At 73.6% G+C, this 53,220-nt stretch carries 56 protein-coding genes and 2 pseudogenes (1 of these 58 only partly in view); 23 read left to right on the top strand and 35 right to left on the bottom strand.

Annotated elements, in window-relative coordinates:
* Positions 1 to 700, top strand: partial view of a hypothetical protein gene (locus ABTZ58_RS40290; RefSeq protein ID WP_502996161.1) — the 3' portion only. Its footprint begins 224 nt before the window's first position; only the last 700 of its 924 coding nucleotides appear in the window; the start codon falls outside the window, past its left edge; its stop codon occupies positions 698 to 700.
* A complete protein-coding gene (locus ABTZ58_RS32265; RefSeq protein ID WP_351364479.1) occupies positions 697 to 1,689 on the top strand; it encodes a serine/threonine-protein kinase in 993 nt (330 codons plus the stop codon). Before ABTZ58_RS40290 ends, ABTZ58_RS32265 begins: the two co-directional genes overlap by 4 nt.
* A gap of 9 nt (positions 1,690 to 1,698) precedes the next feature.
* Here the strand turns inward: ABTZ58_RS32265 and ABTZ58_RS32260 are convergent, their stop codons facing one another.
* The gene (locus ABTZ58_RS32260) at positions 1,699 to 2,997 is read right to left on the bottom strand and encodes a streptophobe family protein (RefSeq protein WP_351364476.1); all 1,299 of its coding nucleotides are present in this window, start codon (positions 2,995 to 2,997) and stop codon (positions 1,699 to 1,701) included.
* Positions 2,998 to 3,178: 181 nt separating this feature from the next.
* On the opposite strand from ABTZ58_RS32260, the gene ABTZ58_RS32255 reads away from it, so the two are divergent.
* Positions 3,179 to 4,381, top strand: a complete 1,203-nt coding sequence (locus tag ABTZ58_RS32255) for a DUF6777 domain-containing protein (protein WP_351364473.1) — start codon at positions 3,179 to 3,181, stop codon at positions 4,379 to 4,381.
* 96 nt (positions 4,382 to 4,477) lie between these two features.
* Here ABTZ58_RS32255 and ABTZ58_RS32250 read toward each other — a convergent pair whose 3' ends face one another.
* Genes ABTZ58_RS32250 through ABTZ58_RS32240 form a run of 3 tightly spaced genes read right to left on the bottom strand, consistent with a single transcriptional unit; the run spans position 4,478 to position 5,609 of the window.
* Complete coding sequence (locus ABTZ58_RS32250) at positions 4,478 to 4,888, bottom strand: PRC-barrel domain-containing protein (protein WP_351364559.1); 411 nt, start codon at positions 4,886 to 4,888, stop codon at positions 4,478 to 4,480.
* A gap of 2 nt (positions 4,889 to 4,890) precedes the next feature.
* Entirely contained in the window at positions 4,891 to 5,472 is a 582-nt protein-coding gene (locus ABTZ58_RS32245) for a PRC-barrel domain-containing protein (protein WP_351364470.1), read from the bottom strand.
* A complete protein-coding gene (locus ABTZ58_RS32240) occupies positions 5,469 to 5,609 on the bottom strand; it encodes a hypothetical protein (protein WP_351364467.1) in 141 nt (46 codons plus the stop codon). The genes ABTZ58_RS32245 and ABTZ58_RS32240 overlap by 4 nt, the downstream gene beginning before the upstream one ends.
* 186 nt (positions 5,610 to 5,795) lie before the next feature.
* Between ABTZ58_RS32240 and ABTZ58_RS32235 the strand changes: the two genes are divergently transcribed.
* Positions 5,796 to 6,251 (top strand): ATP-binding protein, encoded by a 456-nt coding sequence (locus ABTZ58_RS32235; RefSeq protein ID WP_351364465.1) that lies wholly within the window; start codon positions 5,796 to 5,798, stop codon positions 6,249 to 6,251.
* A gap of 174 nt (positions 6,252 to 6,425) precedes the next feature.
* On the opposite strand, the gene ABTZ58_RS32230 is transcribed toward ABTZ58_RS32235, so the two are convergent.
* Positions 6,426 to 7,313 carry an RNA polymerase sigma factor SigF gene (locus ABTZ58_RS32230; RefSeq protein WP_311678957.1) on the bottom strand — a complete coding sequence of 296 codons (888 nt, stop codon included), beginning with the start codon at positions 7,311 to 7,313 and terminating at the stop codon, positions 6,426 to 6,428.
* A gap of 146 nt (positions 7,314 to 7,459) precedes the next feature.
* Between ABTZ58_RS32230 and ABTZ58_RS32225 the strand changes: the two genes are divergently transcribed.
* Positions 7,460 to 7,885 (top strand): helix-turn-helix domain-containing protein, encoded by a 426-nt coding sequence (locus ABTZ58_RS32225; protein ID WP_351364461.1) that lies wholly within the window; start codon positions 7,460 to 7,462, stop codon positions 7,883 to 7,885.
* A gap of 22 nt (positions 7,886 to 7,907) precedes the next feature.
* On the opposite strand, the gene ABTZ58_RS32220 is transcribed toward ABTZ58_RS32225, so the two are convergent.
* The 3 genes from ABTZ58_RS32220 to ABTZ58_RS32210 all read right to left on the bottom strand — a co-directional run bounded on the left by ABTZ58_RS32220 (position 7,908) and on the right by ABTZ58_RS32210 (position 10,473).
* Entirely contained in the window at positions 7,908 to 8,510 is a 603-nt protein-coding gene (locus ABTZ58_RS32220) for a ClpP family protease (protein WP_351364458.1), read from the bottom strand.
* Positions 8,510 to 9,151, bottom strand: coding sequence for an ATP-dependent Clp protease proteolytic subunit (locus tag ABTZ58_RS32215; protein WP_351364455.1), 642 nt, complete (start codon positions 9,149 to 9,151; stop codon positions 8,510 to 8,512). Before ABTZ58_RS32215 ends, ABTZ58_RS32220 begins: the two co-directional genes overlap by 1 nt.
* Before the next feature lie 116 nt (positions 9,152 to 9,267).
* The gene (locus ABTZ58_RS32210) at positions 9,268 to 10,473 is read right to left on the bottom strand and encodes an epoxide hydrolase family protein (RefSeq protein ID WP_351364452.1); all 1,206 of its coding nucleotides are present in this window, start codon (positions 10,471 to 10,473) and stop codon (positions 9,268 to 9,270) included.
* Between the two features lie 118 nt (positions 10,474 to 10,591).
* Between ABTZ58_RS32210 and ABTZ58_RS32205 the strand changes: the two genes are divergently transcribed.
* Complete coding sequence (locus tag ABTZ58_RS32205) at positions 10,592 to 11,074, top strand: VOC family protein (RefSeq protein WP_351364449.1); 483 nt, start codon at positions 10,592 to 10,594, stop codon at positions 11,072 to 11,074.
* A 46-nt stretch (positions 11,075 to 11,120) separates the two neighbouring features.
* On the opposite strand, the gene ABTZ58_RS32200 is transcribed toward ABTZ58_RS32205, so the two are convergent.
* Positions 11,121 to 12,011 carry an aminoglycoside phosphotransferase family protein gene (locus ABTZ58_RS32200; protein ID WP_351364446.1) on the bottom strand — a complete coding sequence of 297 codons (891 nt, stop codon included), beginning with the start codon at positions 12,009 to 12,011 and terminating at the stop codon, positions 11,121 to 11,123.
* An 18-nt stretch (positions 12,012 to 12,029) separates the two neighbouring features.
* Positions 12,030 to 12,938: an SGNH/GDSL hydrolase family protein gene (locus ABTZ58_RS32195; RefSeq protein ID WP_351364443.1), complete on the bottom strand. Its 909-nt coding sequence runs from the start codon at positions 12,936 to 12,938 to the stop codon at positions 12,030 to 12,032.
* 195 nt (positions 12,939 to 13,133) lie between these two features.
* Here ABTZ58_RS32195 and ABTZ58_RS32190 point away from each other — a divergent pair, with 195 nt between their 5' ends.
* Together ABTZ58_RS32190 and ABTZ58_RS32185 are read left to right on the top strand one after the other, a co-directional pair.
* Complete coding sequence (locus ABTZ58_RS32190) at positions 13,134 to 13,940, top strand: VOC family protein (protein ID WP_351364440.1); 807 nt, start codon at positions 13,134 to 13,136, stop codon at positions 13,938 to 13,940.
* 38 nt (positions 13,941 to 13,978) lie between these two features.
* Complete coding sequence (locus tag ABTZ58_RS32185) at positions 13,979 to 14,686, top strand: ribonuclease H family protein (protein WP_351364437.1); 708 nt, start codon at positions 13,979 to 13,981, stop codon at positions 14,684 to 14,686.
* On the opposite strand, the gene melC2 is transcribed toward ABTZ58_RS32185, so the two are convergent.
* Together melC2 and melC1 are read right to left on the bottom strand one after the other, a co-directional pair.
* On the bottom strand, positions 14,687 to 15,508 hold the full coding sequence (gene melC2 / locus ABTZ58_RS32180; protein WP_351364434.1) for a tyrosinase MelC2: 822 nt from the start codon (positions 15,506 to 15,508) through the stop codon (positions 14,687 to 14,689). It lies immediately after the preceding gene.
* Between the two features lie 34 nt (positions 15,509 to 15,542).
* A pseudogene (gene melC1, locus ABTZ58_RS32175) lies at positions 15,543 to 15,911 on the bottom strand (apotyrosinase chaperone MelC1); the annotation flags it as partial.
* A 346-nt stretch (positions 15,912 to 16,257) separates the two neighbouring features.
* On the opposite strand from melC1, the gene ABTZ58_RS32170 reads away from it, so the two are divergent.
* Both ABTZ58_RS32170 and ABTZ58_RS32165 read left to right on the top strand, forming a co-directional pair.
* Positions 16,258 to 17,460 carry an FAD-dependent monooxygenase gene (locus ABTZ58_RS32170; RefSeq protein ID WP_502996160.1) on the top strand — a complete coding sequence of 401 codons (1,203 nt, stop codon included), beginning with the start codon at positions 16,258 to 16,260 and terminating at the stop codon, positions 17,458 to 17,460.
* 152 nt (positions 17,461 to 17,612) lie between these two features.
* Positions 17,613 to 18,596, top strand: coding sequence for an aldo/keto reductase (locus ABTZ58_RS32165; RefSeq protein ID WP_351364428.1), 984 nt, complete (start codon positions 17,613 to 17,615; stop codon positions 18,594 to 18,596).
* A gap of 15 nt (positions 18,597 to 18,611) precedes the next feature.
* Here ABTZ58_RS32165 and ABTZ58_RS32160 read toward each other — a convergent pair whose 3' ends face one another.
* Entirely contained in the window at positions 18,612 to 18,971 is a 360-nt protein-coding gene (locus ABTZ58_RS32160) for a hypothetical protein (RefSeq protein ID WP_351364425.1), read from the bottom strand.
* Positions 18,972 to 19,116: 145 nt separating this feature from the next.
* On the opposite strand from ABTZ58_RS32160, the gene ABTZ58_RS32155 reads away from it, so the two are divergent.
* Positions 19,117 to 19,614, top strand: a complete 498-nt coding sequence (locus ABTZ58_RS32155; protein WP_351364422.1) for a DUF6328 family protein — start codon at positions 19,117 to 19,119, stop codon at positions 19,612 to 19,614.
* 58 nt (positions 19,615 to 19,672) lie between these two features.
* Here the strand turns inward: ABTZ58_RS32155 and ABTZ58_RS32150 are convergent, their stop codons facing one another.
* Positions 19,673 to 20,098 (bottom strand): SsgA family sporulation/cell division regulator, encoded by a 426-nt coding sequence (locus ABTZ58_RS32150; RefSeq protein ID WP_351364419.1) that lies wholly within the window; start codon positions 20,096 to 20,098, stop codon positions 19,673 to 19,675.
* A 351-nt stretch (positions 20,099 to 20,449) separates the two neighbouring features.
* Here ABTZ58_RS32150 and ABTZ58_RS32145 point away from each other — a divergent pair, with 351 nt between their 5' ends.
* A complete protein-coding gene (locus ABTZ58_RS32145; protein WP_351364416.1) occupies positions 20,450 to 21,142 on the top strand; it encodes a hypothetical protein in 693 nt (230 codons plus the stop codon).
* Here ABTZ58_RS32145 and ABTZ58_RS32140 read toward each other — a convergent pair.
* A complete protein-coding gene (locus ABTZ58_RS32140) occupies positions 21,039 to 22,010 on the bottom strand; it encodes an LLM class F420-dependent oxidoreductase (RefSeq protein ID WP_351364413.1) in 972 nt (323 codons plus the stop codon). The genes ABTZ58_RS32145 and ABTZ58_RS32140 overlap by 104 nt on opposite strands.
* A gap of 73 nt (positions 22,011 to 22,083) precedes the next feature.
* Here ABTZ58_RS32140 and ABTZ58_RS32135 point away from each other — a divergent pair, with 73 nt between their 5' ends.
* On the top strand, positions 22,084 to 23,526 hold the full coding sequence (locus ABTZ58_RS32135; RefSeq protein ID WP_351364410.1) for a serine hydrolase domain-containing protein: 1,443 nt from the start codon (positions 22,084 to 22,086) through the stop codon (positions 23,524 to 23,526).
* Here ABTZ58_RS32135 and ABTZ58_RS32130 read toward each other — a convergent pair.
* The 10 genes from ABTZ58_RS32130 to ABTZ58_RS32085 all read right to left on the bottom strand — a co-directional run bounded on the left by ABTZ58_RS32130 (position 23,518) and on the right by ABTZ58_RS32085 (position 37,617).
* On the bottom strand, positions 23,518 to 25,170 hold the full coding sequence (locus ABTZ58_RS32130) for a serine/threonine protein kinase (protein WP_351364407.1): 1,653 nt from the start codon (positions 25,168 to 25,170) through the stop codon (positions 23,518 to 23,520). The two genes, ABTZ58_RS32135 and ABTZ58_RS32130, sit on opposite strands and share 9 nt — an antisense overlap.
* A 301-nt stretch (positions 25,171 to 25,471) precedes the next feature.
* Entirely contained in the window at positions 25,472 to 26,431 is a 960-nt protein-coding gene (locus tag ABTZ58_RS32125) for a threonine/serine dehydratase family protein (protein ID WP_351364404.1), read from the bottom strand.
* Positions 26,432 to 26,561: 130 nt separating this feature from the next.
* The gene (locus ABTZ58_RS32120; protein ID WP_502996163.1) at positions 26,562 to 27,497 is read right to left on the bottom strand and encodes a polyprenyl synthetase family protein; all 936 of its coding nucleotides are present in this window, start codon (positions 27,495 to 27,497) and stop codon (positions 26,562 to 26,564) included.
* A 215-nt stretch (positions 27,498 to 27,712) separates the two neighbouring features.
* A complete protein-coding gene (locus ABTZ58_RS32115) occupies positions 27,713 to 28,768 on the bottom strand; it encodes a tetratricopeptide repeat protein (protein WP_351364398.1) in 1,056 nt (351 codons plus the stop codon).
* 174 nt (positions 28,769 to 28,942) lie between these two features.
* Positions 28,943 to 29,620 carry an AIM24 family protein gene (locus tag ABTZ58_RS32110; protein ID WP_351364395.1) on the bottom strand — a complete coding sequence of 226 codons (678 nt, stop codon included), beginning with the start codon at positions 29,618 to 29,620 and terminating at the stop codon, positions 28,943 to 28,945.
* 77 nt (positions 29,621 to 29,697) lie between these two features.
* Positions 29,698 to 31,050, bottom strand: coding sequence for a CAP domain-containing protein (locus ABTZ58_RS32105; protein WP_351364392.1), 1,353 nt, complete (start codon positions 31,048 to 31,050; stop codon positions 29,698 to 29,700).
* Positions 31,051 to 31,194: 144 nt separating this feature from the next.
* Complete coding sequence (locus ABTZ58_RS32100) at positions 31,195 to 34,134, bottom strand: helix-turn-helix transcriptional regulator (protein WP_351364389.1); 2,940 nt, start codon at positions 34,132 to 34,134, stop codon at positions 31,195 to 31,197.
* A 14-nt stretch (positions 34,135 to 34,148) separates the two neighbouring features.
* Positions 34,149 to 34,502, bottom strand: coding sequence for a UBP-type zinc finger domain-containing protein (locus tag ABTZ58_RS32095; protein ID WP_351364386.1), 354 nt, complete (start codon positions 34,500 to 34,502; stop codon positions 34,149 to 34,151).
* The gene (locus tag ABTZ58_RS32090) at positions 34,499 to 35,944 is read right to left on the bottom strand and encodes an ATP-binding protein (RefSeq protein ID WP_351364383.1); all 1,446 of its coding nucleotides are present in this window, start codon (positions 35,942 to 35,944) and stop codon (positions 34,499 to 34,501) included. The genes ABTZ58_RS32095 and ABTZ58_RS32090 overlap by 4 nt, the downstream gene beginning before the upstream one ends.
* Positions 35,941 to 37,617: an NAD(P)/FAD-dependent oxidoreductase gene (locus tag ABTZ58_RS32085; protein ID WP_351364380.1), complete on the bottom strand. Its 1,677-nt coding sequence runs from the start codon at positions 37,615 to 37,617 to the stop codon at positions 35,941 to 35,943. Before ABTZ58_RS32085 ends, ABTZ58_RS32090 begins: the two co-directional genes overlap by 4 nt.
* 191 nt (positions 37,618 to 37,808) lie before the next feature.
* Here ABTZ58_RS32085 and ABTZ58_RS32080 point away from each other — a divergent pair, with 191 nt between their 5' ends.
* Positions 37,809 to 38,702 carry a universal stress protein gene (locus tag ABTZ58_RS32080; RefSeq protein WP_351364377.1) on the top strand — a complete coding sequence of 298 codons (894 nt, stop codon included), beginning with the start codon at positions 37,809 to 37,811 and terminating at the stop codon, positions 38,700 to 38,702.
* Position 38,703: 1 nt separating this feature from the next.
* Here ABTZ58_RS32080 and ABTZ58_RS32075 read toward each other — a convergent pair whose 3' ends face one another.
* From ABTZ58_RS32075 to ABTZ58_RS32065, 3 genes are all read right to left on the bottom strand, one after another.
* Entirely contained in the window at positions 38,704 to 39,975 is a 1,272-nt protein-coding gene (locus ABTZ58_RS32075) for a DUF4032 domain-containing protein (protein ID WP_351364374.1), read from the bottom strand.
* 41 nt (positions 39,976 to 40,016) lie between these two features.
* Complete coding sequence (locus ABTZ58_RS32070) at positions 40,017 to 40,763, bottom strand: MBL fold metallo-hydrolase (RefSeq protein WP_351364371.1); 747 nt, start codon at positions 40,761 to 40,763, stop codon at positions 40,017 to 40,019.
* 125 nt (positions 40,764 to 40,888) lie between these two features.
* Positions 40,889 to 41,512, bottom strand: a complete 624-nt coding sequence (locus ABTZ58_RS32065; protein ID WP_351364368.1) for an alpha-ketoglutarate-dependent dioxygenase AlkB family protein — start codon at positions 41,510 to 41,512, stop codon at positions 40,889 to 40,891.
* Between the two features lie 64 nt (positions 41,513 to 41,576).
* On the opposite strand from ABTZ58_RS32065, the gene ABTZ58_RS32060 reads away from it, so the two are divergent.
* Together ABTZ58_RS32060 and ABTZ58_RS32055 are read left to right on the top strand one after the other, a co-directional pair.
* On the top strand, positions 41,577 to 42,248 hold the full coding sequence (locus ABTZ58_RS32060; RefSeq protein WP_502996159.1) for a TetR/AcrR family transcriptional regulator: 672 nt from the start codon (positions 41,577 to 41,579) through the stop codon (positions 42,246 to 42,248).
* A gap of 16 nt (positions 42,249 to 42,264) precedes the next feature.
* Positions 42,265 to 43,938, top strand: a complete 1,674-nt coding sequence (locus tag ABTZ58_RS32055) for an FAD-binding dehydrogenase (protein WP_351364362.1) — start codon at positions 42,265 to 42,267, stop codon at positions 43,936 to 43,938.
* A 41-nt stretch (positions 43,939 to 43,979) separates the two neighbouring features.
* On the opposite strand, the gene ABTZ58_RS32050 is transcribed toward ABTZ58_RS32055, so the two are convergent.
* Complete coding sequence (locus tag ABTZ58_RS32050; RefSeq protein ID WP_351364359.1) at positions 43,980 to 44,330, bottom strand: DUF488 domain-containing protein; 351 nt, start codon at positions 44,328 to 44,330, stop codon at positions 43,980 to 43,982.
* 145 nt (positions 44,331 to 44,475) lie between these two features.
* On the opposite strand from ABTZ58_RS32050, the gene ABTZ58_RS32045 reads away from it, so the two are divergent.
* The gene (locus ABTZ58_RS32045; RefSeq protein WP_351364356.1) at positions 44,476 to 44,919 is read left to right on the top strand and encodes a DUF6098 family protein; all 444 of its coding nucleotides are present in this window, start codon (positions 44,476 to 44,478) and stop codon (positions 44,917 to 44,919) included.
* Between the two features lie 162 nt (positions 44,920 to 45,081).
* On the opposite strand, the gene ABTZ58_RS32040 is transcribed toward ABTZ58_RS32045, so the two are convergent.
* A complete protein-coding gene (locus ABTZ58_RS32040) occupies positions 45,082 to 45,333 on the bottom strand; it encodes a WhiB family transcriptional regulator (protein ID WP_351364353.1) in 252 nt (83 codons plus the stop codon).
* A 113-nt stretch (positions 45,334 to 45,446) separates the two neighbouring features.
* Positions 45,447 to 46,664, bottom strand: coding sequence for a saccharopine dehydrogenase family protein (locus ABTZ58_RS32035; RefSeq protein WP_351364350.1), 1,218 nt, complete (start codon positions 46,662 to 46,664; stop codon positions 45,447 to 45,449).
* A gap of 127 nt (positions 46,665 to 46,791) precedes the next feature.
* Here ABTZ58_RS32035 and ABTZ58_RS32030 point away from each other — a divergent pair, with 127 nt between their 5' ends.
* Positions 46,792 to 47,559 carry a TetR/AcrR family transcriptional regulator gene (locus ABTZ58_RS32030; protein WP_351364348.1) on the top strand — a complete coding sequence of 256 codons (768 nt, stop codon included), beginning with the start codon at positions 46,792 to 46,794 and terminating at the stop codon, positions 47,557 to 47,559.
* Here the strand turns inward: ABTZ58_RS32030 and ABTZ58_RS32025 are convergent.
* Positions 47,525 to 48,424, bottom strand: a complete 900-nt coding sequence (locus tag ABTZ58_RS32025; protein ID WP_351364345.1) for a LysR family transcriptional regulator ArgP — start codon at positions 48,422 to 48,424, stop codon at positions 47,525 to 47,527. The genes ABTZ58_RS32030 and ABTZ58_RS32025 overlap by 35 nt on opposite strands.
* Positions 48,425 to 48,494: 70 nt before the next feature.
* On the opposite strand from ABTZ58_RS32025, the gene ABTZ58_RS32020 reads away from it, so the two are divergent.
* Both ABTZ58_RS32020 and ABTZ58_RS32015 read left to right on the top strand, forming a co-directional pair.
* Positions 48,495 to 49,112 (top strand): LysE/ArgO family amino acid transporter, encoded by a 618-nt coding sequence (locus ABTZ58_RS32020; protein ID WP_351364342.1) that lies wholly within the window; start codon positions 48,495 to 48,497, stop codon positions 49,110 to 49,112.
* Positions 49,113 to 49,258: 146 nt separating this feature from the next.
* A pseudogene (locus ABTZ58_RS32015) lies at positions 49,259 to 49,636 on the top strand (hypothetical protein); the annotation flags it as partial.
* Here the strand turns inward: ABTZ58_RS32015 and ABTZ58_RS32010 are convergent.
* The 3 genes from ABTZ58_RS32010 to ABTZ58_RS32000 all read right to left on the bottom strand — a co-directional run bounded on the left by ABTZ58_RS32010 (position 49,596) and on the right by ABTZ58_RS32000 (position 51,069).
* Positions 49,596 to 50,051: a cyclic nucleotide-binding domain-containing protein gene (locus ABTZ58_RS32010; protein WP_351364339.1), complete on the bottom strand. Its 456-nt coding sequence runs from the start codon at positions 50,049 to 50,051 to the stop codon at positions 49,596 to 49,598. The pseudogene ABTZ58_RS32015 and the gene ABTZ58_RS32010 sit on opposite strands and share 41 nt — an antisense overlap.
* Positions 50,052 to 50,312: 261 nt before the next feature.
* Positions 50,313 to 50,720 carry a hypothetical protein gene (locus ABTZ58_RS32005; RefSeq protein ID WP_351364336.1) on the bottom strand — a complete coding sequence of 136 codons (408 nt, stop codon included), beginning with the start codon at positions 50,718 to 50,720 and terminating at the stop codon, positions 50,313 to 50,315.
* Between the two features lie 127 nt (positions 50,721 to 50,847).
* Positions 50,848 to 51,069, bottom strand: a complete 222-nt coding sequence (locus ABTZ58_RS32000; RefSeq protein ID WP_351364334.1) for a hypothetical protein — start codon at positions 51,067 to 51,069, stop codon at positions 50,848 to 50,850.
* Between the two features lie 273 nt (positions 51,070 to 51,342).
* Here ABTZ58_RS32000 and ABTZ58_RS31995 point away from each other — a divergent pair, with 273 nt between their 5' ends.
* The 3 genes from ABTZ58_RS31995 to ABTZ58_RS31985 all read left to right on the top strand — a co-directional run bounded on the left by ABTZ58_RS31995 (position 51,343) and on the right by ABTZ58_RS31985 (position 53,144).
* Complete coding sequence (locus ABTZ58_RS31995; protein ID WP_502996158.1) at positions 51,343 to 51,777, top strand: ATP-binding protein; 435 nt, start codon at positions 51,343 to 51,345, stop codon at positions 51,775 to 51,777.
* A 209-nt stretch (positions 51,778 to 51,986) separates the two neighbouring features.
* Positions 51,987 to 52,850, top strand: coding sequence for an RNA polymerase sigma factor SigF (locus ABTZ58_RS31990; protein WP_351364328.1), 864 nt, complete (start codon positions 51,987 to 51,989; stop codon positions 52,848 to 52,850).
* A 30-nt stretch (positions 52,851 to 52,880) separates the two neighbouring features.
* Positions 52,881 to 53,144 (top strand): DUF5133 domain-containing protein, encoded by a 264-nt coding sequence (locus ABTZ58_RS31985; protein ID WP_351364325.1) that lies wholly within the window; start codon positions 52,881 to 52,883, stop codon positions 53,142 to 53,144.
* The last annotated feature ends 76 nt before the right edge of the window (positions 53,145 to 53,220 follow it).

Genomic DNA, 53,220 nt, shown 5'->3' with positions numbered 1-53,220 from the left:
GGACGGGCCGCTCACCCGCACCGCCGATCCGCGTCCACTGCTGGCCCGCGCGGATGAGGCCCTCTCGCGCTACCGCTCCGCGGTCGAGGACCTCGCGGGCGGTCTCGACGGCGAGTCCTTCCGCAACCGCACCCGGGGACTGCGGATCGGCGTCGTCATCGACGGCGAGTCCATGTGGCTCTACGACGCCGCCCACGGGCACTGGGTGTACGCCGACGGCACCCAGCTCACCACGTACGCGGCGGACGAGACGCCTCGCAGCGACCCCGGGCACCGCCCGGCCGGGACACCCCCGGTACGTCCCCCTGCGCGGGTGGTGCCACCGGAGGACCTCGACGAGCTGCCCCGTGCGGCACGGCCGTCCCGGCCGCCGGACGCGCCGCCGACCCGGGTGGTCCCTTCGGAGCCACCGGCCGCCCCCGAGGCTCCCGAGCCGACACGGGTGGTGTCGCCCGGGCCTCCCGCGGGTCCCGAGCCGACACGGGTGGTGTCGCCCGGGCCTCCCGTGGGTCCCGAGCCCACGCGCGTGGTGTCCCCCGAGGCCCCGGCCGCCCCCGAGCCCACCCGGGTCGTGTCCTCCGAGGAGACCGAGGAGACCGAGGCGGCCGAGGAGGCGCAGCGGGCGGGTGGGGCGCCGGCCACGCGGGTCGTGGGGCAGGAACCCACGCGCATCGTGCGGTCCGAGGGTGAGGGCCGTTGAGCCGGGAGACGGGCCTGTTCTCGGGGCGGCCCTCCGAGCTGATCGGGCGGCAGATCGCCGGGTACCGGATCGAGCAGGAGATCGGGCGCGGCGGCATGGCCGTCGTCTACCGGGCCCGTGACCTGCGCCTGGAACGCACCGTCGCGCTGAAGCTGCTCGCCCCGGAACTCGCCCGCAACGACACCTTCCGGCGCCGCTTCACCCACGAGTCCCGGGCCGCCGCCGCCATCGACCACCCGCACATCGTGCCCGTGTTCGAGGCCGGCGAGACGGACGGCGTGCTGTACATCGCCATGCGGTACGTCCCCGGCAGCGACCTGCGGCACGTCCTCGACCGGGAGGGCCCGCTGCCGCCCGCCACCGCCGTCCGCGTCGCCGCCCAGGTCGCCTCCGCGCTCGACGCGGCCCACGATCACGGCCTGGTGCACCGCGACGTCAAACCCGGCAACATCCTCGTCGCGCGCGGCACCGACAGCGACCACCCCGAGCACGTCTACCTCACCGACTTCGGCCTGACGAAGAAGTCCCTGTCGCTGACCGGCTTCACCACGGTCGGCCAGTTCGTCGGCACGCTCGACTACGTCGCCCCCGAGCAGATCTCGGGCAAACCGGTCGACGCCCGCTGCGACGTCTACGGCTTCGCCTGCGTCGTCTACGAGATCCTGGCCGGGCACCCGCCCTTCGTGCGCGACGACGACATGGCCCTGCTGTGGGCGCACCAGTACGACGAACCGCCGCTGCTGACCGACGCCCGGCCCGGCATCCCCCCGCAGGCCGACCCGGTCCTCGCCAAGGCCCTCGCCAAGAGCCCCGACGACCGGTATCCGTCCTGCCTCGCCTTCGTGGCCGCGCTGCGTGCCGCGACGACCGGCGGCGAGGCCGGGCCCGTACGCCGCGCCACCGGCGTGGAGGTGCGGCCGCAGGGCGGGCCGGAGCCGGCCAGGCAACCCCCGCGCTGGGCCGAACCGGTCTTCGTGCCGCGCAGGTAGCGCCCGGCCTCAGACCTGCCCCTCCGGGCGCACCTGGCCGCGCCGCCGCACGTGCCGCGCCAGCAGCGCCCCGGCGAACCCGGTCACCAGCCCCCAGGACACGGCCAGCCCGACCGCGCCCCACAGCCGGGGCCGCAGGAACAACTCGCCCGCCAGACCGCCGCCCAGGTCGCCGATGCCGAGCACGGACAGCCCGTAGTGCGCGGAGACGCGCCCGACCAGGCAGATCATGAACACCGTCAGCGCCAGCGCGACCGCCATGTGCACGGCGTGCTGCCAGGCCCGCATCCGGGCCGGCGACCGGGCCGCCATCACGAACGCGGCGGCCAGCAGCAGCACGACGTCCACGACGAGCAGCCACCACACCCGGCCGTCGTGTTCGGAGAGCGTCCGCAGGTTCAGCTCGGAGATGTCCGGCGTGCGCAGCACCTCGTCCAGCACGTGCGGCATGGGCAGCCCGAACGGGCCCTCCACCCTGCCGTTCCAGGTGGCGCCCAGACCGATGGTCAGGGCCGGCCACACCAGGTTGGGCAGGCCCAGCAGGATCACCGCGAACGTCTCGGCCGCATGCCCACGGGTCGCCGCCACGATCAGGGCGATCACCACGCCGATCACGACGTACGCGAGCAGCAGCGCCACCATCGCGTACGCGGCCGGCCGGACGGACGCCTGGAAGCGCAGCAACCTGCCCGGCAGCGGCGCCCGCCGCGACACCAGCAGCGCGACCACCAGCACTCCGGCCAGCCACACCACCCCGACGAACACGGACAGCGGCACGTCCGCGGTGAAGCCGACGCGGGGCGAGGCGCCGAACAGGTCGCCGAGTTCGCCCAGCGCGTCGTCGCCCAGGGAGATGCCGAACGTGTGGCGGGCGGCGAGCGTCACGCCGATCAGCGCGAGCAGCCACAGGGCGGCGACCCGGCCGGCCCAGCCGGCCAGTTCGGCGGCACCGGCGACCGCGCGGTGCCGCAGGGGCCGCAGGAAGCCCCAGGCGATGATCAGTGCCCCGGTGAGGGTGACGGACAGCGGGATGACCGTCAGGTCCGCCTGGGTGCCGGCGAGGTCACCGGCGTTGCCGGCGAGCCGCACGGTGCCGCCGACGGCGGTGACCACGGTCGCCGCGACCACGGGTGCGAACGCGCCGTCGGGCAGATCCGCGGCCCCGGCCGCCCAGAGGCCGAGGGCGGACACCACCGCCATGGCGAGCAGCGCGCCGACCACCGTGACGAGGGCGGGTACCCAGCCGTGGCGGGCGACGGCCCGCTCACGGGACGGACGGGCCTGGTCGGAAAGGGGGCGCGGACTCACGCTGCCACGCTAAGCAGCACCCGTGCCGCCCGCCCGCCGGGCGGGTCCGTCCGCGTCGGCTTGCGGGGCCCCTGGGGCCGGAGCACACAATGAACACGTAGTGGAAGTAGCGGCGTAAACCGGGACGAACCATCCCGAGCCTGTGTAAGTCGTTGAAGAATCCACGCGGGAAGAAGAGCTCGTGAGCGTCGAACCGCCGTCGTCCGGCCGCCCCACAGGACCTCCCTCCGGCCCGCTGTCGGGCCCCTCCCAGCCGCCGCCCGGTGGCGGCCCGCCCTCCGAGCCGGCCGGCGGCGGGGGCGGCGAGGGGCCGGAGCCCCGCCGCCCCTGGTGGGGATCGGTGCCCCGGGTCGCGATCGTCGCCACCGCCGTGGTGGCCGCCGTGATCGTCGCCGTCGTGCTGTCCCGGCCGGACGGCGGCGGCACCGGCGCGTCCGACGGCGGCACCAGCACGTCCCAGGGCGAGATCTTCCTGCAGCCCGCCGCCGACACCGGACCCGACCCGTTCACCGAGTCCACGGCCAAGGAGAGTTCCGCCTCGCCGGTCTCGCCCTCACCCACGGAACTGGCCCCGCGGAACACCGTCCAGGGCGTGCAGGGCGGGGCGCCCGGCCTCTACGGCGGCACCCGCAACGTGGCCAGCTGCGACGTGGAGAAGCAGATCACGTACTTCGAGGGGGCCGCGGACAAGCAGCGGGCCTTCGCCTCGGTCGTCCGCGTCGAGACCTCCGACGTCCCCGCCTACCTGCGCTCGCTCACCCCGGTGCAGCTGCGCATGGACACCCGTGTCACCAACCACGGCTACAAGGACGGCGCCGCCACCAGCTACCAGGCCGTCCTCCAGACCGGCACGGCCGTCCTCGTCGACGACCGCGGCGTGCCCCGGGTGCGCTGCGCCTGCGGCAACCCGCTCTCCCCGCCGGTCGCCCAGCAGACCGCGCCGAAGACGACCGGCGACGAGTGGCCCGGCTACGACAACGCCAAGGTGGTCATGGTGACGCCCGCGCCGGAGCCGGTCGACGTCTTCGTCATGTGCGAGCCCGACGGCGAGTGGTTCGAGCGGCACAAGGGTGACACGGGCACGAAGGACCGCAAGACCGAGAAGCCGGACAAGCCGTCTCCGTCGGTGAGCGTCACCACGCCCACGTCGCAGACCGAGTCGACCTCGACGGGGCCACCGACGACCGAACCGCCGTCCTCGGAGACGGAGACGGAGACAGGGACGGAGACGGAGACCTCACCCGAGCCGCCGAGTGAGCCGCCCTCGTCCGAGTCCCCGCCGCCGCCGGGCAACGACCCGGGCACCGGTACCGGGAGCGACACGGGCAGCGGAACGGACGGCGGAACGGACAGCGGCACGACGGACCAGGCCCCGGCATCCTGACGCCCGGCCCGCGGCCCCAGGGCCTGTCGTTCGGATCACGCCGCGGACGCGGAACAGTACCGTCACCGTCCTGCGACCTGATCCAGACGACAGGCCCTAGGCGGCGCGGACCACCAGGGCGTGTTCGCCGAGGCCGAGCAGCCGGTCGGGCGGCAGGTCGCCGTGGGTGGTGAGGACCGCTTCGAGGCGGCCGGTGCCGGGTTCGAACGCGACGTCCTGGACCGTGCCGAGCTGGTCGCCCGTCTCGGCGAGGATCCGCAGGCCCGGCAGCTCGTGGTGGGGCGGCACCTCGGCCGGTGCCGCGGCCGAGCGCACCAGTACGGCGTCCGGGCCGAGCGCGTGCAGGGCGCCCCAGGGCAGCACGGTCTCCTTGCGGTGCGGGCCCCGCACCCGGACGTGCGTGACCACCCCGGACGCGGCGTCCACCGTCAGCGCCTGCACCGCGCCGAGCTCCTGCGCGTCGTCCAGCGTCAGCACCGGCAGCCCCCGTGCCTCGGAGAACAGCATCGTCACGGCGTCCCTTCGCGTTCGTCCTGGAAGGCGCCGACCCGGGCGGTGAACTCCGCCAGGTCGTCGGCGACGTAGCGGACCGCGTCGGCGGGGATGACCAGAGCCCGGCCGGAGACGGCGAGCGTCTCGCCGCGCGGCACGTACACCCGGTGCCGACGGCGCCTGGAACCGCGCACCAGCGACTTGGCCGCGGCGATCCGGAAGCCCACGACCTGGCCGCTGGTGCCGCCCTCGACGACCACGTCGAGCACCGTGCCGACCTCGGCGCCCTCGTCGGTCAGCACCTTGGCGTGCAGCACCCGGCCCTGCTGGGCCTCACGGCGCGCCACCACGGCGGACGTGTCCTGCAGGGCGAGCGCGTCGCGGACCATGACGGCGTCCCGCCCCAGCGAATGCACCGACGACCACGGCAGGCTCTGCTTGAGCGGGCCGCTCAGCAGCCCACGGCCACTGAGCGTGAAGCCGGTGATGCGCCCGCCCGCGGCGTCGAAGACGGTGTCCTTGATCTGCGCGACGGCGTCCCCGCCCAGCGTGACCACCGGCAGGGTCGTCAGGCTCCGCGCCGCCATCAGCTCCTTCATCGCAGCCCCTTCCCGCCGGGCCTGCGCCGCACCGCGATCACCGTTCCGGACCGCCGCCTGGCCTGCACGGCGAGTGTCCCCGCCGTGACGGCGGCGAGCGCCGCGACCACTATGACCAGCCATACCCACCAGGCCACCGCGCACCTCCGGTGATCCGCCCGGCCGCGGTCGGCCGGCCCCGATGTCCTACCGGGTGCCCCGCACGCGGGGGACAATGCTTCGCGCACCGGACGGCCCGGGACTGCCAGGACTGCACGGCGCGGCTCGGGGTACGAGCACTGGTGCAGAGCGTCCGGCCAGTCCGGCATCCCAGAGAGAAAAGTATGATCGACCACGTGGACGGGGCAGTGATACCGACTGGTTTCGACGTGCCCGTGGAACCGCTGAGGCGGGCGGCACACTACTCCGGCGAGCAGGGATGCATCGCCGAGGCGCGGTCGTTCGCCGCGCTCTTCCTCGAGCAACTGAGGACCGAGTGGTGCGCGCGCGTCGACGAGCGCGTCGACGGAGCCGTGCTGCTCGTGGTGAGCGAGCTGGTCACCAACGCCGACCGGCACAGCAACGGGCCGTACATCCTGGAGCTCACGGGCACCGACACGGCCGTGACCGTGTCGGTCTACGACAGCAGCTCCGCCCTGCCCCGTATCTTCCCCCGCAACCCCGAGCGCATCGGCCGGCACGGCCTGGAGATCGTCCATGCGCTGGCGGAGCAGGTCAGCGTGGAGCGGGTGCCGGTGGGCAAGCGGGTGCGCGCCGTGCTGCCGCTGACCGCTGAATGAGCCGCCGGGGCCGCTGAAAGAGCCGCCCGGAGCCCTGGACCGCCGGTGAGCGTCCCGGTCCGTGCCCGGCCCGGGCACGAAAGAAGCGGGTGCCGTCAAAGAAGCGGGTGTCGTCCCACTCCCGCATGTGGGACGACACCCGCTGCTCCGCCGTCTGCCGGTCCGCCGTCGGCGTCAGGCGCAGCCCAGCTCGCCGAGCATCCCCTGCCGCAGCCGGGTGATGATCCGCTTGATCAGGCGGGAGACGTGCATCTGGGAGCAGCCGAGCCGCTCACCGATCTCCGCCTGGGTGGCCTCCTCCACGAACCGCATGTGGATGATCTGCCGGTCCCGCTCGCTGAGCTCCGCCATCAGCGGGGCGAGCGAGTGGAAGTCCTCGACGAGCCGCAGCCCGTCCTCCTCCACGCCGATGAAGTCGGCCAGGACGGCCTCGCCGCCCTCCGGCCCGTCGCCCGTGAGCGCGGCGTCCAGCGACGACGAGTTGTAGCCGTTGGAGGCGATCTGCCCCTCGACGACCTCCTTCTCGGAGATGTTCATCAGCGTGGCCAGCTCGGCGACCGTCGGCTCGCGGTCCAGACGGCTGGCGAGCTCCTCGCGCGCCTTGGCGAGCTCCACGCGCAGCTCCTGCAGCCGCCGCGGCACGTGCACCGCCCACGTGGTGTCCCGGAAGAACCGCTTGATCTCGCCGACGATGTACGGCAGCGCGAAAGAGGTGAACTCGACCTCCCGCGACAGCTCGAACCGGTCGATCGCCTTGATCAGGCCGATCATGCCCGTCTGGACGATGTCCTCCATGTCGTCGCCGCGGCCCCGGAAACGGCCGGCCGCGAACCGCACGAGCGACATGTTCATCTCGATCAGGGTGTTGCGCGCGTACTGGTACTCGTGCGTACCTTCCTCGAGCTCCGTCAGGCGCTGGAAGAACTGACGGGACAGCTCGCGGGCGTCCCGCGGGGCGACGGACCGCGGGTCCACGACTCCCGGCAGCGCTCCGTCACCCGTGCTGGCCTCGGCGTTCTCTTCGACAACCTGTGCCTTCGACCGGATCACGGCGGTCTCCATTACCTCTCCCGACAGTCACGGCGGACATCTGCATAGGTACTCCCGAGTTGCGGGTACCCGGGATGTCGCGCACCATGCCCACCGAATTCACCGTGGGCGAAACGCCGGGTACTTCCCCTGTCGGCCAGGGTTCCTAGGCTGGAGCGGTGACCGATCACCTGCCGAACGAAGCCCGCGTCATCCCCTTGCGCCCGCACGGCGCCCGCCCCCAGGGAGCCCGGCCCGCGGCCCCGCCGCGCCAGGGTCCCCCGGCTCCGGCCGCGAAGGAGCCCCTGTGGCGTGACCTGGTGGGGGACGTCCTGCGCCGGGAACGCCTCGCACAGGAGCGCACGCTCAAGGACGTCGCCGACGCGGCGCGGATCTCCATGCCGTATCTGTCGGAGGTGGAGCGCGGCCGCAAGGAGGCCTCCTCGGAGGTCCTCGCGGCCGCCGCCCACGCCCTCGGACTGGGCCTCGGCGACCTGCTGTACCGGGCCCGGGGCGAACTGACCCGCGTCACCTCGCGGTACGCGGCAGGCGACCGGCGCGGGGCGTCTACGTCGTCGCACGACGGACTGTGCCTGGCCGCCTGAGCCCGCCCGCCCGGCCGGCGCCTCAGACCGTCTGCGGGCGCCGGCTGAGCACCTCGTCGGCCAGGCCGTAGGCCACCGCCTCCTGTGCGGTGAACACCCTGTCGCGGTCCATGTCGGCCCGCAGGGTCGCCACGTCGTGCTGGGTGTGCCGCGCCAGCACCTCCTCCACCTGGGAGCGGATCCGCACCATCTCCTTGGCCTGCAGGGCCAGGTCGGAGACCATGCCGCGCTGCCCCGCGGTGGCCGGCTGCCCGAGCAGCACGCGCGCGTGCTCCAGCACGAACCGCCGCCCCGGATCCCCGCCGGCCAGCAGCACGGCGGCGGTCGAGGCCGCCTGCCCGACGCAGCACGTCGAGATCGGCGCCCGCACGAACGACATGGTGTCGTAGATCGCCATCAGCGAGGTGAACGAGCCGCCGGGGGAGTTGATGTAGACGGCGATCTCGGTCTCCGGCGCCGACGACTCCAGGTGCAGCAGCTGCGCGATGACGACATTGGCGACGCCGTCGTCGATCTCTGTGCCGAGGAAGATGATCCGCTCGTTCAGCAGCCGGCTGAAGACGTCGAAGGACCGTTCGCCCTGCGGGGTCCGCTCGATGACGTTCGGAATCGTGTAGCTCCCCATCACCGCAGCCCCATCCTGGGCCGTGCCGCCGCCGGGACGACGTCCGCGAGGGACTCCACGACCCGGTCCACCATGCCGTACTCCCTGGCCTCCTCGGCCGTGAACCAGCGGTCCCGGTCGCCGTCCCGGGAGATGGTCTCCGGGCTCTGGCCGGTGTGCTCGGCGGTGATCCGCTCGATGGTCCGCTTGGTGAACTCCAGGTTCTGCGCCTGGATCTCGATGTCGGCGGTCGTGCCGCCGATGCCCGCGGACGGCTGGTGCATCATGATCCGCGCGTTCGGCAGGGCGTAGCGCTTGCCGGGCGCGCCGACGCTGAGCAGGAACTGGCCCATGCTGGCCGCGAAGCCCATGGCCAGGGTCGACACGTCGTTCGGGACGAGCCGCATCGTGTCGTAGATGGCGAGGCCCGCGTGCACCGCCCCGCCGGGGCTGTTGATGTACAGGCTGATGTCGGTGCGCGGGTCCTCCGCCGACAGGATCAGCAGCTGGGCGCAGACCCGGTTGGCGGAGACCTCGTCGACCTGGGTGCCCAGCAGCACGATGCGCTGGGCCAGCAGCTGGGCGGCCAGCTGGTCGTCGAAGCGGGTCGGAGGGGTGTCGCCCTCCTCCGCCCGCGGGGCGAGTGTCGTGAGTGGGGTCATCGGTTCTCCTCGTGGTGCCGGACCTGACGTGCCGTCGACTCCACTCTCGACCTCGGACGACCCCGCCGGCCGCTTTCTCTGCCCTCGGCAGATCCGCTGCCGGCAGAGCGCCGGGCTCAGCCCTGCTCGCGCACCTGCCGGAAGAACGCCCGCACGTCGCCGACCAGCAGGTCGGGCTCCTCCATCGCCGCGAAGTGCCCGCCCCGGTCGAACTCCGTCCAGCGCACCAGGTTCTCCGTGCGCTCCGCCCTGTGGCGCAGCGGCAGCTGGAGTTCGGCCGGGAAGAGGGCCACCGCCGTCGGGGCGGTGGACGGCTCGGCGGGCATCGCGGCGCGGCCCGTCGCGTGCGCGCGCTCGTAGTAGATCCGGGCGGACGAACCCGCCGTGCCCGTCAGCCAGTAGAGCATCACGTTGGTGAGCAGCCGGTCCCGGTCCACCGCCTCCTCCGGCACCTCACGCGAGTCGGTCCACTCCTGGAACTTCTCGACGATCCAGGCGAGTTGCCCGACGGGCGAGTCGGTGAGCGCGTAGGCGAGGGTCTGCGGGCGCGACGCCTGCAGGACCGCGTAGCCGGTGCCCTCGCGGGACCACTCGCTCCAGCGCCGCCAGGAGGTGAGGGTGCGCTCCCGCTCCTGGGGGCCGAGCGGCTCCAGTTCCTCCGCGGTCGGTTCGGTGACCGCCTGGGCGCCCGGCAGCAGGTTGAGATGCACACCGAGCACCCGGTCGGGGTGGGAGCGTCCCAGTTCGCGGGAGATCGCCGCACCCCAGTCGCCGCCCTGCGCGCCGAACCGCTCGTAGCCGAGCCGCCGCATGAGTTCCGCCCAGGCGTCGGCCACCCGGCCCGCCTCCCAGCCGGTGTCCGTGGTCGGCCCGGACAGCCCGAAGCCCGGGACGCTCGGCACCACCACGTGGAAGGCGTCAGCCGGATCACCGCCGTGGGCGGCCGGATCGGCCAGTGGCCCCGCCACGTCCAGGAACTCCACGATCGAGCCGGGCCAGCCGTGCGTCAGGATCAGTGGGGTGGCGTCCGGCTCGGGGGAGCGGACGTGGGCGAAGTGGACGGTCGCCCCGTCGATGACGGTCGTGAACTGGGGCCAGGCGTTCAGCCGCGCCTCCGCGGCCCGCCAGTCGTAGGTGTGCCGCCAGTACGCCGCCAGCTCGCGCAGGTACGCCGTCGGCACGCCGTACGCCCATCCCGTGCCGGGCAGCTCGTCCGGCCAGCGGGTGCGGTCGAGCCGGTCGTGGAGGTCGTCGAGGTCGCGCTGCGGGATGTCGAGCCGGAAGGGCCGGATGTCGCTGCCGGCGGGCGGGGAGATCGTCATGGCCGCGATGCTAGGCCGTGCCGGAACGCGGCCGAACGAATATCCCGCAGGGCCGATGAGTTCCGGGGCGCCGGGCGGTCGACACAGATGACAGCGAAACACGCTCCGGGAGGACCCCATGGCGACCGACGGCTTCACCACGTGTCTCTGGTTCGACGGCCAGGCCGAGGAGGCGGCGCACCACTACGTCTCGATCTTCAAGAACTCCAGCATCGGCAAGGTCGCGCGCTACCCCGAGGGCGCGATGCAGCCCGCCGGCAGCGTGATGACGGTCGAGTTCACGGCCAACGGCCACCGGTTCCTCGGGCTCAACGGCGGCCCTCAGTTCCGGTTCAGCGAGGCGGTCTCCTTCATGATCTTCTGCGAGAACCAGGAGGAGATCGACCACTACTGGGCCAAGCTCACCGAGAACGGCGGCGAGCCGGGCCCCTGCGGCTGGCTCAAGGACAGGTACGGCGTGTCCTGGCAGGTCGTCCCGGACCGGCTGGACGAGATGGTCACCGATCCCGACCCGGAGAAGGCGGCCCGTGTCACCGCGGCGTTCATGGCCATGGGCAAGTTCGACATCGCCGCCCTGGAGAGGGCCTACGCGGGCGAGTGACGGACCGCCGGAAGCGGGGGGGCGGGCGGGCCGCGCCGGCCACCCCCTACGCGGACTCGGCCAAAATCTCGGCGATCACATGCCGGGAGTTCTCCGCGACCGGCGGGTTCGTGTCCCAGTAGTACGGCAGCGCGACGACCGCGATGGACAGGGCCCAGCCCCGGCCGCGCGCCCACTCGGCCTCCCCGGCGCCGACGGCCTCGCGGAAGAGCCCGCGGACCTCGCCGGGCAGCACACACCAGGCACTGATCAGGTCGACGGCGGGATCACCCACGCCCACCGTCCCGAAGTCGATCACCGCGCTCAGCCGCCCACCCGTGACCAGCAGGTTCCCGGCCATCAGGTCGCCGTGCGCCCACACCGGCGGCCCGGAGTGCGCCGGCGCGCGCAGGGCCTCCTCCCACCGGCGGGCCACCGCCGCGGTGTCGACCCGCCCGGCCAGCTGCGTGAGCGCCTCCCGCACGGAGCGGTCCCGGGCCGCCAGGGGCACTCCGCGGCAGCCGGCCGGCCCGTCCGACGCGTCGACCCGGCGCAGGGACCTGACGTACGACGCCAGGTCCCGGGCGAGCGCCTCGGGAGCGTCGAGCGCCCCGGGCACCGGACTGCGGCCGTCCAGCCAGCGGTACACCGACCAGGGCCACGGGAAGCCGGGGCCGGGCTCGCCCCGCCCCAGGGGCTCGGGCGCGGCGGCGGGCAGCGCCGGGCCCAGCCGGGGCAGCCAGCGCAGTTCGTGTTCGACGGCCTCGACGGCGCGCGGATGCCGGGGCAGCCGTACGACCTTGTCCGCGCCGAGGCGGAACATGGCGTTCTCGGTCCCGGAGGACTCCAGCCGCCGCAGGGGCAGCCCCGCCCACCGCGGGAACCGTTCGGCGACCAGCCGGCCGACGAGCCGGGCATCGAGGTCTACCTCGTCCGCATGCATCCGTAACGCGCTCATGGCGCCCCATTCGAGCGGTCAACGCACCGACTGTCGAACGGTTTTCGCGATCGCGTGGGCGATGCGCAGGATGCCGGGGGATCGCACCGGGCAGGGCTTGGGCCGGGACGTCGTGGGCGCGAGGCAGAAGTGCAGGTAGTCGTCGTCGCGGTGCAGGGCCGTGCGACCGCGCGACGGCTGGGTGCAGTAGCCGGGGCGGGCCCGTTCGGAGGCGGTGCAGGGCAGGTACTGCGTCCAGGTGTAGCGGCCGCCGGCCGGGCTCACCGCCTTCCCGGCGTCCGCCACCCGCCCGCCGGAGGCGGCGGCCCGCTCCGCGTACAGCGCGTTGACGCGCCGGACCCGGTCCGGGGTGATCGGGTCGGGGCCCTGCGCCACCCAGACGATCTCGGGGCCCGCACCGCGCCCGGCGGCGCCGATCTGCTCGGTGAGCCGGCGCGCGTCGGTGGCGTAGCGGGTGAAGTACCGCGACGGGGACTCGTCGTAGGTGATGCCGTCCATGCACGGCGTGTAGCCCCAGGAGTTTCCCCAGAACTGCAGCACCACCACGTCGGGCCGCAGCCTGCGCACCAGCGCGGCGGCCTTGTCGGCGGCCGGCACCAGGGACCGTTCGGCCGTGCCCTCCAGGTAGTCGCAGAGCGTGGTGCCGGAGTACGGGGCGCTGGTGTACTCGGCCTGCAGGTCCCGGCGCAGCTGCTGTCCGAGGACCTTCTGGTTCTCCATGGCCAGCGAGTCGCCGAGGTACAGCACCCGGGGCGCCTTCCGCGGCTTCGCGGCGGGGGAGGCGGGCGAGGCGGGGGCACGCTGCTGGGTGGGGGCCGAGGCGCGCGGGGCGGTCGGCACGGGAGCGTCCGGCTCCGACGCCGGATCCCCGCAACCGCCGAGCAGCAGCCCGGCCAGCAGCACTCCCACGACCCACGGCTTGCGCATACGGCAACTCCCGCCCCGGCCACCGAAACGGCCCTCAGGCAAGCACGGCGGGCGGCCGGGCGGAAGACATCCGCCGGACACTCCGCGTGCCGCCGCTCGCGCACCGGCCCCCGACCCGTTTCGGCGCGCGGGCCCGCCCGGGGGTGACTAGCGTGAGGAGACGGACCATTCAACCGTCCGGGGAGGGCCGCAGCCATGGCCGTGCAACCCGAAGGAAGCCCGTGCTGGGCCGACGCGATGTTCCGTGACCTCGAAGGGGCCAAGCGCTTCTACGGCGAACTCCTCGGCTGGACCTTCGCCGAGTCGTCCACCGAGTACGGCGACTACACCGAGGCCTACGCCGACGGCAAGGCGGTCGCCGCCGTCGTCCCGCCCATGCCGGGCCAGGACGGCCAGGAGGGCCTGTCGCAGTGGTGCCTGTACTTCGCGGCCGAGGACGCCGCCGCCACCGCCGGCCGGATCCGCGACCACGGCGGCCAGGTGCTGATGGAGCCCATGCGGGTCGGCGACTTCGGCACGATGTGCCTGGCCCGCGACCCGGGCGGCGTGGTCTTCGGCGTCTGGCAGGCCGGCACCCACGAGGGCTTCCAGTCGATGGCCGAACCGGGCGCCTACGTCTGGGCCGAGGTCTTCACCCGCGAGCCCGAGAAGTCCGACGCGTTCTTCCCCGCCGTCTTCTCCTACCGGCAGCGGGACATGGAGGACGGCGAGGTGGACTTCCGCGTCTACGACCTCGGCGAACGCAGCGTGCTCGGCCGGATGAGGATGACGGAGGACTTCCCGCCCGAGATGCCGCCGTACATCAACGTCTACTTCACCGTCGGGGACTGCGACGCGGCCGTCGCGAAGGCCACCGAGCTCGGCGGGGTGCTGTGGTTCGGTCCGATGACCACCCCGTTCGGCCGGTTCGCCTCCATCAGCGACCCGCAGGGCGCGAACCTCTCGCTCATCGACATCACCACGACCGAGGGCGACATGCCCAAGCTGACCGACGTGTCCTAGCCGCCCCCTGGCGGCCGGACGGCCGGCGCGGCCATGGCATGATCGGGCGCATGCGTGAACGTGTGGTGGCCGCGTGCGACGGGGCTTCGAAGGGGAACCCGGGGCCCGCCGGCTGGGCCTGGGTGGTGGCCGACGCCTCGGAGAGCCCGGTGCGCTGGGAGGCCGGGCCGCTCGGCAGGGCCACCAACAACGTCGCCGAGCTGACGGCCCTGGAGCGGCTGCTTTCGGCGACCGACCCGGACGTGCCGCTGGAGGTCCGGATGGACTCCCAGTACGCCATGAAGGCCGTCACCACCTGGCTGCCCGGCTGGAAGCGCAACGGCTGGAAGACGGCCGCCGGCAAACCGGTCGCCAACCAGGAGCTCGTGGTCCGCATCGACGAACTGCTCGACGGCCGTTCGGTCGAGTTCCGCTACGTGCCCGCCCACCAGGTCGACGGCGACCGGCTCAACGACTTCGCCGACCGTGCCGCCAGCCAGGCCGCCACCGCGCAGGAGCCCGCGGGCAGCGGCCTGGGTTCGCCCGAGCCGCCGCCCGCCCCGGACGTCCCGGCCAAGGCGCCGCGCGCCCGCGGGGGCGCCGCCCGCACGGGCAAGGCGTCCGCCGCGAAGGGGCCCGCGCGCACGATCAAGGCGAAGTTCCCCGGCCGCTGCCAGTGCGGCCGCGCCTACGCGGCCGGCGAGCCCATCGCGAAGAACGACAGCGGGTGGGGCCACCCGGAGTGCCGCACCGGCGCGCCGGTCTGATCAGGCGTCGAACGTGTAGTGCGGCGTGTGGTCCAGCAGGTCCGCCGGGCTCGTGTCGTGCCACGGCCGCATGGTCTCGCGCAGGTCGATCACGTTCGGCGTGCCCGCGGCCGGCAGGTAACCGGAGCCGGGGTGCCGCCGCTGCCACTCGGCCCACAGCTTGTCTATGAACGCGTGGTGCAGCCAGAACACCGGGTCGTTGGGCGAGACACCGGTGGCCATCTGGCCGCCGACCCAGACGTGGACGCGGTTGTGCAGGTTGACGCCCCGCCACCCCTCCAGGTGGTTGCGGAAGCCGTCCGAGGCGCTGTTCCAGGGCGCCATGTCGTAGGCCGGCATGGCCAGCACCGACTCCACCTCCGCCCGGGTCGGCAGCTCCCGCACGGCGGTGCCCAGCGAGCGGCGCAGGAAGGTACGGCCGTCGACGCGCACGTTGATCGGCCAGTTCCCGGCGGACGCGGCGAACGGCCCGTCCGGCACCCGGCCGTCCCGCTCCCGCCCGGTCCCGCCGAGGAAGTCGGGCGCCCACAGCGAGGCACGCGGCGAACGGTCGACGGTCCAGTCCCAGTACGGCAGCGTCACCGACGCGTCCACCGACTGCAGCGCCCGCTCGAACTCCAGCAGGAATCTCCGGTGCCAGGGCAGGAACGACGGCGAGCGGTGTCCGGTGCGCTCGCCGTCGTCGGTGTCGGAGACGATGAACGCGTTGTGCGTCGTGACGAACTCGTCGTAGCGGCCGCTGCGCTTCAGTGCGAGCAGCGCGGCGACGAAACGCCGCTTCTCGTCGGCGGTCAGGGCGGACTGGTTCTTGCGGACTGCCATGTGCGGGTGCTCCAGGTGCCGTGCGAAGGGGCCAGTTGGCGGGGAAGGGCAGCAGGGGCGCGCCCCGCAGTTCGTCCACCGCGGCGCGGGCGGCGGCCCGCGGGGTGGGCACCGGGTCGTAGTGGCTCACGACGCTGATCCAACTGCCGTCGGCGTTGCGCATCACGTGCAGCTCCACCCCGTCGACGAACACGGCGTAGCCCGCGCCGTGATGGTGGTGACCGGCCCCGGTGGCCGGCCTGCCCTGTATCCGGCGGCCCTTGTAGACCTCGTCGAAGGCCTCCGGCGAGCCGGGGTGTCGGCCGGCGGCCGCGACCGCCGGCGCGAGGGCGGGGAGGGCTCCGGCCGCTGAGGCGAGGACGGCCGCGGCGGTGAGCGCACGGCGACGGCTGAGTTCCGGCATACGGATCTCCTGGGTTCGTTCGGGTGAGGGCACCGCATGCCTACCGCCCCGTCCGGTTCCGGGAGAAATCCACGCGAGCCGGTTGGCTGCGATCCGGGCAATTCCCCTTATGTCGTGCAAGGTTGAACCAAGGTGATCTTGTCGCCGGTGGTGCGCGGACCCGTGCGGACGGGGAAATTCCGCCCGTGAGGGGTGCCGTGGCGGATGTTTCTCCCCGGGGCCCCTGATGGTCGTGGTGCGGGTCACGCCGGGAGACTGGCGCGATTCCGCGCTCCGGCCGATGACGCTTTCGTACTGCTACTCTGCGTCCTCCATTGACAGCTCTCGGTAGTCCTCAGGGGTGTGCGTGAAGGTCGCCTGCGTCGGCGGCGGGCCCGCCGGTCTGTATCTCTCGATCCTGCTCAAGCGGCAGGACCCGTCCCACGACATCACCGTCTACGAACGCGACCCGGAGGGCTCGACCTACGGCTGGGGCGTGACGTACTGGCGCGGACTGCTCGACCGGCTCCACGAACAGGACCCCGAGTCTGCCCGCGCGCTCGGCGCCCACTCCGTGCGCTGGCGCGACGGGGTCGCCCACGTCGGTGACCGCACGACCCGGCACAGCGGCGACGAGGGACACGGCATCGGCCGCCACCGCCTGCTGGAGATCCTCGCCGCACGCGCCCGCGACCTCGGAGTGCGCCTGGAGTACGCCCGTGAGATCACCGCCGCCGGGCCGCCGGAGGCCGACCTGGTCGTGGCGGCCGACGGCGTCGGCAGCGAGCTGCGCACGCGCCGCGCCGCGCACTTCGGCACCCGGCTCACGGCCGGGCGCAACCGGTACCTGTGGCTCGGCACCACCAAGGCCTTCGACGCCTTCACCTTCGCCTTCGTGGAGACCGCCCACGGCTGGATCTGGTGCTACGGCTACGGCTACGGCCCCGACCGCGGCACCTGCGTCGTCGAGTGCGCTCCCGAGACCTGGACCGGGCTCGGCCTCGACCGCGTCGGCGAGGCCCGGGGACGCGCTCTGCTGGAGCAGCTCTTCGCCGGCGTCCTGGAGGGCCACCCCCTGCTCGGACGCCCCGGCGGGACTCCCTGGCAGACCTTCCGCACCCTCACCAACCGGACCTGGCACCACGGCAACCTGGTCCTGCTCGGCGACGCCGCCCACACCACGCACTACTCGATCGGCGCCGGCACCACCCTCGCCCTGGAGGACGCCATCGCCCTGGCCACCGCACTGCGTGAGCACTCCGCCCTCCCGCAGGCCCTCGCCCACTACGAGCGCGAGCGCACGGCGGCCCTGCTGCCCGTGCAGAGCGCGGCCCGCTACAGCGCCCAGTGGTACGAGAACCTCCCGCGCTACATCCACCTGCCCCCGGAGCGCATGTTCGCCCTGCTCGGGCAGCGCCACTCGCCCCTGCTGCCCCACGTGCCGCCCCAGCTCTACTACCGGCTGGACCGGGCCGCCGGGCGACTGGAGCCGCTGCGCCGGTTCAAGCGCTGGCTGGGTCCGAAGGTGGCCGGGACCGTCCAGGCACGGACGCTGTCGCCGGGGGAATGACCCTCCGGCGCGCAACGAGCGCGGGGCGCCGCACCCCGTGGTGCGCGGGCCGAACAGCCGATCGGCACCATCGAGCCCAGTGAATCCGGCGGGGTGGGCGGGCCGGACGGCCCGGTCCGCGCACACCCGCGGCGGATGACAGACTGACTCCCATGGACGAGCGCACATTCGACAGGTCGGGTCAGCACGCCTCCGTCGTCGGTCTGGGTACGTGGCAGCTGGGTGCCGACTGGGGAGACGTCGACGACAAGGCAGCCCTCGCGGTACTGGAGACGGCCGCGGAGGCCGGGGTGACCTTCTTCGACACCGCCGACGTGTACGGTGACGGCCGCAGTGAGCAGACCATCGCCGCCTTCCTCAGCGGCAGGCCGGACCTGCACGTCCTGGTTGCCACCAAGATGGGGCGCCGGGTCGACCAGATCCCCGGGAACTACGTGCTCGACAACTTCCGCGCCTGGAACGACCGCTCCCGGCGCAACCTCGGCGTCGACCGGATCGACCTGGTGCAGCTGCACTGCCCGCCGACGCCCGTCTACTCCACGGACGAGGTGTTCGACGCCCTCGACACCCTGGTGGAGGAGGAGCGCATCGCCGCGTACGGCGTCAGCGTCGAGACCTGCGCGGAGGCACTGACCGCGATCGCCCGGCCGAACGTGGCCAGCGTGCAGATCATCCTCAACCCGTTCCGCATGAAGCCCCTGCGCGAGGTCCTCCCGGCCGCCCGTGAGGCCGGCGTCGGCATCATCGCCCGTGTCCCGCTCGCCTCCGGCCTGCTGTCGGGCAAGTACACGCGCGACACGGTCTTCCCGGAGAACGACCACCGCACCTATAACCGGCACGGCGAGTCCTTCGACGTGGGCGAGACCTTCTCCGGTGTCGACTACGCCACCGGGGTCGAGGCCGCCGCCGAGTTCGCGGCGCTCGCCCCCGAGGGCTACACGCCGGCCCAGCTGGCCCTGCGCTGGATTATCGAGCAGCCCGGCGTCACGACCGTGATCCCCGGCGCCCGCTCGCCCGAGCAGGCCCGGGCCAACGCGGACGCCGCCCGGCTGCCGGCGCTGCCCGCCGAAACCCTGGCCGCGATCCGCGACCTGTACGACCGGCGGATCAAGGATCAGGTGGAATCGCGCTGGTAGCGGACCAGGGGACCCTCACGGCTCCAGGAGCAGCTGCCTCTCCTGCTCCTGGTCGCCGGAGGCGGCACCGTCGTCGCGTGCCGTGAAGGCCCGGGCGAGGGTGTCGCTCGCCCGTCGCACCGCCTCCGGGGAGCCCTGCACGGTGACCGTCACCGGCGCCGACAGGCTCCCGCCGCCTTCCCCGCCACCTTCCCCGCCGTTTCCTCCACGACCCGACGACGCCTCGCCGTCGAAGGTCGCCGTGTGCACCGTCGCGTTCTCGTCGGCGGGAAACTCGTCCGGCGCGCCGAACGTGCCTTCCAGCGCCCGCACGACCGCTCGTGCGTCATCGGCGCCTCCGCCGCTGAGCGTCACGGTGAGCTGCGTTCCGGACATGCGTCCACGACCTCCTCGCGCTGTGCGTGCTTCGAGCCCTCCGTGTAACCGTCCCCTGATCGCTCAAACCGCGCTACCCGGGAGGACGGACCTTTCCGGGGCACACGGGGAAGGGGAGGGCAGGCCATCACACCGGGAGGACGCAGTGGCGGACGCGGCACAGGGCGGGGCGATGCGCCGGGGGCGCAACGAGACGGAGGAGGAGAGAGCGGACCGGATGTGGCAGGAACTCATCCAGGAGGTCCGGGTCGCCCAGATGGGCGTGCAGATCCTCTTCGGTTTCCTGCTGACCGTGGTGTTCACCGAGAAGTACGAGGAGCTGACCGACACGGATCAGATGATCTACCTCGTCACGGTGGTGCTCGGCGCGTGCGCGACCGGGGCGCTCATCGGTCCGGTGGCGCTGCACCGCCTGGTGGCGGGCCGGCGCGTCAAGCCGCAGGCGGTGCGGCTGGCCTCCCGGCTGACCCTGTTCGGGCTGGTGCTGCTGCTCGCCACGACGACGGCGTCCCTGCTGCTGATCCTGCGCGTGGCGACGCACGACGGATTCGTGCCCTACCTGGTCGCCGGAGTGGTCGGCTGGTACCTGCTGTGCTGGTTCGTCCTGCCCCTGTGGACCAGGTACCGCCACACCTCGCAGTGACGCGGCCGCCACGCCGGTGGCGTGGCGCGCGTCGCGATCCGGGCGGCGGGCCCGGTCCTCATCCGCCGGCGATCACGTTCGCCAGGAAGTCGTCGACGCTGACCTCTTCGCTGCCGGGCGGCACCAGCTCGTACGTGTCCCTCAGGAACGCCGCGAAGGCCGGGGCCCACGCGAACACCACCGCGTGGTGGCGGCCGCCGTCGGCCCGCGCGTCGCCGAAGAACTCCATGCGCAGCTCCTGCCACACGCCCCGCGACTCGGGCCGCATCCGCACGTCCCCCACCCCGACCGGACGCCGCAGCGCGTCACCGAGCATCTCCCGGTCCAGCTGCCACCGGGCGAGCACACGGCCGTCGTGGCTGAAGACGACCGTGACGGCGAAGGGGTCCGTGGCGTCGTAGCTCAGGTGGGCGAGCACGGAGAAACGGTCCGCGTCACCCGCCTGCAGCTGCACCACCAGGGTCTTGTGGACGAACGAGTTCACGAGGGGGCCTCCGGAAAGAACCGACGTAGAGACCTCTAGTACCCCCGATTTTCACGAAATGCTCAGTTGCCCGGCTGATTCCCGCGGGCACCGCGCAGCGACTCGATGCGGACGCGGGGTAGGTCTCGGGCGAGGTGAGGGCGACGGTCACGGAGGACTCTCCTGGGACGGGGCAGATCGGCCGGGCATGGGATGCCGACGGCAGCCCACCGGCCCTCACCGGCCGCACCTCCCCAGCGGCAGCGCCGCACTCTTCGCAGGTGGGAGGCCGTGCGGAGTGCTGTTTCCGTGCATGCCGCCCGGTCCGTAATCCGTTTTTCCGGGCCGGCCCGCTTCGGGGACGATGGCCGTATGAGGCGTCCTGAGGTCGGTGCGGTGCTGCGGCGTTGCGGGGAGTGCGGCGGACACGAGTACGGCGGGGCGCCCGCGTGCGGGCGGTGCCGCCGGCTGGTGGACGCCATCGTGGAGGAGCGGTGGGGGGTCTTCCTGCGGCAGTGGGCCATCGCCGGTGGCGACGAGGAACGGGGCCTGGCCGAGATGGTGGTGGCCGAACCCGACCGGCACGACTGGCGCGTGGTGGACGCCGCGCTCGACCGGCTGGTGTGCCCGGACTGTGACGACCGGCTCGCCCGCGGCCCGGCGGGCTGCCCGGCCTGCGACCTCGCCCACGGGTTCCGCTACGCCGCGATCGAGACGGACCGGCCCGGTGTCCCGCCGGGCAACGAGCACGCGATCCGGGTCAACGTCTCGGTGGTACGCCGGCCGCACGTCACCTCCGACAGCGAAGTGCTCGTCAGGCGTCTGCTGCTGCCCCTCCTCCTCGTCGGGTTCCTGCCGACCACCGAGGAGGCGCAACGGCTCAGCGCACACCTGAAGAAGAGCCCCCCGGGGCGGAGGGCTCGACTGGCGGAACGGGCCGTGGAGGCGCTGGCGGACCAGCTCAGCCGAACGCCTCGCGCAGCGCGGGCAGCAGTGTCTTCTCCGACCAGTCCAGATACGCCGGCTGCGAGTCCCCACCGATCTGCACGAGGGCGACCTCGGTGAACCCGGCCTCGGCGTACGGGCGGACGGCCTCGACGAACGCGTCCGGGTCGTCACCGCACGGGATGGCCTCGGCCACGTCGTCCGGCGTGACGAACTGGGTCGCCGCCTCGAAGGAATCCGGATGCGGCAGCTCCGAGTTGACCTTCCAGCCGCTGCCGAACCAGCGGAACTGGGAGTGCGCCCGCTTGACGGCCGTCTCCCGGTCGGGGTCGTAGCAGACGGGCAGCTGGCCCACCCGGGGCTTGCCCTCGCCGCCGTGCCGGTCGAACGCCTCCAGCAGGCCCGCCTTGGGTTCCGTGGCGATCACCAGGTCGCCCAGTCGGCCCGCCAGCGCGCAGGACCGCTCCCCGGAGACCGCGATGCCGATGGGCGGCGCCTCGTCCGGCAGGTCCCACAGCCGGGCCGACTCCACGTCGAAGTGGGTGCCGCGATGGTTGACGTGACCGCCCTCGAAGAGCGCGCGGATGATCTCCACGGCCTCCTCGAACATCTCGTGCCGCACGTCCACGGACGGCCAGCCGCCGCCCACCACGTGCTCGTTGAGGTTCTCGCCCGAGCCGAGCCCCAGCCGGAACCGCCCCTCGGACAGCAACTGCACCGTCGCCGCCTTCTGCGCCACCACCGCCGGGTGGTAACGGAACGTCGGGCACGTCACGTACGTCATCAGCGGGATACGTGACGTGGCCTGGGCGGCCGCGCCGAGCACCGCCCACGCGTAGGGCGAGTGACCCTGCGAGCGCAACCACGGGAAGTAGTGGTCGGAGGTCACCGAGAAGTCGAAGCCCGCCTCCTCGGCCCGCACCACATGGTCGACGAGCTCACGGGGGCCGGCCTGCTCGGTCATCATCGTGTATCCGATTTGCACCATAACCGCCGGGTCCCCTGACAACGGGCTCGGAAACGGGTCGATCAAGCCCCGCGGGCAGGGGCAGGATGCCCGCATGAGTGCTTCCGCCCTGCCGTCCTCCGGCCCCGCAGCCCAGGGTGTCGACGCCGCCGGCGTCCACGCCTTCCTCGACGCCCTCGAAGCCGCCCCCGAGATCGAGCCGCACAGCCTGATGATCATGCGGCACGGACACCTCGTCGCCTCCGGCTGGTGGGCGCCGTACGCGGCCGACCGGCCCCACCTGCTGTACTCGCTGAGCAAGAGCTTCACCGGGACCGCCGCCGCCCTGGCCGAGGCCGAAGGGCTGCTGGACTTCGACGCGCCGGTGATCTCGTACTTCCCGGAGTTCGAGGCCGACATCACCGACCCGCGCAGCCGGTCCATGCTGGTACGGCACGTGGCGTCCATGTCGAGCGGTCACGAGCGGGAGACCGTCGAGGAGGCCTTCGGGCGCGATCCGGCCGAACCCGTCCGCGGGTTCCTGCTGCTGCCCCCGGACCGTGACCCCGGCACGGTCTTCGCCTACAACCAGCCCACCACCTACACCCTCGGCGCGATCGTGCAGCGCGTGACCGGGCAGTCGCTCTCCGGCTTTCTGCGGCCCCGGCTGCTGGATCCGCTGGGCATCGGCGAGGTGTTCTGGCGGCGCGACCGCACGGGCCGCGAGATCGGCTTCAGCGGCCTGCACGCCACCACCGACGCCGTCGCCCGGCTCGGCCAGCTGTACCTGAACGACGGCCTCTGGGAGGGCGAGCGGCTGCTCCCCGAGGGCTGGGCGGCCCGGGCCGCCCAGCCGCGCATACCGACCGCCGGTGCCATGGGCGACGCGGACCGGCAGGACTGGGACCGCGGCTACGGCTACCAGTTCTGGACGTCCCGGCACGGCTACCGGGGCGACGGCGCCTACGGCCAGTTCTGCCTGGTGCTGCCCGAGCATGACGCGGTGATCGCCACGACCGCGGCGACCGAGCGGATGCAGGATTTCCTCAACCTGGTCTGGAAGCATCTGCTGCCCGCCTTCGGGCCCGAGCCGCTGCCCGGCCGGGAGACCGCCGACGCGAGCCTGCGGGAGCGCCTCGGGCGGCTCGCGCTGCCGCCCGCCCCCGGCGCCCCGACGCCGCCGGACCGGGCGGAGGACTGGGCCGCCGCCCGGTTCACGGCCTCCGGCGCCGGTCCCGTCCGGGCGGCCGCACTCGCCCGGGACGCGGACGGCTGGACCCTGACGCTCAGCGAGGACGGGGGCCCGGACGCGGAGCACCTGCGGCTGCGCATCGGGCCGGAGGGCTGGACGGTCGCCGAGGAACCCCTGCCGACCGCGGTGAGCGGCGGCTGGACCGGCCCCGGGACGTTCGCCGTCGACGTGGTGTTCCTGGAGACCCCGCACCGCCTCGCCCTGACCTGCTCCCTGGCGGAGCGGACCGTCACCGCGCGCTGGCGCACCCAGCCGCTGGAGCGCGGCCGGCTCACCTCCCGGCGGGCACCGCGCGGCTCAGTCTGATCCCGGGCGGAAGGTGGCCAGGACGGTGCGCAGCGCCCGCTGGTTCGCGTCGTCCTTCCAGTCGGCGTCGGGGGTCGTCCAGCGCAGCGAGAAGCTGCGGCCCCCGCCCAGCAGGAAGCCCCGCCCGAAGGTGTGCACCCGGGTCCCCCCGCCGTCCGCCGTCCACTCCATGTCGGCGGCCTCGCGCCCCTGGTACGTCGTCGCCCGGATCCCGCCGATCCGCTCGTAGTCGCCGGAGCGCCGCAGATTCGGTTCGACGTCGTCGCGCCACACGGCCACGGGGTCGGGGCCCACGCGGGCGCTGTAGGTGACGGCCAGGGTGCGGTCGTCGCCGTCGGAGCCGAAGACGGCCCGGTAGGCCAGGTCCCCCTGACGGTCGGTGTCCAGCCGCTCCCAGCCCTTAGGGAGGGCGACGGAGAAGCCCTCCGGCGCGTGGTAACGCTCGAAGCCGGGCGGCAGGGCCGCCGGAGCGGACCGCGTCGGCGTCGGGGACGGGCTGGCCGGAGTAGGTGTCGGCGTCGGGGAGGGGGAGCCGGTCGGGCCGGGCGGTTCGGCCGGCTGGGGGCTGTCCCGGCCGGGGCCCTCGCCCGGTGCGTCGGCGGAGGCCGGCGGCCGGGCCGGTGCGTCGGCCGCGTCGTCGCCCGAGTCGCCACCGGGCAGTCCCTGGGTCGCGGCCAGCACGGCGACCGCGACGGTGACGACGGCCAGGGCGGTGCCCGCGACCATGGTCCGTCTGTTCCAGGCCGGGCCCCTCGGACGGACGGCCGCGTACACGCCGCGCAGCCGCGGAACGGGGACCGAGCCCAGTGCCGCCGCCGTGTCGGGGTCCTCGCTCAGCGCCCGGGTCAGCGCCGCACGGACCACCGGGCGGGTCAGCCGCTCCCGTGAATCCTTGCGGAGCAGCCCCTGCACGACCTGCGCGAGCGGTCCGGCGCCCATCGGCGTGCGCAGCGGCAGCCGGTCCACGGCCTTCAGGGTGTTCTCCGGACGGCCCCGGTCGCGGAAGGGCGGGCGCCCCTCGACCATCGTGTAGAGGATCGCGCCCAGCGCCCACAGGTCGGCGGCGGGCCCGATCCGCTCGTCCCGGGCCTGCTCCGGAGAGGCGTACGCGGGCGCCGTCAGCCGGGGCGCGAGGGTCGCGCCGGCCAGGCCGAAGCCGGTGACGACGACCGACTGGTCCTCCCGGACGAACACCTGGCCGGGGCTGAGCTCGCCGTGGGTGACGCCCTCGGCGTGCGCCGCGTCCAGCACGTCGAGCACCTCCAGACCGATCCGCGCGGCCCGCACGAAGTCGAACGTGCCCTGTTCCGGGAGGAGTTCGCCGAGCGGGGTGCCGTCGATCCACTCGTTGACGGTCCACAGCGCGCCGGCCTCCTCCACGGCGTCGACGACCGTGGCGATCCGGCCGGGGTGGAGCAGGGCCATGTTCTCGGACGTGCGCAGCAGTCGCGCGGCGGTGCGGCGCTCGGTCCCGAACGGGTCCTCCGGCAGCCCGATCTGGGTGACCAGGCAGGGCCGGGAGACCTCGCCGGCGCCGAGGTCCTCGGCGTACCAGCAGATGCGGTTGGTCTCGCGCTGGATGATCTCGAGCAGCCGGTACCGGCCGGCGACCAACTGGTGTGTGGAGACGTGCGCCCTGCCCATGGCCATCCCTCGCTGGAAATCCGGCTCTCACCTTTTCCCCAGAGGTACGGGGAGTGGGGCCGCCTCCGTTCAGAAGGATCTCAACTCCCCACCCATTCCTGTCTTTTATTCAAAAGATGGGAGCATGTGTGCGAGGGGGAAACAGGTATCCGGGCTTTCCGGAGGCGCTCACCTCGGCAGATCCGTATTCGCCCGCCCCGGCCACGGGGTAACCGGCGGTAAATGCCGAGGTGCCCGGCGAGCGAACTCAGCACCCCTTCGATGAATTCGAACGAGTGATTCCCCGGGAGCGCCCCGATGCTCAGCGCAGACCGAAGCGCCGGGACCAGCCGATCATGTCGCCCGTGGTGGCATTGCCCCCGCACACCACGAGGCCGAGCCGGGCCCCGTCCCCGACGCGCTCCAGTACCCGCCGGGCGGCGGGCAGCAGACACCCGGCGGCCGGCTCGGTCCACACCTTGGCGTGGTCGGCCAGGTCGAGCGAGCCCCGTACGGCCTCCCGGTCCGGCACCACGAGCACCTCGGTGACCAGCGCGGACACATGGTCGTAGGTCAGCCGCGAGACCGACGGCGCGCTGAGCGTGGAGACGATCGACGACAGGGTGACCGGCACCGGGCCGCCCACCGCCAACGCCTCGGACATGGCCTGTGCGCCCTCGGTCTCCACGCCCCACACGCGCACCCCGGGCCGGAGCGCCCGCAACGCGGCGGCCACGCCGGCGATCAGCCCGCCGCCCCCGACGCTGACGAGCACGTCGGTGAGGTCTCCCGCGTCGGCGGCGAACTCCAGGCCGACCGTGCCCTGCCCGGCGACGACCACCGGGTCGTCGAAGGGATGGACCAGGGTCAGCCCTTCCCGCTGCAGCCGGGTCGTGAGCGTGAACGCGCCGTCCATGTCGTCGGTCAGCCGCACCGACGCGCCGGATTCCTCCGCGATCTCCACGGCCCGGGCGGGCGCCGAACGCGGCATCACCACCGTGGCCTTCACGTCGAGCGCGGCCGCCATGACCGCGAGCGCGATCCCGTGGTTGCCGCCGCTGACGGCCACCACCCCGGCGGCCCGTTCGGCCTCGCTCAGCGACAGCAGCTTCGCCGTCGCCCCGCGCGCCTTGAACGAGCCGGTGCGCTGCAGCAGTTCCAGCTTGGTGGTGACCGGGGCGCCGAGCAGCGCCGACAGCCCCGGGCTCGGCACGGTCGGGGTGCGCACGACGTGCCCTGCGATCCGTTCGGCCGCGGCTTCGATCTCCGAGACGCCGATCACGGCAGCCCTCCCTCCGGCGCGGGGTCGGGGAACGCGCCGACCGGCACCCTCACCCGGCGAGGGGCCCCGGGTCAACGCCGGGTCCGGACGGCGGATGCCCGCGATGCCCGCGGCGGGCCGGGCCGGCGCCTCACAGGTCGCGCCGCACCAGGAAGCCGAGCAACGAGCGCAGTTCACCCGCGGCGCCCGGCGCCAGGGGCACGTCCGCGAGGGCCGTCTGCACGGCGGTGACGTGCCGTCGGGCCTCCGCCAGGGCCGCCGCACGGCCGCCCGCCTCCTCGATCAGCGCCGCAGCCTCCTCCGGGTCGTCGCCGGACCGCAGGAGCCCGGCCAGCCGGTCACCGTCCGGCGCGCCGAGCGCGACCAGGACCGGATACGTCTTCTTCCGCTCCCGCAGATCGCCGTGGACCGGCTTGCCGGTGACCCGGGGATCGCCCCAGATGCCCAGGACGTCGTCGACGATCTGGAAGGCGATCCCCAGGTGGCGCCCCGCCCGGTCGAGTGCCGCGGCCGTCCCGGGCGCGGCACCGCCCAGCACCGCGCCCAGCGCGGCGGCACCGCCCAGCAGCGCGCCCGTCTTGTGCTCCGCCATCGCCCGGTACTCGTCCGGCCGCACCCGCTCCGGTCCCGTCCAGGGGCGGTCGGCGAACAGCAGGTCGTCGGCCTGGCCGCGCACCAGGTCGCCCAGCGCCACGGACAGGGCGCGGACGGCACCGGAACCGCCCGGCCGCGCCGCCAGCGTCTCGACGGCCAGCGCGAACAGGGCGTCACCGGCGAGGACCGCGGGACCCGTGCCGTAGGCCTGCCACACGGCCGGACGGCGGCGGCGGTGGGTGTCGCCGTCCATGATGTCGTCGTGCAGCAGGGAGAAGGTGTGCACCAGCTCCACCGCCACCGCCGCGGGCACCCCGGCCCGCCCCGGCGCGCCGGCCGCCTCCGCCCCGAGCACCGCGAGCGCCTGCCGCACGCCCTTGCCGCCCGGGGCGGCCACGGGCGCGCCGCCGACCTCGCACCAGCCGAACGAGTAGCCGGCCATCTCGGCGACCCAGGGGTGCAGCCGCTCCACGGCCTCGACGAGGGCGGGCCGGACCAGGGCTCGGCAGCGGTCGAGGGTCCGTGAGGCGTCGCCCGCCCCGGGACCCGGATCGGTCGCGGCCGTGCCGGGCCGGTCCGCCCGGGTGTCGGGGCCGGTGGTCACGGCGGTCCGCTCCGCCGCCGGCCCGCCGGGGCCCGTGGGGGCGCCGGCCCGCCGCACCACCGCTCCCGTCGTCGGCAGTGCCGTCACAGTGCCGCCTCCGTCGCCCTCGGGTCCGCCGGTATGCCTAGTTCCTCGTAGGCCCGGGCCACCATGGCGTGGGCGTGCCGGAGGCCGATCCGTTCCAGGGTGCCGGCGAGGTCGGCCAGTTCGGCCGCCGTCCCGGCACGGTCGCGGCCCAGCCGGGCCAGGGACTTGGCGAGGCCGAGGCGGCAGAGCGCCTCACCGCGCGGCTCGCTCATCGCGCGGAACTCCGCCAGCGCCTGCTCGTACAGCGCCCGTGCCTCGGCGTAACGCCCCGCCCGGTACAGGACGTTGCCTCGCATCTTGTGGTTGTAGGCCAGTGCGCTGGACAGCCGCATCGCGCGGCAGGTCTCCTCCGCCTCGGCCAGCAGCTCCAGGGCCCGCTCGGTGTCCCCGTCGCGCACCGAGACGACGTCGGCCAGTCCGCGCAGCGCCCAGGCGTGGCCCCGCCGGTCGTCCGCGCCCGCGGCGATCCCGGCGGCCTCCTCGAAGAGCTCGTAGGCCCTGTCGTAGTCGCCGGTGTTGCGGTGCATCTGCGCGATGCCCTCCAGCGCCCACACCGTGTGCCGCGCCTCGCCGCGCCGCCGGGCCTCGGCGAGCAGCTGCTCGTGCAGCCGTCCGACGGCCTCGTAGTCGCCCTGGATGCGGCCGGTCTCGGCGAGCCCCGCGAGCGAGTAGCCGCGTACGACGACGTCCCCGCCGCGCTCGCCGAGGTCGGCCGCCAGCTGCAGCAGGCGGCGGGCCAGCGGGAACGCGCCGCGCTGCCGGGCCAGGGTGCCGCCGCTCCACAGCGCCCAGGCCATCGCCGCCACGTCCCCGGCCTGCCGGGCGGCGCGGTAGCTCGCCTTCCAGGCCCGGTCCGCCTCCTGGACCCGGCCCAGCCGGCGGTGCGCCTCGGCCACAGCCAGCCCGGAGCGCGCCGCCTCCCCGGGCTCGCCGGCGCGCTCGGCAGCTCGCAACTGCTCGGTGCCGGCGGCCAGGACGTCGGTCAGGGAGGAGTTGACGGACAGGGTGGTGAGCGCGCCCTGGTATTCGGGGGCGAATGCCTTGCCGTACATCGATGCCTTTCGGTCCGTATGCACGCTATGTATACGCGATGTGTATACATGGCATGTATAGAAGGGTGGAAGCCTGCCCCGGCCCCGGGGGGGCCAGGGCGTCACCTGCTGCCGGTCAAGACGGCGGCGGAACGGACCGGGTTGCCTGTGAGGCGCAGATCACCTGACGGCGGCTCAGTGCTGGCCGGACTTCTGCGGGGTGGCCTCGCTCGGCCGGACGACGACGTGCCCCTCGCCCTGGAGCAGCAGTTGCACGGCCTCGCCGGAGCCGCCGCGCAGCATGGAGCCGATCGACTGGGAGCGGTGCAGGGAGGTCTGCAGACCCGCGGTCCAGCCGACGATCGCGTCGGTGTCCACGTACACCGGGTACTGCGGCGAGACCGGGATGACGAGCGGGTTGCCCTCGCAGATCAGGCCCAGTTTGCCGTGCCCGGTGAAGACGCTGTTGAACAGGCCGCCGCCGGTGATGCCGGCGCCCTTCACGGTGGCGATGCGGTAGGACAACGTGGCGTCGAAACACAGGACGTTGCGGCCGTTGACCGTGAACTCGTCGCCGGGTTCGACGTCGACGACGAAGCAGTTCTGCGCCTCGTGCGCGAACCAGGCCTCGCCCTGTCCGCGCACCGCCATCAGCGGCAGTCCCTCTCCGGTGACCGCGCGCTTGAGCATGCCGCCCACGCCTTGGCCCTTGCGTTCGAACTGGAGGTTGCCCCGGTAGGCGATCATCGAGCCCTGCCGGGCGAGCATCTCGCCGTTCACCGTGTACCGGACGCACTTGCTGTTCTCGATCGTCATGCCCGCCGCGACGGCCGGCTGTGCCATGTTTTCGCTGGAAAAGAGGTCACCCTTCATACGGGCATCCTCGCCCGGAGCGTTTCCCTCCGCCAAGATCGCGCGTGCGGGCGGGGGAGGAACGCGGTGGTGCGGGGTCAGCCGCCGAACATCTGGGTCCAGTAGGTGCCCGCCCGGCCGCCGCCGGCGAAACCGATCCCGATGTGTGTGAAGTCCGGTTTCAGGATGTTGGCCCGGTGGCCGGGGCTGTTCATCCAGCCCTCCACGACGTCGGCGGGGGAACGCTGGCCGCAGGCGATGTTCTCGCCGATCGTGCGCAGGGTGGAGCCCGCGGCGGTGGCACGGTCCCAGGGCCGGCTCCCGTCGGGCGCGGTGTGCGCGTAGAAGGCGCGGGCCACCATGTCCGCGCTGTGCGCCTGTGCGGCGGCGGTCAGCCGCGGATCGACGGCCAGGGGCGGCAGCCCGGCCCGGGCGCGAGCGCGGTTGGTGAGGTCGGTGACGGTCGCCGCGGTGCGCTCCAGTCCGTCCGGTGTGAGGGGTGCGGCCCACAGGGCGGTCCAGTAGGTGTCGCCGGAGCGGCCGTCGTGTACATGGGCCACCCCGGCGTGACAGAACGCGGGCTCCCGCATGCCGCGGCGGGACGCGTCCGCGCGCAGGCAGTACGCGACGAACTCGGCGGCCGTACGCGGGCCGGACACCAGGTGCTCACCGATCGTGAGGTACGCGTACCCGGCGCCGGTCACGCGCTGGTAGACGGAGACGCCGTCCCGGGTCTCGACGCCGAGACGCCCGGCCGCGGCCATGGCGGCGGCGTGTTCCCGGGCCGCCGAGACGAGGCGGGCATCGAGGGAGACGGGCGGCGAACCGGCCTCGCCGCGGGCGGAGTTGACCAGGGGCAGGAAGCCGTCGGGGCCGGATGCGGCGGGTGCGGCCAACGGAGGGCGGGCGGCCGGGGGCGAACCGGACGCGGCCCCGGGGCGTGGTGAGGGGGACGGCGTGTCGTCCGGTGCCTCGTCCACCACCTCCACCCCGAAGTCCCGGGCCAGTCCCGCCAGTCCGTCGGCATAGCCCTGCCCCAGGGCGCGCAGCTTCCAGCGGTCGGCGCGCCGGTAGAGCTCGGCGAGCAGCAGGACCGTCTCCTGCCCGGGGCGCGGCGGGGTGAAGCGGGCGAGTGTGCGGCCGCGGGTGTCGGTGACGTGGAGGGTGGGGGAGGGCAGGGCGCCGAGGGCGGTCCCGGGCTCGGCGGGGCTGACGGCGACCGTGACCCGGGTCGCGCCCGGCCGCAGCCGCGCGGGGTCCACGACGAGCGTGTCGCCCCGCAGCCGGGCGCCGGGCGCCGCGGGCTGGTTGTAGAAGACGAAGTCGCCGTCGTCCCGGACCCTTCCGCCGTCGTCCGTGACCAGTGCGGACACGTCGAACGGGCCGGGCACCCGGACGGTCACCGCGCCGCCCGGCAACGCCAGGTTCCCCCCGGGGACCAACTCGCTCATCACGCCGCCCCTGCCCTCGTCGCACCGCCCCTTGCGGAAACGGCCGTGCCGGCAGCCGAGTTCCCGACGGCCCGGGCCCTTCCCCTCCGCGCCGGCCGGCCGGAACCCGCGGCCTGTCCCCGCCGGCCAACCGCGAGGTCGTCCTCAGGACGCCGACGGCTCCGGGGTGATCAGACCCTCGCGGTAGGCGATCGCCACCGCCTCGCCGCGGCTGGACGCGCCCAGCTTGGCGAGGATGTTGGAGACGTGGACGCTCGCCGTCTTGCCGCTGATGAACAGTTCCTCGCCGATCTGCCGGTTGCTGCGGCCCAGCGCGAGCAGCCGCAGCACGTCCTGCTCGCGCGCGGTGAGCACGCCGGCCCGGTCGCCTGCGGGCGGGGCGTCCGACAGCCGGGCGCGGCGGACCAGGGCGTCCACCCGCTCGCGCAGCGGCGCCGCTGCGAGCCGGTCGGCAGTCTCCCGCACCAGGCGCGCCTCGTCCGCCGCCTCCTCGCGCCGCCCGGCCGCCACCAGGGCCTCGGCGTACCGCAGCCGGCACCGCGTCCGCTCGTAGACGTCGCCGTAGCCGAACGCCGCCACCGCCTCCGCCCAGGCCGCAGCGTCCGGTCCCGAAACGGCCCGGACCCCCTCGGCCTCGGCACGGGCCAGCCACGCCTTCCCCTCCGGGCCCTGCGGTTCGCCGCCCTCGCCGTGACCGGCGATCTCCCGGGCCAGCTCCACCAGTTCGGCCGCCGTGTCCGCCCAGCGGCCGGCCCCGGACCCGTCGCCGCCCAGCCGCAGTTCGACGGCCGCGTCGGCGACGGCCGACAGCGCCAGGGCGGCGAGCCGGACCGTCACGTCGGGGCGGGTGCCCGCCTCGTCGGTGAGGGCCGCGACCGTGGAGCGCATCCAGCGCACCGCCTCCTGCGGATCACGGCGCAGCGCCGCCTCGTCGGTGAGGACGATGCCCGCGACCAGCGTGGCCATCCAGTCGAAAGGCCCGTCCAGCAGGGCGCGGGCCCGGTTCGCCGCCGTCCGGTCACCGCGCGCCAGTGCCACGTACAGCGCTGGACCGACGGTGTACCCGCCGGCCGTCGGCAGCACCTCCGCGTCGGCCGCGGCCGCCTCCACGCACTCGTCCCAGCGGCCCAGCACCTGCAGCACCAGCAGCCGCAGATACCGCATCTCCAGCGGGTACGGCGACGACAGCAGCCCGGCCCGCCGGGCCCGGTCCAGCCCTTCCGTCAGCCAGGGCACGCACTCGGCCAGCGCACCCGACTCGTAGCAGCCCATCGCGAGGTTGAACAGCGCCCGCAGCTCCACGGCCGCGTTGCCGGACCCGCGGGCCAGCTCCCGGGCCCGCAGCAGCCGCTCCCGGCCCTCGGGGCCGCGCCGCCCGCCGGTGTCGAAGACGGCCAGGGAGATCAGCAGATCCGCCTGGGCGTCGGTCACCCGCAGCTCCTCCGCCACGCGCAGCGCCCGCCGGGCGACCCGCAGCGCCGTCTCGTTCTCCCCGACCTGGCGCGCGGTCATGGCGTGCGTCGCGGCCGCCCACACCCAGGTGCGCGACGGGGGCTCCTCGGGAATCATCGCCAGCGCCTCGCTGCTGTAGGCGAACGCCGCGGTCAGGCTGTCCACCCTCAGCAGGTTCCCGGCGAGGGTGTAGCGGACCCGGGCGGCGAGTTCGGAGTCGGCGTCCTGGCCCAGCTGGGTCAGCGCCGAGCGCGTCAGGGAGACCGCGCGGTGCAGTTCCCCGGCGTGCGCGGCCGCCGCCGAGGCGCGCAGGGTCAGCGTGACCCGGTCGGTACCCGCCCCCGAGGGCCGGTCCTCGGTAACCACCGCCGGCCACAGGTCGAGGGCCGCTTCGAGGTGCCGGTGCTCCTCGGCCGGCGCGCCCACCCGCTGTGCGTGGTCGGCGGCCTCCAGGGAGGCGGCCAGCGCCTCGGCGAGGTCGTGGCTCTCCCGGTAGTGGTGGGCCCGCTCGGCGGCGCTCTCGGCCCGGTGCCCCCGCCCGGCGAGCAGCCGCGCGAACGCGCCGTGCAGCCGGGCCCGCTCCCCGGGGAGCAGATCCGCGTAGACGGCCTCGCGGGCCAGCGCGTGCCGGAAGGAGTACGTGTCGTCGTCCGCCGCGACGAGCAACTGCCGCCCCACCGCCTCGCGCAGCGCCGACTCCAGCTCGTCCTCCGGCAGTCCGACCGCCTCGCGCAGCAGGTCGTGCTCGACCCGGCGCCCGGCCACGGCCGCGGTGCGCAGCACCTGCTGGGCGGTGTCGGTGAGCTGCTCGAAGCGGATCAGCAGCACGTCGGCGAGCCCGCTCGGGACCCCGCCGGACCCGGTGTCCGTCGCCGCGAGCAGTTCCTCCGCGTAGAAGGCGTTGCCCTCGGCCCGTTCCACGATCCGCCGCACCGTGGCCTCCGGCAGCGGCCTGCGCTCCAAGGCCCGGACGAGCCGGGTCACGTCGGGGTCGGCGAGCGGCCGCAGCTCCAGCCGCTCGACGGCGGGCAGCCGGATCAGCTCGGCGAGCAACGGCCGCAGGGGGTGCCGGCGGTGCAGGTCGTCCGCCCGGTACGAGGCGAACACCGCGAGGCGCCGCCGCAGGACGCCCCGCCCCAGCAGGAACCGCAGCAGATCCCGCGACGACTGGTCGGCCCAGTGCAGGTCCTCCAGCACGAGCAGCAACGGCGCCACGTCCGCCACCTCGGCGAGCAGCCCGGCGATCCCCTCGAACAGCCGCAGCCGCAGCCGCCCGTCCACGTCCCGCACGGCGTCGGTCCCCGACCCCAGCAGCCGCTCGGCGACCGGATGCCCGGCCACGGCGGCCGAGAACCGCTCGTCGGCGGCGAGCACGCCCAGGATCTCGGTGAAGGGCAGATAGGGCAGGCCGACGTCGCCGAGGTCGACGCAGTGCCCGACGACCACGGTCATACCGGCCTCGGCGGCCCGCTGCCCGGCCTCGTCGAGCACCCGCGTCTTGCCGACGCCGGCGTCCCCGGCGAGCAGCACGGCACGCGCCTCCCCGGCGCGGGCACGCTCCAGCACACCGGAGAGCCGGGCCAGTTCCGCGTCCCTGCCGACGACGGGCGTGACCGATGGAGCCTGGGGCACGGAACCAACCTCTCCTAGCCGCGCAGGACCTTGGCCCAGTCCGCCGGCACCCGCCCGGCGGGCCCCGGCGCGGGCTGCTCCGACGGGTGACTCACCGGCGCGGCCAGCTCCGGCCCGCCCTCGTACAGCTCGTTCGTCTCGTAGTTCCAGAACCAGCTCTCACCCGGCTCGTAGCTCTGCACGAACGGGTGCCCGGTCCGGCGGAAGTGCGCCGTGGCGTGCTTGGCCGGCGAGCTGTCACAGCACCCCACGTGCCCGCACTGCGCGCACCGCCGCAGGTGGAACCACCAGCCGCCGTCCGCGTCGCACTCCGCGCACCCGCTGCCGCTCGGCGGCACGCTCGGGTCGATTCCGTTCTCGCCACTCATGCCGTCTCCTCCTCGGCCGCCGTCAGCGGCAGCAGCACCTGGAACCGGGTGTCTCCCGGCTCCGACTCCACCTGGATGCTCCCGTGGTGCTTGTTCACCACGATCCGCCAGGAGATGTCGAGCCCGAGCCCGGTCCCCTCGCCCACCGGCTTCGTCGTGAAGAAGGGGTCGAAGATCCGCCCCCGGTCCTCCGCCGGAATGCCGACGCCCGTGTCCCGGAACTCCACCAGCAGCCGGTCGTGCTCCCGGGCCGTCCGCACGGTCAGCGTCCCTTCGCCGCCCGCGCTGTGCATCGCCGAGACCGCGTTGTCGATCAGGTTCGTCCACACCTGGTTGAGCTCCGCCGGGTACGCCGGGATCCTCGGCAGCGCGCGGTCGTAGTCCTTGACGACCTTGATCTGCGGGCCGATCTTGCCCGACAGCATCAGCAGGGTGGAGTCGAGCAGTTCGTGCACGTCGGCGTTCTGGAACGGGGCCCGGTCGAGCTGCGAGTACTGCTTCGCCGCGTCGACCAGGTGGGAGATGCGCGTGGTCGAGTCGTTGATCTCGTCCATCAGCAGCTCGGTCTCGACGGTGTAGCTGAGCCAGCCGATCGCGCTCGGCAGCATCTCGTCGTCGACGGCGGCGGCGACCTGGTCGAGCCAGTCCACGTCCAGACCGGCCTGGACGAACGTGGGCGCGATCCGCCAGCCGTCCTGGATACCGTGGTCGTCGAGCCAGTCGGCGAGCGTGTCCTCCCGGTCGGAGGCCTCCAGCGGGCTCAGGACGGGCGCCTTGGCGACGCGTTCGGCGGTGCGCTCCTGGATGTCGATGAGGTTCGCCATCACCTCCGGCGCGTACGCGCCCTGCGCGATGACCGCCAGCTTGTGGCGCATCTTGCCCACCCGCTCGCGCAGCGTCGCGGTAGCCCGCACGGCCGCGGCGGCCGGGTTGTTCAGCTCGTGCGTGAGACCCGCCGACAGCGAGCCCAGCGCCAGCAGCCGTTCGCGCTGCCCGATGGCCCGCTGGGTGTTCTTCGAACCGAAGAACAGGCCCTCCAGCAGGTGCACCGCCATCGGGAACCACTCCTGCATGATCTGCGCGAACGTGTCCGCCGGCAGCACGAAGAAGCGCGTCGGCTCGGTCACGTGCAGGGAGTTGTTGTAGACCTGCCGCACCCGGTCGCCCAGGTAGGCCTGCATGGACCCGGCGTACACCCCGCGCTGGGAGGTGCGGCTCACCTCCACGTCGTCCCCGCCGACCCGGCGGTACAGCACGACCGTGCCCTCCAGCATCACGTAGAAGCAGGTCGCGGGGTCGCCCTCGGTGTAGACGGGCCCGGGCTCGAACCGCTCCACGCGCCCCTCGGCGCACAGCCGCCCGAGCTGCTCGGGGGTGAGCTTCTCGAACAGGAACAGCGACCCGATCTCCTCGGGGTCGCACGGCAGGCACTGCCCGCTCACGACTGCTCCAGGTACCGGTGGACGAGCATGACGGCCATGGCTCCCTCTCCGACGGCGGACGCGACCCGCTTGGCGGACTCCGAGCGGGCGTCGCCCGCCACGAACACGCCGGGCACGTTGGTCTCCAGGTGGTACGGCGGCCGGTCCAGCTCCCAGCCCTCGGGCGGACGGCCGTCGGGGCTCAGGTCGGGCCCGGCGAGGATGAACCCGCGTGCGTCGCGCAGCACCGTGCCGTCCAGCCAGTCCGTCAGCGGGGCCGCGCCGATGAACACGAACACCCACTGCGCGTCGACCAGTTCGGTCTCGCCGGTGTCCACGTCCCGCAGGGTCAGCCGCTCCAGGTGGTCGTCGCCGTGCGCCTCCTCCACGACCGTGCGGGCGCGCACCCGGATGTTGGGGGACTCCTCGATCTGCTGGATCAGGTAGTGCGACATCGACGCCGTCAGCGACTCGCCGCGCACCAGCAGCGTCACCGACTTGGCGCCCCGGGACAGGTACATCGCCGCCTGCCCGGCGGAATTGGCGCCGCCGACGATGTACACGTCCTGCCCCTGGCAGGCGGGGGCCTCCGTCAGGGCGGACCCGTAGTAGACCCCGCACCCGGTCAGGTCCTCGCAGCCGGGCGCCTGAAGCTGCCGGTAGCTCACGCCGGTCGCCAGGATCACGCTGTGCGCGGCGACCGCCGAGCCGTCCGAGAACCGCACGATCCGGGCGGCGCCGTTGACCTCCAGGGCGGTCACCTCGCGCGCGGTGAGGATCTCCGCGCCGAACTTGGCGGCCTGCCGCCGGGCGCGGTCGGTGAGCTGCGCCCCGGACACGCCGTCGGGGAAGCCCAGGTAGTTCTCGATGCGGGAGCTCTGCCCGGCCTGCCCGCCGGTCGCCGAGCGTTCCACGAGCACGGTCCGCAGCCCTTCGGAGGCGCCGTAGACGGCCGCGCCGAGCCCGGCCGGGCCGCCGCCGATCACGACCAGGTCGTAGAACTCGGCGGTCGGGGTGGTGGCCAGGCCCACCCGGGCGGCGAGGTCGACGGCCTCCGGCTCGACCAGCGGCGTCCCGTCCGGGGTGATCACCACCGGCAGCCGCATCCCGTCCTCGCCGGCCGCGGCCAGCAGCCGCCGCCCCTCCGGCTCGTCGGATGAGTACCAGCGGTAGGGCACCTGGTTGCGGGCCAGGAACTCGCGCACGTCCGAGGAGCGCGCCGACCAGCGGTGCCCGACGACCTTCGTGGCCGGCACGGGCCGGAAGTCGCTGGACCGCCACGCCTGCAGCAGGTCGTCCAGGACCGGGTACAGCTTCTCCTCCGGCGGGTCCCAGGGCTTGAGGAGGTAGTGGTCGAGGTCGACGACGTTGATCGCGTCGATCGCCGCGTTGGTGTCCGCGTACGCGGTCAGCAGCACCCGCCGCGCGCCCGGGTAGACGTCCAGGGCCTGTTCGAGGAACTCGATGCCGTTCATCTGCGGCATCCGGTAGTCCGCCAGGATCACCGCCACGAGGTCGCCGCGCAGCTTCAGCTCCCGCAGCGCTTCCAGCGCGGACTCCCCGGACTCGGCCCGCACGATCCGGTAGGACGCGCCGTACCGCCGCCTCAGGTCCCGGGCCACGGCCCGGGACACCCCCGGATCGTCGTCCACGGTCATGATGACGGTCCGCGCCGTATCGGCGGCCTGTGCCATGCGTTCCCCACACCGGGCGGTCGAAATTCACGGCACGGCGTCCCGGGGCGACGCGCCGACCTCCGCCCATCGTATGTTCGATCGCCGCGGAACGCCCGGATACGGAGATCACCGCCACACGGCGCCCGGCGTGCGCGGAGGTTGGGGAAGACTGATCACCATCGCAGTGACCTACACAAGGAGGCAGCCGGATGACACGCCCGATCACCGCAGGGGTCGACGGAACGCAGGAGAGCCTCGCGGCCCTCGGCTGGGCGGCCCGCGAGGCGGTGCGGCGCGACCGTCCGCTGCGCGTGGTGCACGCCTGGCAATTCCAGCCGCGGGAGGCCCTCGAAGCAGGGATCGAAGGGGACGCCGACAGCCAGGCCGAGTGGGTGCACGGTGCCGTCACCGAGGCCGTCGCGACCGTCACCGAACGCCACCCCGGCCTGGAGGTGACCACCGACGTGGTGCGGGGTCCGGCCGTCGACACCCTGGTCGCCGCCGCTGCCGACGCCGAGCTGCTCGTGCTCGGCTCGCGCGGGCACGGGCCGATCGTCGGCTTCCTGCTCGGCTCGGTCGGCCAGCAGGTCATCGCGGAGGCCACCCGGCCCGTGGTGCTCGTCCGCGCCGGCGACCAGCCGTCGGGCGAGGCCGCGGGGCGGGAGGTCGTGGTGGGCCAGCAGGGCGACCCGGAGGACAGCGCCGACGCGCTCCGCTTCGCCTTCGAGACGGCCGCCGCGCGCGGGGCGTCCGTGCGGGTGGTGCGGGCCTGGACCCTGCCGCCCGTGTTCGCCTACAGCCCGGGCTCGCTGAAGCTGCTCGACGAGGCCGGAGGCCTGGAGCCGTACGAGAAGAAGGCCCTGGCCGCGGCGGTGCGGCCCTGGCGGGAGCGGTTCCCCGGGGTGCAGGTGAAGGAGCACGTGGAGATGGGCAGCGCCGGCCAGGTGCTGCTGTCGGTGGCCGGGACGGCCCAGCTGATGGTCGTCGGCCGCCGCGCCCACCGCACGGCCGTCGGCGCCCGGATCGGCTCGGTCGCCCACGGGGTTCTGCACCACGCGGACTGCCCGGTGGCGGTGGTGCCGCACACCGCACCGGAGCGGTGACTCACTCCGCCGTCGGCTGCAGCGTCTTGCGCGCCTTCGGCAGGATGTTCTTGATGTAGTCCTCGACCGCCGTGTCGAGGCCGATGTCGTGCTGGGCCCGCTCGGACAGGTACCAGCGGTGTTCCAGGAGCTGGTGGTAGATCTCCGCCGGGTCCATGGAGCCCCGCAGTTCGGGCGGGACGGCCCGCACGGTCGGCCGGAACACCTCCCGCACCCAGCGGTGGGCGAGGACCTCGGGGCGGGCGCCATGGAGGTCCCCCCTGTTCGAGCGAAGCCGAGAACTGGAGGAAGGGTCGTTCGGCGCGTAGTCGTCCTGGGTCGCCATCCAGCTCTCCAGGTCGTTCAGCAGCCGCCGGGCCTGGTTCTCCTCGGCGTCCAGACCGGTCAGCCGCAGCAGCTGCCGCTGGTGGTGGCCGGCGTCGACGACCTTGGGCACGAAGGTGACGGTGTCGCCGTGGGACGCGTGCTCGATCTGCATCTCGGCGACGTCGAAGCCGAGTTCGTTCAGGCGGCGGATCCGGCGTTCGATGTAGTGGTGCTTGCCCGCCGGGTAGACCGAGGTGCGGGTCAGCTCGTCCCACAGGCCGCGGTAACGGGCGCAGATCTCCATGCCGAACTCGATCGGGTCCACCGACGGGTGCAGCGCCCCGGACGCCTCCAGGTCCAGCAGCTCCCCGCTGATGTTCACCCGGGCCAGATCGAGGTCGTACTCGCGCTGCCCCTGGCTGAGCTGCGGGTGCAGGTCACCGGTCTCGGCGTCGACCAGGTAGGCCGCGTAGGCGCCCGCGTCGCGCCGGAAGAGGGTGTTGGACAGCGAGCAGTCACCCCAGGCGAACCCGGCCAGGTGCAGCCGCACCAGCAGCACCGCGAGCGCGTCCATCAGCCGGTGCATGGTGGCCGGGCGCATGGTCGTCTCGAACATCGAGCGGTAGGGCATGGAGCCGCCCAGGTGCCGGGTGACCAGCACGCTCTCCAGCGGGGCGCCGTCCGCGTCGGTGCGGCCGGTGACCACGGCCAGCGGGTCCACCGCCGGGATGCCGATCCGGTCCAGGTCGCGCAGCAGCTCGTACTCGCGCAGCGCGGGCCGCTCGGCCAGCTCCTTGACGGCGATCACCTCGTCCCCGGCGCGCGAGTAGCGCACCACGTGGCGGGAGATGCCGCGCGGCAGCGGAACCAGGTACTCCTCCGGCCAGTCCTCCAGGGGCACGTCCCACGGCAGCTCCAGCAGGAGCGCGGGGTGCTCCGGGTTCGTCGCGCTGATCTGCAGTGCCATGCGCCGGGTGTCCTTGTCTCGCCGCCGATCGTCGCCTCACTCTAAAGGGCGCGTTCCCGGGCCCGGAGCGCGGCGTCGCGCACCGGACCGCGGTGCACCGGCCCGTGCCCGGGCAGCAGCAGCTCGCCCTCCAGTGCGGCGAGGACGTCCAGGGACGCCACCGCGCGCGGCCGCTCGTGGTGGAACATGTCCGGCAGCAGCTGCGGCCCCTCGAACCGCGAGGTGGCGTGCCCGCTGACCAGGGCGTCGCCCGAGATCAGCGCACCGGTGCCCGGCAGGTGGTACGCGCAGTGGCCGTCCGTGTGGCCCGGGGTGTGCACCGGCACGGGGCGCCCGGGCAGGTCCAGGGCGCCGGCCCGCGGGAACGGCTCGGGGGCCGTGACGGGGTGCTGCTGCGTGCCGCCGGAGCGCAGCACGTGCGCCGTCCAGGACAGCACCCCGGGGCGCCAGGCGTTCCGCAGCACCGTCCCGACGGTCACCTGCTGCAGGAAGTCCCGCCGGGCGTGCGGCACTTCGGCCTCGTGCAGGTACACGGGCGTGCCGTACGCGGCCCGCAGGTACTCGGCGGATCCCAGGTGGTCGTTGTGTGCGTGGGTGATCAGCACGGCCGTCACCGCCTCCGGGGCGCTGCCCACCTCCGCGAGCGAGGCGAGGAGCTGCTCCCGGTCGCCGGGGTAGCCCGTGTCGACCAGCGTGACGGCGTCCCCTTCGGTGAGGATCACCCAGTTGGTGTTCGAGCCGTGCACCAGGTAGGTGCCGTCCGCGACGTGCTGTACGCCTGCCCGCATGATCGCCCCGCGTCGTGTGATCCCGCTCCCGCTCCCGACGGGAGAAGGAAAGCAGACCCCGGGGCGGACCGGATCGCCGGGGCCGGCCGAGCGTCCCCGCCGAGGCGGGGACGCTCGGGGCGGCGTCAGTGCACGCCGTGCGGGCGGAACTGGATGCTGATGCGCGGCCCGGTCGCGCGGGTGCTCTTCGGGATCGAGTGCTCCCAGGTGCGCTGGCAGGAGCCGCCCATCACGACGAGGTCGCCGTGGCCCAGGGGACGGCGCACGGTGTCCCGGCCGCCGCCCAGGGGCCGCAGCAGCAGGTCCCGGGGTGTGCCGACCGACAGGATGGCCACCATCGTGTCCTCGCGGGCACCGCGCCCGTTCCGGTCGCCGTGCCAGGCGACGCTGTCCCGGCCGTCGCGGTAGTAGCACAGGCCCGCCGTGGTGAACGGCTCGCCCAGCTCCTCGCCGTAGTGGGCGCTCAGCGCGTCCCGTGCCTCGGCCAGCACCGGGTGGGGCAGCGGTTCGCCCGCGCCGTAGAACGCCAGCAGCCGGGGGACGTCGACGACGTGGTCGTACATCTGGCGCCGCTCCGCGCGCCAGGGCACCTCGGCGGCGAGCTGTTCGAACAGCGCGTCGGAGCCGGAGAGCCACCCGGGCAGCACGTCGAGCCAGGCGCCGAAGCCCAGCTCGGTGCGGCGGATTCCGTCGAGCGGACCGAGGCGCAGCTCGTCGGTCTGGTCGAAGAGGGAGCCCTGGAGGTGCATGTCTGCAGCGTACCTCCGAATCGAAAGTGTGTTCCATCTCGGGCTCGGCCCTTTCGATACACGCATGTATCGAATACATTCCCGTATCGAAAGGGGGTCGACCGTGCAGACGACGACCGGCCGTGTGACCCGGCGCAGGGTCCGCACCCGCGCCAGCCTCCTGGACGCCGCGTTCGCCGTCTTCGCGGCCAAGGGCTTCGGGCACGTCTCGATCGAGGAGATCTGCGAGGCCGCCGGCTACAGCAGGGGTGCCTTCTACTCCAACTTCTCCAGCCTCGACGAGCTGTTCTTCGCCCTCTACCGGGAGCGGGCCGAACTGATCGCCGACCAGGTGTCCGGGGCCCTCGCCCTGGACGGACCCGGCCTCGACGTCCCGGCCGCCGTGGACCGCGTCACCGACGTGCTGCTCCTCGACCGGGACTGGCTGCTGGTGAAGACGGACTTCCTCGTGCACGCGGCCCGCGACCCGGACGTGGCCCGCACCCTGCTGGAACACCGCGCCCGGCTGCGCGAGGCGATCGCCGGCCGCCTCGCCCGCGCCCGCGGGCACACCGCCCTGCCCGCCGTCCTCGGCGGCACCCACGGCGCCGCCCACGCCGTGGTCGCGGCCTACGACGGCGTCACCACGCAACTGCTGCTGGACCGGGACGTCGAACACGCCCGGGCCTGGCTGAAGCAACTGCTCACGGCCCTGCTGACCGACGGCAGCGGCACCCCCGATCACGCGCAGCACTGAGGAAGGGAACGTCGCCATGGACGCCGACGTCATCGTCGTCGGAGCGGGCCTCGCCGGCCTGGTCGCGGCACACGAACTGACCAGCAGGGGCAGGAAGGTCGCGCTCGTCGACCAGGAGAACGCCGCCAACCTCGGCGGCCAGGCCTTCTGGTCCTTCGGCGGGCTGTTCCTCGTCGACTCGCCGCAGCAGCGCCGCCTGGGCATCAAGGACTCCTTCGACCTCGCCTGGAGCGACTGGCGGGGCAGCGCCGGCTTCGACCGCCTGGACGACGAGGACTCCTGGGCCGTGCGCTGGGCCCGCGCCTACGTCGAGTTCGCCGCAGGGGAGAAGCGGTCCTGGCTCGACGGCCACGGCATCAGCTTCCTGCCCACCGTGGGCTGGGCCGAGCGCGGCGACCTGACCGCGCACGGGCACGGCAACAGCGTGCCCCGCTTCCACATCGCCTGGGGCACCGGCACCGGCGTCGTCGAGCCCTTCGTCCGCTACGCGAAGCAGGCCGCGCGCGACGGCCTGCTCACCTTCCACCACCGCCACCGCGTCGACGCCCTGCTCGTCGAGGGCGGCACGGCGAAGGGCGTGCGCGGCACGGTCCTGGCCGAGGACACCGCACCCCGCGGCGTCGCCTCCAACCGCGACCCGGTCGGCGAGTTCGAACTCACCGCCCAGGCCGTCATCATCACCAGCGGCGGCATCGGCGCCGACCACGACATCGTCCGCCGCCACTGGCCCGAGCGCCTCGGCACCCCGCCGAAGAAGATGGTGACGGGCGTGCCGGCGTACGTCGACGGGCGGATGCTCGACATCAGCGCCGAGGCCGGCGTGCGCCTGGTCAACCGGGACCGCATGTGGCACTACACCGAGGGCCTGCGGAACTGGGACCCGATCTGGCCCGGGCACGGCATCCGCATCCTGCCCGGACCGTCCTCGATGTGGTTCGACGCCCTCGGCCGCCGCCTGCCCGGCCCGTACCTGCCGGGCTACGACACCCTCGGCACCCTGAAGCACCTGCGCACCACCGAGGACATCGCCGGGTACGACCACTCCTGGTTCATCCTCACCCGGAAGATCATCGAGAAGGAGTTCGCCCTGTCGGGCTCCGAGCAGAACCCGGACATCACCGCCAAGGACCGCGCCGGGTTCCTGAAGGAGCGCATCCTCGGCAAGGGTGCGCCCGGACCGGTCGACGCGTTCCTGCGCAAGGGCGCCGACTTCGTGACCGCGCCCGGCATCGAGCAGCTCGTGGAGAAGATGAACCAGCTCACCGGCGAGCCGCTGCTCGACGCCGCGGAGATCAAGCGCCAGATCGAGGCCCGCGACCTGCAGATCGCCCACCCCTACGCCAAGGACGCCCAGGTCCAGGGCATCCGCAACGCCCGCCGCTACATCGGCGACCGGCTCGGCCGGGTCGCCACCCCGCACCGCATCCTGGACCCGGCCGCGGGGCCCCTCGTCGGCGTCAGGCTGCACATCCTCACCCGCAAGACCCTCGGCGGCATCCAGACCGACCTCGACTCCCGCGCCCTCGGCACCGACGGCACGCCGGTCGAGGGACTGTACGCGGCCGGGGAGGTCGCCGGCTTCGGCGGCGGCGGGGTGCACGGCTACAACGCCCTGGAGGGCACCTTCCTCGGCGGCTGTCTGTTCTCCGGGCGCGCCGCGGGCCGGGCGGCGGCCCGGCAGACCGCCTGACCCCGCCCGCCACGGCCCGTCTCCTCACGCTCCGCGGAGGCCTACGCCTCCAGGAGGCGGGCGAGCACCGAGGCGTGGCTCTCCGCGGGCGTCTTCGACGCGGTCAGCAGCGTCACCCCGCCCTCGCGGGCCAGCTGCCGCACCCCGTCCAGAGCCTCGGCCGCCTCGCCGGCGGCGAGTTCCGCCTCGTACCGCTCGGCGAACTCCTCGTAGGAGCCCTCGCCCGCGTGGTACCAGCGCCGCAGCTCCGTCGACGGGGTGAGGGGCTTCGGCCACTCGTCCACCCGCGCCGCGTCCTTCGCCAGACCGCGCGGCCACAGCCGGTCGACCAGGACCCGCACCCCGTCCTGCGGCTCGGGCGGATCGTAGACGCGGCGCACGCGAACGCTCATGAACGGGCCCCTTCGGCGGCGGGCGGACGTGCCGCGAGCGTAACTCCCACCGGGCGTCGACGGCGCTTCCTGCCGAACGGCCGATTCCGCCCGCGCCGGGCGGGTACTCCGTCCGCCTGACCACGTCGAGGGAGGAGGTCACGACATGAGTGCATCGGACGACCTGCGGGTCGTGCGCACACTCGACGAACTCGCCGAGCTGGTCGACGGGGACCAGGACCTGTACGTGCGCTGGTCCCGCGGCCCGGAGACCGATCTCCGCGACGTGTCCAGCACGGACGATCTGACGGGCGTGCCCATGCCGGGCCTGTCCGCCAACCCGCTCGATGTCGAGGAGTGGTGGGAGGACCGGCCCGTCCGCCTGTGGGTGGCCAGGCGCCTGTACGACTACGCCCATCTGCCGCACGAGAAGGGGCCCGGGGTCCGCCCCTGGGTGCTCACGGGCAAGGAGATCGCGCGCGGGCCGGACAACGAGCCCTTGGTCGTCGACGTCCGGCCGCTGGGCTGGATCGATCTGCAGGTCATCGACGAGGCGAAGGCGGAAGTGGCCCGCCAGGAGAAGCCCTGGGGGACGCTGCGACGCGGCTGAACCGCGGACGACCGCGCGGGGCCCGGGCCGGAGAACGGCCCGGGCCCCGCGCGGTCGCGTGGGTGCCGTGCGGTGAGCCGCGTGCGGCCGCGTGTGGTCACCGCGGTCACGTGCGGAGGGCGGGCCACCCGCGGCCTGTGGCCGGCGGGCGGCCCGCCCGGCTCAGCCCGAGCGCCGCCGGGCCGCGGCGCGCCGCTTCAGGGCACGCCGTTCGTCCTCACTCGTCCCGCCCCACACGCCGATGGACTGTCCCGTGTCCAGCGCCCACTCCAGGCACTGCTCCTGCACCGGGCAGCGCCTGCACACCGCCTTGGCCTGCTGGGTCTGCATCAGGGCCGGGCCGGAGGTGCCGATCGGGAAGAAGAGTTCGGGGTCCTCGGTCCGGCAGGCAGCGTGGTTCCGCCAGTTGTCCATCGAAGTCACCTGCATCGCAGTAGATACGTGCTCTTTCGGATGCTTACTCCTTTTCGGGTCACCTGTCGATGCCCGGTGAAACAGGACCTTCGTGGAGAACCGTTCACATGTGTTCACTGCACCCGCATGCCCCAGGGGGAGCCGTAGGCAGTCAGCAGGTCGAGGAACGGCCGGGCCGGGAAGGCCTCGGGGCCGAGCACGCCCACCCTGGACCAGGCGCCCGTGGCGAGCAGTTCGAGCGCCACGACCGGGTTGACCGCGGTCTGCCACACCACGGCCTGTGAGCCGTACTCCGCCATCGACCACTGGTTGTCGACCACGTGGTACAGGTACACCTCGCGCGGCCTGCCGTCCTTCACGCCCCGCACCCAGGTGCCCGCGCACGTCTTGCCGTGCATCCGCTCGCCCAGCGTCGCCGGGTCGGGCAGGCACGCGGCGACCACGTCCCGGGGCGAGACCGCCACCGGACCCTGCGGCCCCGGCACCGTCACCGGGTCGGTGCGGTCCAGGCCCAGCAGGTGCAGCGTCCGCAGCGTCTCGACGAACTCCCGGCCCAGGCCGTACTTGAAGGTGACCCGGCGCACGTCGAGCCGGCGCGGGATCAGCAGCACCTCCTCGTGCTCCACGTTCACGCACTCGACCTCCCCGATGCCCTCGGGGAAGTCGAACACCTCGGGTTCGCTGAAGGGGGCGGTGGTGTACCAGCCCCGGTCCGACTCGTAGACCACCGGCGGGTTGAGGCACTCCTCGATGGTCGTCCAGATGCTGAAGGAGGGCGCGAAGCCGAAGCCGTCGACGGTGAGGTTCGCGCCGTCCCGGATGCCGATCTCCTCGATCTCGTCGAAGAGTTCGTCGGCGGCGTGGCGGGCGAACACGTCCGACAGGCCAGGCTCGACACCCATCCCGACCAGGGCCAGCAGCCCTTCCTTCTCCCACTGCCCGGCCTGGGCGAACTGCTCGTCGCCGAGCTTGACCCCGCACTCCTCGTACGGCCGCTCCGGGTGCGGCCGGGACAGCGACATCGCCATGTCCAGGTAGGTCGCGCCCGCGGCGCGGGCCGCGCGGAACAGCGGCATCACGAAGCGGGGGTCGGTGGCGTTGAGCAGGACGTCGCAGCGGTGCGAGGCCAGCAGGCGGATCACGGCCGCCTCGTCGCCCGCGTCCACCCGCTCGGCGGTGAACCGCCGGTCGCCGCCGAGCGACTCGACCGCCGCCCGCGCCCGCTCCGGGTCGTGGTCGGCCACCACCATCGCCTCGAAGAACGGCCGCCGGGCGGCGATCCGGGTGATCGCGCCGCCCACACCGCCGGCACCCACGAGCAGTACACGCATGGCAGAAACTCCCTCTGTGCGAAGAACGTGGCGCGCCCTCGGGGGAGATACAACGCCGCCCGCCGACATAAGGTCAATGGCGTTGGCATAAGGCCGGGAACGCCCCCGGAGCGAGGAGGTGACCGAGGTGCCCAAGCCCGTGGTCCCCGAGGAGAAACGCCGTCGGCGCAGGCCCACCAAGCGCGGCACGGTGCTGTCCGAGGAGCTGATCGTCCGGACGGCGCTGCGCCTGCTGCGCGAGCACGGCAGCGCGGGCCTGACCGCCCGCCGCCTCGGGCTCGCCCTGGACGCCGACCCGAGCACGCTCTACCGGTACTTCCGGGGCATGGACGACCTGACGCTCGCCATCGGCGACGCCCTCATCGGCCGGGCGCTGGACGGCTGGCGGCGCACGGGGGAGTGGCGGGCGGACCTGCGGGCGTTCGGGCTGGCCGTGCACGCCGCCTACGTCGAGCATCCGCAGGCGGCGGTGCTCACCGCGAGCCGGGTCTCGGGCCGGGCCAACGAGCTCGCGGCCGACGAGGCGGTCCTGGACGTCCTGCGCACGGCGGGCTTCCCGCTGCCGGAGGCGGTGCGGGTGTACCACGCCTTCATCGACACCACGCTGGGCTTCGCGGCCCTGGACGCCGCCGCGCTGGCCCTGCCCCGTGAGTCGCTCCGCGCCGACGAGGACATGTGGCGCTCGACGTACGCCCGGCTGCCCGCCGCCACCCACCCCCGCATCGCCGAGGCGGCCCCTCTTCTCGCCACGCGCATGGTCACGAGCGCCTACCCGACGGTCCTGGACATGCTCCTGGACAGCGCGGCAGCCCGGCTGGGGGCCGGTCAGGGACAGGGCAGGGCGGGCCGGGACGCGGGCGTCAGCCCCGCAGGGCCTTCGCCGCGGTCGCGGTGACCGTCTCCGCCACGTGGGCCAGGGCCGGCGAGTCGAGTTTCCACTGCTGCCAGTACAGGGGCACGTCCACGGTCCGGTCCGGGGCGATGCCGACGAGGCGGCCGGCGCGCAGCAGGGGCTCCGCCTGGGCCTCCGGCACCAGGCCCCAGCCCAGCCCGGCGGCGACCGCCTCGACGAACCCCTCCGACGTCGGCACGTAGTGGCGCAGCGCGCTCGCGCCGCTCCGTCCCCGGGTGAGCCGGCGCACGAAGCCGTCCTGGAAGTCGTCCCGCCGGTCGAAGACCACCACGGGCGCCTCCAGCAGCACGTCCGCCAGTGGCCCGGCGAGATGACGCGCGGCGAAGTCCGGCGCGGCGACCGGCAGGTACCGCATCCGCCCGAGGGCGCGTACGGAGCAGCCCGGCACCGGGTCCGGCGAGGACGTCACCGCGGCCATCACCGCGCCCTCCCGCAGCAGCGCCGCCGTGTGGTCCTCGTCCTCGCGGCGCAGCTCGAAGTACAGCCGCGCCTCTGGCGGCACCCGGGAGAGCACGGGCAGGAACCAGGTGGCCAGCGAGTCCGCGTTCACCGCCACCGACATCCGGACCGGCTCACCGGTGCCGCTCAGCCCGAGCTCGGCGTACGCGTCCCGCTCCAGCCGCGCCACCTGGCGGGCCAGCCGCACCAGCACCGCACCGGACTCGGTCGGCCGCACCGGCTTGGTCCGCATCAGCACGACCTGCCCCGTGCGCTGCTCCAGCGCCTTCACGCGCTGGCTGACCGCTGACGGCGTCACGTGCAGCGCGGCGGCCGCCGCGTCGAACGTCCCCTCGTCCACGACCGCCAGCAGCGTCCGCAGCTGATCCAGCGGGAGATCCGGCGTCATCACAACCGCTAATGATACGTAAGAATCTTTAGCTGGACCGAGCCCGGGCACCGTCCGTAGCGTCGACGCCATGACCAGCACCCTCACCGCCGGCGCCGCCGGTTTCGGCACCGGACTGTCCCTCATCGTCGCCATCGGCGCCCAGAACGCCTTCGTCCTGCGCCAGGGCGTCCGCCGTCAGGCGGTCCTCGCCGTCGTCGCCATCTGCGCGCTGTCGGACGCGCTGCTGATCGCGCTCGGCGTCGGCGGGGTCGGGGCGGTCGTGGTGACCTGGCCGGGCGCGCTGACGGCGGTCGGCTGGATCGGCGGCGCCTTCCTGCTGGGCTACGGGGCACTGGCCGCCCGCCGCGTGATCCGGCCGGACGGGGGCGCGCTGCGCACGGAGGGAGAGGCGGCCGGTTCGGTGCGCCGGGCCGTGCTCACCTGCCTGGCGATGACCTGGCTCAACCCGCACGTCTACCTCGACACCGTGTTCCTGCTGGGCTCCGTCGCCGCCGACCACGGCTCGCTGCGCTGGACGTTCGGCCTGGGTGCCGTGCTGGCCAGCCTGTGCTGGTTCACCGCCCTCGGGTTCGGCGCCCGGCTGCTCGGCCGGTTCCTCGCCAGGCCCGCCGCCTGGCGCGTCCTGGACGGCCTGGTCGCCGTCACCATGATCGTGCTCGGTGCCCTGCTCATCGCCGGAAGCTGACACCGGCCGCCGGGCGACCGGCGGCGGGTGCGACAGTGATCCCGGCCGGAAAGGCGTAGTGAGCATCGAGAGCGCGACGGCGCGTGGACGCGAGTGAGAGCACGACCGAACGGCGGGCCCCCGGGCCGGGAGCGCCCCGGCGGCGCGGTCTGCTCTTCGCGGCGATCCCGGCCGGCGCGGTGCTCGGCGGGCTGTTCTCCGGGACCTTCTCCCGGGCCCGCCGGCACGGCTGGACGGTGATCGGGGCGGTCGTCGTCTGGGGCGCGGGCATCACGGGCTTCGGCCTGAGCGCCGACCAGTGGGTCTCGGTGGGGTTCCTCGCCGTCGCCGGGGTGGCCGACGTGCTGCACGGCACCGCGGGCTCCGCGCTCGGGCCCCGCACCGCCGTCGTGGGAGGCGGGCTGCTGGTCGTCGCCGTGATGCTGCTCCTGGCCGCCGCGGTATCGGCGCTGCGCCGCTACCGGGTTAGACGGACGCGGGGCGTCACAGCGCCCCGCGCCGGTGCAGCGTGTACTGCTCCATGAGCTTGCCCCGGGTCATCTCCAGCCGGTGCGCCAGCACCTCGGCGACGTTGCGCACGAGCGTCAGCCCGAGCTCGGGGTCCTCCTCGCACAGGTCCAGCACGGCCCTCGCGTCGAACTCGTAGGCCCGCACCGGACTGAACGCCACCGCGCCGAAGTCCCAGGTGTACGGCGGGAACAGCCAGGACCAGCCCAGCAGGTCGCCCGCGCCGAGGCTGGCCACGGTCACCCGCTGCAGTGAGTTGACCTGCTGGTCCAGGGAGACGGCGCCGGAGCGGATGACCCAGAAGCGGTCGGCCGTGCCGTCCGCCTCGAAGATCCGGGCGTCCTCGGGGAAGGACACCTCCCGGGCGAGCGTCATCAGGCGCTGCCGCTGGGGCGGAGGCAGGGCGGTCAGGAGTTTGATCGCTTTGGTCATGCGGAGCTCCTCGCCGGGCGTCGAGTGCGGTGCTGTCCCTACGCCCATTTCAGCCGCTGGCGGGGCCGTGGGCACCTCGGCGTACGGGACTTCCTGAGCCTGGCCGTCCGGGCAGGAAAAAGCCCTGGCTGGACGGGGGAAACCAGCCAGGGCGGATGCGGTGGCACGGAGGACGGGGGTCGACTCCGCCACCACGTATGAGTGAACCGTAAACCATTCTGGGGACGTTCGCGTACCCGAGAGCGGGTCGAGTGACCCGTTTCACTTCACGGCACCCTCCGCGACGATCCGGACCGTCTCCAGGTCGGGGTCCGTCGGGTCGGGGAGGCGCATGCCCGCCTCCAGCCCGGTCCGCAGGTACGCCAGCACCGGTCCGGCTTCCAGGCGGCGGACTGGCTGCGCGAGCACCGGCAGATCGACGCGCACCTGGTGGACCACCGCCGTTTCGGCGCCCAGACCACGGCGCCTCCGGCAGCTCCCGCGCCACCCGCGCGAGGTCGCCCGGCGCCGAGAGCAGCTCGCCGGACGTCTCCCGGTCGTCGCCGTGGGGAGCTTCTCGTGCGGACCCTCGACCGACAGCATGGCGGCCTTCACCGACAGGGAACTGCCGCACGTGCCTGCCGGCTGGTCGACGAGCGTGGCAGCGTCCGGCCCTCGGGCGTCGGACACCCCACGACTGCGGCACGAGCCGTCCGCCCGGGCTGACCCCGCTGGTCAGCCCCGCGCACTCCTACCGGCCGTTGCGGCCCGACGCGGTGGTCCCGGCCGCCGTCCACGTCCTCGCGTCAGCCCCGGTTCACCCCTCCGCCGAGTGCTTGCCCGGGGCCAGGACCTCGTCCAGCACCGTGCGGACCGCCTCGTAGGACATGCGCCGTACGGTTGCGTCCCGGGCGCCCTGGGGGTCCGTCGCACCCAACTGCTCGCTCCTGGTCTGCCACGCCTGCTCCTCCCGCAGCGCGCAGTCCCTCGCGCGCCGGATGCGTCGCAGCAGTTCGTCCGAATCCACCACATCGGTCATGACCACCGCGTACCCCGGCAACGCCCGAAGATGGCAGCCGACTCGCGGCCGGCCGGGGGCTTTTCGAGCTGAGGTCGTGGTCCGGAGGTTTGCAGGTGCGGGGAAAGGTGAGCCGAAGGGGAGAGCCCGCGGCACGCGCGAGGTGCGCGTTCGGAACGCCGCGGCAGTCGAAGGAAGCAACGGGTCCGTGAGCCCGGGACGTGCCCGTGCGAGCGGCCGTGGAACGCGATCCGGATCCGTCCCTTTCATCCTGACCGACCAGGGAGCAGAAGGATGTGCGACGAGCGCATGATCGAATCCGTTTTCGAACCGCCCGGCGCGAACCGGGCCCGGCCGTGCGAACCGGCCGAGGCGCGCCGGGCCGTGGAGCAGGCGGTGGCCGAACGCTGCCGCGCCACCCGCACCCCGTGCGACGCGGCCGCGCTGTCCGACGCGCTGCTCGTCGCCTCGGAGCTGACGACCAACGCGATCCTGCACGGCGGTGGAGTCACCGACTTCCGCGTCGACATCGACGGACCAGGCGTCCGGGTCTCGGTGAGCGACCGCAGTGACCAGCTTCCGGTGACCGCCCCGCGCACCGATCCGCACGGCCGGATACGGCACGGCGGCCACGGCTGGCCCATCGTCTGCCGGCTCTCCCGCGACGTCCGGGTGTCGGACCTGCCCGCCGGGGGCAAGTGCATCACCGCTGTGGTCCCCCTGTCCTGAGCTGTTCGGATCCGTGCCCAGACGGTTCCGGAAGATTGCTCGGCAAAGCGGAGTTTGTTCCACCGGGGGCAGGGCAGACGCAGTTTCGTGCTTCGGACCGGAGGCGCGCCAGCGGGAGCGGTATGGCTGCCCCGGAGGCCGTCCGGGTCGATCCGGGCAGCGACCTTCCCGCGGTAATCCCTGAAACCACCGTTCAGGAGCGAATCCGCATGCTCATCGAAACGCCCACCCACCGTCCCGGCACGCCCGAAACGACGACCACCGCCACCAAGCGGCGGCACGACGACGCGCCCGACACCGCCGCTCTCTTCGCCCGAATGGCGGAGCTCGAAGAGGGGCCCGAGAGGGAAGCCGTCCGCGACGAACTGGTCACGCTCTGGCTGCCCATGGCGCACCGCATCGCCGGCCGCTTCCGCGACCGCGGGGAGTCCATCGAGGACCTGCGGCAGGTCGCCGCCCTGGGGCTCGTCAAGGCCATCGACCGGTTCGACCCGAGCCGGGGAGCCTTCGAGAGCTACGCCGTCCCCACCATCACCGGCGAGGTCAAGCGCCACTTCCGGGACCGCATGTGGGCCCTGAGGGTTCCGCGCCGCGTCCAGGAACTGCGCAACAAGGTGCGCGTCGCACGGCGTGAACTCACCCAGAACCCGGGCAGCCCCGAACCCTCCGTGGCGGACATCGCCACCCACACCGGCCTGACCGAGGAAGAGGTCAACGCCGGACTGGAGGCCCTCGACAGCTTCAGCACGCTGTCGCTGGACGCCGAGCTGTCCGCCGACGACGACGGCTACAGCCTCGCCGACACCCTCGGCGCGGCCGACTCGTCCTACGACACCGTGGTCGACCGCGAGTCCGCCAAGGAAGGCCTGCGCCGGCTGCCGGAACGCGAACGGGCCATCCTCTACATGCGCTTCTTCGAGGACATGACCCAGAGCCGCATCGCGGACCGGCTGGGCATCTCCCAGATGCACGTCTCCCGCCTCATCAGCCGCAGCTGCGCCCGCGTGCGCGACGAGGTGCTGGGGCAGCGGACGGGAAACCGGGGCACCGGCGGCCCCTCCGCCACGGCCTGACCAACCTGACCCGACGAGGAGCGAAACGACATGCTGAGGCCCCATCCCGCCGTCCTGCGCCGTCTCGTGGACGAGTACGAGGCACTGTCGGCCGCCGAGGCCAGCCGCGCGACGGCAGAGGTGAGCGCACGGGCACGCGACCTGGCGTACACGCTGTGCGTGTCCACCGGCACCAGGGACGTCCGGCACGCCCTGGAAGCCGCTCACCAGTGGCTCGCGGCCGCACCCGCACCGGCCCGCGAGACCGTCTCCCTGATCACCAGGCAGCGGATGGCGGCCACGGAACCGGCCTGAGCCGTGTGCGCGTGACGCGGCGGGGAAGGCGAGCAGTACCGAGGGTCCGGCGGGCGGCGGCAGCCGCCCGCCGGAC

The organism is Streptomyces sp. NPDC094143 (assembly GCF_040303825.1).
In the GTDB taxonomy this organism is placed as follows: Bacteria; Actinomycetota; Actinomycetes; order Streptomycetales; family Streptomycetaceae; genus Streptomyces.
The sequence above is the reverse complement of the archived record's forward strand: the minus strand, read 5'-3'. Positions and strand labels throughout refer to the sequence as shown.

What these genes read in the sequence shown, in the direction of transcription:
- ABTZ58_RS32035 (WP_351364350.1), bottom strand. Translation starts at nt 46,664, where the DNA reads ATGCGTGTACTGCTCGTGGGTGCCGGCGGTGTGGGCGGCGCGATCACC.
- ABTZ58_RS32195 (WP_351364443.1), bottom strand. Translation starts at nt 12,938, where the DNA reads ATGCGCAAGCCGTGGGTCGTGGGAGTGCTGCTGGCCGGGCTGCTGCTC.
- ABTZ58_RS32230 (WP_311678957.1), bottom strand. Translation starts at nt 7,313, where the DNA reads ATGGAGACCGCCGTGATCCGGTCGAAGGCACAGGTTGTCGAAGAGAAC.
- ABTZ58_RS31995 (WP_502996158.1), top strand. Translation starts at nt 51,343, where the DNA reads ATGTGCGACGAGCGCATGATCGAATCCGTTTTCGAACCGCCCGGCGCG.
- ABTZ58_RS32105 (WP_351364392.1), bottom strand. Translation starts at nt 31,050, where the DNA reads ATGAGCGAGTTGGTCCCCGGGGGGAACCTGGCGTTGCCGGGCGGCGCG.
- ABTZ58_RS32205 (WP_351364449.1), top strand. Translation starts at nt 10,592, where the DNA reads ATGGCGACCGACGGCTTCACCACGTGTCTCTGGTTCGACGGCCAGGCC.
- ABTZ58_RS32110 (WP_351364395.1), bottom strand. Translation starts at nt 29,620, where the DNA reads ATGAAGGGTGACCTCTTTTCCAGCGAAAACATGGCACAGCCGGCCGTC.
- ABTZ58_RS32160 (WP_351364425.1), bottom strand. Translation starts at nt 18,971, where the DNA reads ATGTCCGGAACGCAGCTCACCGTGACGCTCAGCGGCGGAGGCGCCGAT.
- melC2 (WP_351364434.1), bottom strand. Translation starts at nt 15,508, where the DNA reads ATGGCAGTCCGCAAGAACCAGTCCGCCCTGACCGCCGACGAGAAGCGG.
- ABTZ58_RS32140 (WP_351364413.1), bottom strand. Translation starts at nt 22,010, where the DNA reads ATGGTGCAAATCGGATACACGATGATGACCGAGCAGGCCGGCCCCCGT.
- ABTZ58_RS31985 (WP_351364325.1), top strand. Translation starts at nt 52,881, where the DNA reads ATGCTGAGGCCCCATCCCGCCGTCCTGCGCCGTCTCGTGGACGAGTAC.
- ABTZ58_RS32250 (WP_351364559.1), bottom strand. Translation starts at nt 4,888, where the DNA reads ATGCTGTTCTCCGAGGCACGGGGGCTGCCGGTGCTGACGCTGGACGAC.
- ABTZ58_RS32130 (WP_351364407.1), bottom strand. Translation starts at nt 25,170, where the DNA reads ATGGGCAGGGCGCACGTCTCCACACACCAGTTGGTCGCCGGCCGGTAC.
- ABTZ58_RS32055 (WP_351364362.1), top strand. Translation starts at nt 42,265, where the DNA reads ATGGACGCCGACGTCATCGTCGTCGGAGCGGGCCTCGCCGGCCTGGTC.
- ABTZ58_RS32165 (WP_351364428.1), top strand. Translation starts at nt 17,613, where the DNA reads ATGGACGAGCGCACATTCGACAGGTCGGGTCAGCACGCCTCCGTCGTC.
- ABTZ58_RS32115 (WP_351364398.1), bottom strand. Translation starts at nt 28,768, where the DNA reads ATGTACGGCAAGGCATTCGCCCCCGAATACCAGGGCGCGCTCACCACC.
- ABTZ58_RS32190 (WP_351364440.1), top strand. Translation starts at nt 13,134, where the DNA reads ATGGCCGTGCAACCCGAAGGAAGCCCGTGCTGGGCCGACGCGATGTTC.
- ABTZ58_RS32010 (WP_351364339.1), bottom strand. Translation starts at nt 50,051, where the DNA reads ATGACCAAAGCGATCAAACTCCTGACCGCCCTGCCTCCGCCCCAGCGG.
- ABTZ58_RS32065 (WP_351364368.1), bottom strand. Translation starts at nt 41,512, where the DNA reads ATGCACCTCCAGGGCTCCCTCTTCGACCAGACCGACGAGCTGCGCCTC.
- ABTZ58_RS32095 (WP_351364386.1), bottom strand. Translation starts at nt 34,502, where the DNA reads ATGAGTGGCGAGAACGGAATCGACCCGAGCGTGCCGCCGAGCGGCAGC.
- ABTZ58_RS32235 (WP_351364465.1), top strand. Translation starts at nt 5,796, where the DNA reads ATGATCGACCACGTGGACGGGGCAGTGATACCGACTGGTTTCGACGTG.
- ABTZ58_RS32085 (WP_351364380.1), bottom strand. Translation starts at nt 37,617, where the DNA reads ATGGCACAGGCCGCCGATACGGCGCGGACCGTCATCATGACCGTGGAC.
- ABTZ58_RS32040 (WP_351364353.1), bottom strand. Translation starts at nt 45,333, where the DNA reads ATGGACAACTGGCGGAACCACGCTGCCTGCCGGACCGAGGACCCCGAA.
- ABTZ58_RS32210 (WP_351364452.1), bottom strand. Translation starts at nt 10,473, where the DNA reads ATGACGATCTCCCCGCCCGCCGGCAGCGACATCCGGCCCTTCCGGCTC.
- ABTZ58_RS32045 (WP_351364356.1), top strand. Translation starts at nt 44,476, where the DNA reads ATGAGTGCATCGGACGACCTGCGGGTCGTGCGCACACTCGACGAACTC.
- ABTZ58_RS32200 (WP_351364446.1), bottom strand. Translation starts at nt 12,011, where the DNA reads ATGAGCGCGTTACGGATGCATGCGGACGAGGTAGACCTCGATGCCCGG.
- ABTZ58_RS32020 (WP_351364342.1), top strand. Translation starts at nt 48,495, where the DNA reads ATGACCAGCACCCTCACCGCCGGCGCCGCCGGTTTCGGCACCGGACTG.
- ABTZ58_RS32185 (WP_351364437.1), top strand. Translation starts at nt 13,979, where the DNA reads ATGATCGGGCGCATGCGTGAACGTGTGGTGGCCGCGTGCGACGGGGCT.
- ABTZ58_RS32070 (WP_351364371.1), bottom strand. Translation starts at nt 40,763, where the DNA reads ATGCGGGCAGGCGTACAGCACGTCGCGGACGGCACCTACCTGGTGCAC.
- ABTZ58_RS32000 (WP_351364334.1), bottom strand. Translation starts at nt 51,069, where the DNA reads ATGACCGATGTGGTGGATTCGGACGAACTGCTGCGACGCATCCGGCGC.
- ABTZ58_RS32025 (WP_351364345.1), bottom strand. Translation starts at nt 48,424, where the DNA reads ATGACGCCGGATCTCCCGCTGGATCAGCTGCGGACGCTGCTGGCGGTC.
- ABTZ58_RS31990 (WP_351364328.1), top strand. Translation starts at nt 51,987, where the DNA reads ATGCTCATCGAAACGCCCACCCACCGTCCCGGCACGCCCGAAACGACG.
- ABTZ58_RS32245 (WP_351364470.1), bottom strand. Translation starts at nt 5,472, where the DNA reads ATGAAGGAGCTGATGGCGGCGCGGAGCCTGACGACCCTGCCGGTGGTC.
- ABTZ58_RS32075 (WP_351364374.1), bottom strand. Translation starts at nt 39,975, where the DNA reads ATGGCACTGCAGATCAGCGCGACGAACCCGGAGCACCCCGCGCTCCTG.
- ABTZ58_RS32080 (WP_351364377.1), top strand. Translation starts at nt 37,809, where the DNA reads ATGACACGCCCGATCACCGCAGGGGTCGACGGAACGCAGGAGAGCCTC.
- ABTZ58_RS32145 (WP_351364416.1), top strand. Translation starts at nt 20,450, where the DNA reads ATGAGGCGTCCTGAGGTCGGTGCGGTGCTGCGGCGTTGCGGGGAGTGC.
- ABTZ58_RS32215 (WP_351364455.1), bottom strand. Translation starts at nt 9,151, where the DNA reads ATGACCCCACTCACGACACTCGCCCCGCGGGCGGAGGAGGGCGACACC.
- ABTZ58_RS32220 (WP_351364458.1), bottom strand. Translation starts at nt 8,510, where the DNA reads ATGGGGAGCTACACGATTCCGAACGTCATCGAGCGGACCCCGCAGGGC.
- ABTZ58_RS32050 (WP_351364359.1), bottom strand. Translation starts at nt 44,330, where the DNA reads ATGAGCGTTCGCGTGCGCCGCGTCTACGATCCGCCCGAGCCGCAGGAC.
- ABTZ58_RS32060 (WP_502996159.1), top strand. Translation starts at nt 41,577, where the DNA reads ATGTATCGAATACATTCCCGTATCGAAAGGGGGTCGACCGTGCAGACG.
- ABTZ58_RS32135 (WP_351364410.1), top strand. Translation starts at nt 22,084, where the DNA reads ATGAGTGCTTCCGCCCTGCCGTCCTCCGGCCCCGCAGCCCAGGGTGTC.